A 56,090-nucleotide genomic window follows, 5' to 3' on the forward strand; every position below is an offset into this window, starting at 1 on the left:
GTGATCAACACCGCCAAGGTCGAGATCGGCTCGACGGCGATCGTCTTCGGTCTCGGCGGCATCGGTCTGAACGTTCTGCAGGGCCTGCGTTTGGCCGGCGCGGACATGATCATCGGCGTAGACATCAACCCGGACCGCAAGGCATGGGGCGAGAAGTTCGGCATGACGCATTTCGTCAATCCGAAGGAAGTCGGCGACGATATCGTGCCCTATCTGGTCAACATGACCAAGCGCAACGGCGACCTGATCGGCGGCGCGGACTACACCTTCGACTGCACCGGCAACACGAAGGTGATGCGTCAGGCGCTGGAAGCCTCGCATCGCGGCTGGGGCAAGTCTGTGATCATCGGGGTCGCGGGCGCGGGCCAGGAAATCTCGACGCGTCCGTTCCAGCTGGTCACCGGCCGCAACTGGATGGGCACGGCCTTCGGCGGCGCGCGCGGTCGCACCGACGTGCCGAAGATCGTCGACTGGTACATGGAAGGCAAGATCCAGATCGACCCGATGATCACCCACACCATGCCGCTCGAAGACATCAACCATGGCTTCGAACTCATGCACAAGGGTGAATCCATCCGCGGCGTCGTCGTCTATTGAGGTGCCTGATGGAACTCGTGTCGCAAAGCCAGAGTTTCGGAGGAACACAGTCGGTTTACCGACACAAGTCGGAAGTCTGCGCTGCGGAAATGACATTCGGCATCTACCTGCCGCCTGCGGCACGGGTTCGTCCGGTGCCGCTGCTCTGGTATCTCTCGGGGCTGACCTGCACCCATGAGAACGCCATGATCAAGGCGGGCCTGCAGAAGTATGCGGCGGAACACGATATTGCCGTTGTGTTCCCCGATACTTCGCCGCGCGGCGAAGGTGTGGCGGACGATCAGGCCTATGACCTGGGGCAGGGCGCTGGATTTTACGTGAATGCGACGCAGAAACCATGGTCGCGGCATTTCCGGATGTACGACTACGTCGTTTCCGAACTGCCGGCTCTGCTGCAGAAAGAGCTGCCGCTCAACGGTGTCCATGGCATCACCGGCCACTCGATGGGCGGCCATGGCGCGCTGACGATCGCGTTTCGCAACCCGGAGAAATTCCGGTCGCTTTCGGCCTTCGCGCCGATCGTCAATCCGACGCGCTCGGACTGGGGACGCAAGCAGTTTTCCGCCTATCTCGGCGACGACGAGGCGCATTGGACGAAGCACGACGCTTGCCTGTTGCTGGCCGATCTCGGCTGGAACGGGGATATCCTGATCGATCAGGGTTCGTCCGACCAGTTCCTCGAGCAGCTTCGACCCGAGGCAATGGCTCGGCTGATGGCGGAGAAGCGCCAGCCAGGCGTGTTGCGCATGCAGGCAGGATACGACCACAGCTACTATTTCGTGGCGAGTTTCGCCGAAGACCATGTGCGTTGGCACGCAGAGCGGCTGAAGGCCGCCTGAGGGAGAGGACAGGCATGATTTCACGACAGACTTTGATTTTTGCATTGATGGGAACGCTTGCAACGAGTCTTGCCGTACCGGTTTCCGCCATGGAAGGACTGACCGGCGACGTGGGCGCGGGAGAAAAGGTCTTCCGCAAGTGTCAGGCATGCCATGCGATTGGCCCCGGCGCCGTCAGCAAAACGGGACCGCTGCTGACCGGCGTCGTCGGGCGCCCGGCGGGCAGCATCGCCGAGTACTCCTATTCTTCTGTGATGACCAAGGCTGCGGGTGAAGGGCTGGTCTGGGCGCCTGAAAAGATTTCGGAATTTCTCACCAATCCGAAGGCGTTTCTGCCCGGAACCAAGATGGCCTTCGCGGGTATCCGCAAGGATCAGGAGCGGGCCGATCTGATCGCATATCTATCGACGTTCAACCAATAGAAAGGAGCCGGAGGAACAGTTTTGAGCATGGACCGGAGTGCCTGCGGAGGCGGGCGCGAGAGGTCATGAGGCACTTCGCAGGCCGATGCCGGGATTGAGGAGACCCGAGGGGTTTTCCCGGCGCGAAGAGGGTGGAGGAACCCTGATCGGTGATATCCAACGGGAGGATAGCATGAAGAGATTGCTCACAGTGCTCGCCGTGTTCGCGTTAGGCTGCTCGCAGGTCGCCTTCGCCAATTCGGATTTGCAGAAGAAGATAGACGACCCCAATCAGTGGGTCCTTCAGACGGGCGACTACGCCAACCAGCGTTATTCGAAGCTCGATCAGATCAACAAGGAAAACGTCGGAAAGATGCAGGTCTCCTGGACCTTCTCGACGGGCGTCCTGCGCGGCCATGAGGGCTCGCCGCTGGTCGTCGGCAACATGATGTATGTGCATGCACCGTTCCCCAACACGGTCTTTGCGCTCGACCTCGACAAGGAAGGGCAGATCGTCTGGAGATACGAGCCGAAGCAGGATCCGGACGTCATTCCGGTGATGTGCTGCGATACCGTCAACCGCGGCGTCGCCTATGCGGACGGCAAGATCTTCCTGCATCAGGCGGACACCACCGTTGTCGCGCTCGACGCGAAGACCGGCAAGGTGATCTGGAGCGTCAAGAACGGCGATCCGAAGAAGGGCGAGACCAATACCGCGACCGTGTTGCCGGTGAAGGACAAGGTCATCGTCGGCATTTCCGGTGGTGAGTTCGGTGTTCGCGGCTCCGTCACGGCCTATTCTATGGCCGATGGCAAGCTCTTGTGGCGCGGCTACTCAATGGGTCCCGACAGCGATACGCTGATCGACCCGGAGAAAACCACCCATCTCGGCAAGCCGGTCGGTAAGGACTCTGGCCTGACGACATGGGAAGGCGATCAGTGGAAGATCGGCGGCGGCACTACCTGGGGTTGGTATTCCTACGATCCAGAGGAAAACCTGATCTATTACGGCTCGGGCAACCCCTCGACCTGGAACCCCAGCCAGCGTCCGGGTGACAACCGCTGGTCGATGACCATCTTCGCCCGTGATGTCGATACCGGCATGACGAAATGGGTCTACCAGATGACGCCCCATGACGAATGGGACTATGATGGCGTCAACGAGATGATCCTGACCGAGCAAAAGTTCGACGGCAAGGACCGCAAGCTGCTCACCCATTTCGACCGTAACGGCTTCGGCTACACGCTGGACCGTCTCTCGGGCGAATTGCTGGTGGCCAAGAAATACGATCCCGCCGTCAACTGGGCGACCGAGGTCGTGATGGACCCGAAGTCCGAACAGTATGGTCGTCCGCAGGTCGTGGCTCAGTACTCGACCGAACAGAACGGCGAAGACACAAACTCGACCGGCATCTGCCCCGCCGCTCTCGGCACCAAGGACCAGCAGCCGGCAGCCTATTCGCCGAAAACCGAACTGTTCTACGTGCCGACCAACCATGTGTGCATGGACTATGAACCGTTCCGCGTCAGCTACACCGCCGGCCAGCCCTATGTAGGTGCGACGCTGTCGATGTATCCGGCTCCGGGCAGCCATGGCGGCATGGGCAACTTCATTGCCTGGGACAACAAGGAAGGCAAGATCAAGTGGTCTCTGCCCGAGAAGTTCTCGGTCTGGTCCGGCGCTCTCGCCACCGCAGGCAATGTCGTCTTCTACGGTACGCTGGAAGGCTATCTGAAGGCAGTCGACGCCGACACGGGCAAGGAACTCTATCGCTTCAAGACACCGTCCGGGGTCATCGGCAACGTCATGACTTATAGCCACGGTGGCAAGCAATATGTGGCCGTGCTTTCGGGCGTCGGCGGCTGGGCCGGTATCGGTCTCGCAGCCGGCCTGACAAACCCGAACGAAGGTCTCGGTGCGGTCGGTGGTTACGCGGCGCTCAGCGATTATACCGCGCTTGGCGGCACGCTTACCGTGTTCTCGCTGCCGAACTGACGGCGGCAATCGTCCAGGGAACTGGCGCGGGAGAAACCCCGCGCCAGTTTGCTCTCAAGGCTCACAAGGACACAAGATGAACAGTTTTGCTAAAGTCTTGCCGATCGCCTTCGCTGCATCGCTGCTTGCCGGATCCGTTCTGTCGCAGGATGCCGAAAAGAAGGTCGACAACATTACCGCCGTCACCAGCGAGGACGGCCGCTACTACACGGCAGACGGCGTGCCGACCTACAAGATTGCGCCCGACGGCACGATCGACTGGCTGACCTATTCCGGTTTCCGGCGCTACCATTCGGAATGCCATGTCTGTCACGGGCCGGAAGGCGAGGGCTCTTCCTACGCCCCGGCGCTGAAGAATTCCGCCGTCAACATGGACTATTACGCTTTTGTCGATGTGGTCACCAATGGCCGCAAGAAGGTGGATGCATCCCACAACTCGGTGATGCCGGCCTTCGGCGATAACGTCAACGTCATGTGTTATCTCGACGATATCTATGTCTACCTGAAGGCCCGAGGTACGGATGCGCTGCCGCGCGGCCGGCCGGGCAAGAGAGAGGACAAATCCGATGCGATCCGTCAAGCGGAAGCAGACTGCCTTGGCCACTAGGTTCTCGGCAGTACTGTTCGCCCTCGGGCTTGCAACGATAGGCCCGACGCCGGTCTTCGCCCAGACGTCCGATCTGGTGTCGAAGACGGCGTTTCGCGTCTGTGCCGATCCGGCAAATCTGCCCATGTCGGATCGCGCCGGGGGAGGCTTCGAAAACAAGATCGCCGAACTTTTTGCTACGGAATTGAAGATGCCGCTGGAATACACATGGTTCCCCATGGCGACCGGCTTCATCCGCAAGACGTTGCAGGCCAACAAATGCGATGTTGTCATCGGCTATGCCCAAGGCGATGAACTGGTGCTCAATACCAATCACTACTACACCTCCGGCTATGTGCTGATCGTGCCGGCGGAAAGCCCGCTTGCTTCGGTCTCGGTGATCGGCGACCCTGCTCTGAAGGACAAGCGGATAGGAGTCGTTGCGGGCAGTCCGCCGGCGACACAGATGACGCATTACGGCTTGATTGCAAAAGCCAAGGGTTACGACCTGATGGTCGACCGACGCTATGAAAATCCGGCCGGGGAAATGCTCTCCGATCTGAAGGCCGGAACGATCGACGCCGCCATCCTCTGGGGTCCCATCGGCGGTCCCATGGTCAAGCAGGGTTATCCGGATTTCAAGGTGATCCCGCTTCTCTCGGAGACTACGCCGCCGAAGCTCTTCTACCGCATCACCATGGGCGTGCGGCAGGGCGAGAAGGTCTGGGAGCGCAAGCTCAATTCGCTGATCCGTCGGAACCAGGACAAGATCAATGCCATTTTGACCGATGCCGGCGTGCCGCTCTTGAACGACATGGGCACGGGACCGCTGGAGGCGAAGAAATGACCGCAAGCATGGTTGTCCTGCCGCTCCTGTTCGCTGTCGGGCTTGCCGCTCCGGTGCTGGCCGACCAGTCTTCCGCGCCGAAGGCGGTCGTCGAGGAACCGCAGGACTACCGGCAGGACGAATACCGCGCGCCGGTACCGGCGACGCTCGCCGGCGCCACCGTTGTTTCGACGGGACAGGCGCACCGACTGTGGGAGAGCGGCGAAGCCGCGTTCATCGATGTCCTGCCCCGTCCGCCCAAGCCGAAGGATCTGCCGGAAGGCACGATCTGGAAGGAAAAGCCGCGGATCTCGGTCAAGGATGCGCTCTGGCTTCCGAACACCGGCTACGGCAAGCTTGCCGATGTGACGCTGGACTATTTCCGCAAGGGGCTTGAGAAGGCAACGGGTGGTGACAAAAATCATCCCCTGTTGTTCTTCTGCCTGCCGGATTGCTGGATGTCGTGGAACGCTGCCAGACGTGCGCTGGAACTCGGTTACGGCAAGGTCTACTGGTATCCTGAAGGCAGCGAGGGCTGGGCGGCTGCCGGTTATCCCACGGAGCAGTTGACGCCGGAGCCCGGCGGCTCTTGATCAGTTTTCTGCCCCTTTAGCGCTCTGTTGATGATCTGGGCCATCCGCGAGAAACTTGCCGAAGGCCCGCGGACCGTCGCCGGTAGCGATTTCTCCTGCCACCTCAAGCTTTTCAGTGTCGATCAGTGACACGGTGTTGGATGCCCAATTGGCAACGACGACGAACCTTCCGTCAGCCGTCGTGTCGATGCCCTCAGGATATTCTCCAACGGATATGACTGTGACGGGGGCATAGGTCGTTGCATCGAAGACGTTGACGCTATCGTCATACTGGTTGGTAACAAAGCCGTGCTTCCCGGCAAAGGCGACACCATAGGGCCGTTCCCGCGTTTTGACCTTGCCGAGAACCTTGCCGTCTTCCGGATCGACCACGGTTACCGTGTTGCTGCCGACATCGGCGGTAAAAAGCCTCCCATCCGGCGAGAATGTTATGCCAAAGGGGCGCTCACCGACCATGATGCGGCGATGAAGTTCGAGCGTATCCGCAGCGAAGATGGAGACCTGGTTGGCATCCCGGTCCGCCGTGGCCAGCCACTTTCCGTCCGGCGAAAGGGCAAGGCCAGCCGGTGCGCTTCCGGTCCTGAGCGTGGTCCTGAGTTCGAGGGTGTCCGAGGCGAGAACCCAAACGCGGGCATTATACCAGTCGGAGACGAAGACACGCTGGCGTCTGTCATCGACGGCTATTCCCATCGGGCCGCCCTCGAGATGGAGTTCGGCTTTCGGTGCCTGAGGCATCAGGCCGTAGCGGCGCACGGTCTTGCTCTCCGGGCTTACAGTAAAGACGGATTTCAGTCCCTGAGAGACGGCCACGCCGGCTGGCTGGCCGGGCACAGTGAGACGTTCGACCTCGATTCCACGGCTGAGATCGATGATGCTCAGATCGCTGGAGGATTGGTTCGTCACATAGGCATAATCGGCCTGAACCGGCTGCGGCGCCAGAAACGCCGCAGCCAGAACCAGTGTCAGCGCGAGGTTATTTGCCGAACTTCTTTTCCAGCGCATCGAGCCCTGCCTTGTAAACGGCGGTGACGGCAGCAATCGCTGCTGCGTCGTTGAGGTTCTCCGGCGGATCGTTGTTCGGATAGCCGCGGTAGAATGCGCCGCGCCATTCGATATGCGAGCCGCCGGTTGCGGTCGGCGTCACGGTGAGGTGGGAGGAGTAGTTGGTGACGGGAAGAACCGCGACATCCACCTCGTTGATCCGGTAGGAATAGGACATCTTGGCCGCATCGTATTTATAGAGCACTTCCGAGATGGTTGGGCCGCCTTCCTTTTCCAGCGTCAGAACGCGGGTGGCGTCGATCGCATTGCCGCCTTCGCCCTTGGTGGAGAAAATCGCGGGATGCCAGCTCATGTCCTGGAAATTGCCGATCACGGCCCATACAGCATCGGGCGTGGCGGCCACGTCGACCGCAAGGGTGAGTTTCTGACGGGTCGGTCCGTGCGCAAGGGCGATACCCGGAATGAGCAACAGAAACGTCAGTATCAGGTTACGGATATAGGTCATGCTTCCTCCTCAGGATTTAAAGAAATGGTTTTTCAGGATGTAGTCGAGCCCGCGCAGCCAGCTCACATCGGTGTTGGACCTGATGTCGACGGCGAGCGCCCGCAGCGCCTCGCCGGTTTTCACGTCCCGCAAAACGAGGTTCATGGAGAGGATCAGGTTGGAGACCTTCTGCACTTCTCCCACCAGAACGTAATCGGCGTCGAGGCGTTCGGCCATGCGCAGTTCGCAGCCATAGCAATCGGCGGGGTTGACGGTATTGGCAAGCTCTTCCGCAATCGGGCCGTTGTCGAGGACGATGAAACCCATTTTTGCAAATCGTTTTCGCGTCGTCTCCTCGAGAAGACGGGTGCGGGCGGTCTGGTCGGGGCGCTCGCCGTTATAAGCGCCTTCGGTGGACGTATCGATGAAGGTCATCCCGAGAAAGGCGATTTTCGCATTGGCTTTGAGCGGCTTGTCCAGGTTCGACAGGGCAAGCGCGGGCATCAGGATCAGGATGAGCGATAACAGGATGCGCAGCATGCGGATGAGCGTAGCATAGCGAAATTGCGACACCACGATCCATAAGTATCGGTTTCGCTACACAACCCTGACTGTTATCCTCACCTTCAGGACAGTCAGGAAGATTGGGAGGTCATTCCGACAATGTCTAAGCCGCAGCTTACGCTTGCCACCCTTTGTTTTGCGCTTTTTTCAGCACCTACTTCGTGGGCGCTGGAGGTGAAGGTTGCCTTGCTTCGCGTCGATAAGCCCATGCCGCCGCCGATTTCGCGGCTCGATGTGCCGCCTGCGGATCTGGGGCTTGCCGGCGCCAACCTCGGCAACGAGGACAATCGCACCACCGGCGCCTTCACCGGCACGGATTACAAGTTGACCACGAAGACGGTTGCGCCGGCGGATGCCCTTGCTGCACTGAATGCTCTCAAGGCCGAAGGTATCGGCCTCATTGCGGTGATTTCCGATGGCGAGATGCTGAAGCAGCTCGCGGATCACGCCGGCCCCGACACATTGATCCTGAATGCCGGAGCGCGCGACGATGCGCTGCGCGATGCCGAGTGCAGGGCGAATGTCCTGCATGTCTCGCCCAGCCGTTCGATGCTGACCGACAGCGTCGTGCAGTTCCTGATGTGGAAGAAATGGGCGCGGATTCTGCTGATCTACGGCTCTCATCCCGAGGACAAGCTGCTTGCCGACAGCTATCGAAAGTCGGCAGCGAAGTTCGGCGCAAAGATCGTCGAGGAGCGCGAGTTCGTCGATACCGGCGGTGCGCGGCGAACCGATACCGGCCATGTGCAGGTCCAGCGACAGATCCCGGTCTTTACCCAGGATGCCAAGGAACACGACGTCACCGTCGCCGCCGACGAGACGGACGTTTTCGCGGCCTATCTGCCCTATCATTCCTGGGATCCGAGGCCTGTTGCCGGCTCGGCCGGGCTGATGCCGCTTTCCTGGCATCCGGCACACGAGTCATGGGGTGCTACCCAATTCCAGCGCCGTTTCGAAAAGCTCGCCGGCCGCAGCATGCGTGAGGAGGACTATCAGGCCTGGCTTGCCATGCGGGTTGTCGGGGAAGCAGTCACGCGCTCCGGCAAGGCGGATGCGAAGTCGATCCGCGATTATGCGCTTTCGAAGGATTTCGATCTTGCCGCCTTCAAGGGGCAAAAACTGACATTCCGCACATGGAACGGCCAGATGCGCCAGCCGATCCTGCTTGGCGACGGGCGCATCACCGTCTCCGTCTCGCCGCAGGACGGTTACCTGCACCAATTCTCCCCGCTCGATACGCTGGGGATCGACGCGCCCGAAACCGCCTGCCACGCTTTTGGAGGATAAACATGCTGAAACCCGCCTTCGTGATCCTGCCCCTTGTGCTCATGATGAGCGGGCCGGCGCTCGCCAACAAGGTGTTCGTCACCAATGAGCGTGGCAACAGCGTCACGGTGCTCGACAGCACGACCTGGGAAAAGATCGCCGAGTTTCCGGCGGGAAATCGCCCGCGTGGCATCACCATCAGCCCCGATGGCAAGGAACTCTATGTCTGCGCGTCGGATGACGATACCGTCAGGGTGTTCGATCCGGAGACCTACAAGGAATTGCATACGCTGCCGTCCGGACCCGATCCGGAGCTCTTCGCGCTGCATCCGTCCGGCAATCCGCTCTATATCGCCAACGAGGACGACAATCTGGTGACCGTGGTGGACACCAAGACGCATCAGGTGCTCGCCGAAATCCCTGTGGGTGTCGAGCCGGAAGGGGTGGCTATCAGCCCCGATGCGAAGACGCTGATCAACACGTCCGAAACCACCAACATGGCGCATTTCATCGACACCTCGACCTACGAGATCGTGCACAACGTGCTGGTCGATCAGCGGCCGCGCTACGCTGAATTCACCGCCGACGGAAAGAAGCTCTATGTCAGCGCCGAGATCGGCGGCACCGTTGCCGTCATTAATCTCGGTGGCGAGGGTGAGCCGAAGGTCGACAAGAAGATCACCTTCGAGGTTGCGGGCGTCCTGCATGAATGGCTGCAGCCCGTCGGCATCAAGGCGACCCGCAACGGCTCGCGCGTGTTCGTGGCGCTCGGTCCGGCGAACCGGGTTGCGGTTGTCGATGCGTCGACGGATGAAGTGCTCGATTATCTGCTGGTAGGGCAGCGGGTCTGGCAGATGGCCTTCACCCCCAAGGAGGATTTTCTCGTCGTCACCAACGGCAATTCCAACGACGTCAGCATCATCGACGTGAAGGCGGAGAAGGTCATTCGTTCGGTGCCGGTCGGCGAACAGCCATGGGGCGTGGTGGTGGCGCCGGACTGATTTTTGGCAGGCAATTTCATTGGGAGGATTTTGAATATGCATAAGGCACTAATCGCGGCACTCGCCGCATTACTGACAGTCCCGGCGACGGGAATGTTGATGAGTTCGACGGCCTTTGCCGCACCGCTTTGTGATAAGCTCGGCTTTGCCGGGCTGCTCGCCAAATGCAATCGCGGAGAGCCGATCGAGCTGACGCTCGCATCGGGCAAGCCGCTCGGCGCGGGCGAGGTGAAACTGCAATCGGGCGCCTATTACGAGCTGAAGATCACGGCGGACGGTTCGGCCGAACTGGCGATCTCGGGGCCGGAATTCTTTCGGGCGATCTGGATGAACGAGATCGTCATCAACGGCATCGAGGTGCGGCCGATGGCGATCGACAGCCTCGAATTCGACAAGGCCGGTCTCGCGACCCTTTCGTTCATCGCCATCAAGCCCGGCAGCTACGAGGTTCGGATCCCGAATACCGCGAGCGACAGCCAGAAGATCAAGATTGCCATTCAATAATTCTGTTCAGGAGGACCAGGGACATGACAAAACATTTGATGACGATCGCCTTTCTCTCCGCCGTTTTCGCCATGCCGCTCAGCGCCGTTGCCGAGGAAGTGCCGGCCGACAAGCAGACGGCAATCCTCGACATGTTGAAGACGATGCAATGCGAGGTCGATCCGGCCAATATCGAGGCGGATGACGGCGGGTTCGAACTGGATGACGTGTTCTGCGCCGATGGCCAGTACGACATGAAGCTGAACGCAGATCTGGTGGTTACCGACAAGCGCAAGGAATAGCGTTTGCGTGCGTTTCCTGCCGGGCCGGAGAATCGTGTAAGAACGCGACGGTGACCGGGTCGGCGGGAGACGGCGGTTCCGGGGAGGTCGGGAATGATGAAAATAACTACGGGAATTCTGTCGGGAGTTCTGGCTGGCTGTCTGCTGGCGGTCGGTTTCACGCAGGCGATTGCCGAGGAGCTGCCGAAGCTGCGCGCCGCCATGCTGGCGTCCGGCACGGTCAACTGGGAAATCACCACGATCAAGGCCAATGGCTTCGACCGGAAGAACGGTTTCGAGATGGCCGTGCAGGATTATGCCGATAACGGCGCGACCCGCGTCGCCTTCGAAGGCGGCGAGGCCGATACTATGGTGGCCGACTGGATCTGGGTCGCCTATCAGCGGGCGGCGGGCAAGGATTATGTGTTCATTCCCTGTTCGCGCGCGGTCGGCGGGCTGGTCGTCAAGGACGACAGCCCGGTCAAGGCCCTGCCGGATCTTGCGGGACTGAAGATCGGTATTGCCGGCGGGCCGCTTGACAAGAGCTGGCTGATCCTTCGTGCCTACGCGAAAAAGAAATACGACATGGATCTGGCGGGAGGCACGGAACAGGTGTTCGCGGCGCCGCCGCTGATCTTCAAGTCCGCGCTTTCTGGTGAAACCGCTGCTGCCGTCAACTTCTGGCATTTCCTCGCCAAGATGAAGGCGAAGGGCATGCATGATCTGGTAACCGTTGCCGACGCCGCAACAGAACTCGGGCTCGATCCCGATACACCGCTTCTCGGCTATGTGTTGAAGGGCGACTATGTCGCCTCTCATCCCGAGATCGCGCAGGGGCTCTACAAGGCTTCGCTTGCCGCCAAGGAGCTGCTGCGCACGGACGATGCCGCCTGGGAGGCGTTGCGTGGCCAGATGAATGCCGCCGATGACAAGGAATTCTCGGCGCTTCGTGATGGCTATCGCGCCGGCATTCCAAGCGGCAAGCCCATCGATGAGGCGGCGGCCGACAGGTTCCTGAAGATCATGGCCGAACTCGGCGGCGAGGAACTTGTCGGCAAGGCCACCTCCTTGCCGGAAGGAGTATTCCTCCGCCTTGAATGATGCCCTTCGAAATCCGGTGTTGGTCCGTTCCGTTTCGCTCGGCCTGATCCTGCTCGTCTGGATCGTTGCCGCAGGGCTGACCGCCGACGCGACCGTGCTGCCGCAGCCGTGGATACTGCTCGGACCGTTCGTTCGTGCCGTCGGCTCGGGAGCGCTGCCCTATCACCTCGGGATGACGCTGTTTCGGGTCGTCTGCGCCTTCGTTCCGGCCATGCTGATCGGGGCGGCCATCGGCTTCCTGATGGGGCGCTTTCCGGCCATCGACCGCTGGCTCGATCCCTGGCTGGTGGTGTTTCTCAACCTGCCGGCGCTGGTGCTGATCGTGCTTTGCTATCTGTGGATCGGCCTTAACGAAACGGCGGCGATCCTGGCGGTGGTGCTCAACAAGATCCCGAACGTCGCTACGTTGGTGCGCGAGGGCGCGCGGGCGCTCGATCCCGATCTCGACGCCATGGCGAAGGTCTACCGCATGAAGGGTCTGGCCAGGTTGCGCCATGTCGTGCTGCCGCAGCTTGCGCCTTTTCTCGCAGGCGCTGCGCGTTCCGGCATCGCGGTGATCTGGAAGATCGTGCTGGTCGTCGAGTTCCTGGGCCGTTCCAGCGGCATCGGTTTCCAGATCCATTTCTATTTCCAGCTTTTCGACGTCACCATGGTGCTGGTCTATGCGTTGACGTTCATTGCCGTGATGCTCGTGGTCGAAGCCCTGCTGTTGCAGCCGGTGGAACGTCGGGCGCGGCGCTGGAGGACGGCATGATCACGGTCGATATCCGCCGCAAGGCCTTCGGAGACAATGTCATCCTGAAGGATATCCGCTTCGAAATGGCAACCGGGGAAACCGTCGCCATTCTGGGATCGTCGGGTATCGGCAAGTCGACGCTTCTCCGTCTGATCGCCGGCATCGATCCGGTCTTCGAAGGGGCGGTGGAGCGCCCGGCCAACATCGCCATGGTGTTTCAGGAGCCGGTGCTTCTGCCGTGGCGAAGCGTCCTGCAGAACCTGACGATCGTGCATCCGGGGCTTGGCGATGAAGCAGCGCTTTCGGCGCTTCATCGCATCGGTATTGCCGACAAGGCGGGGCTGTTTCCCGGGCAGCTGTCGCTTGGCCAGCAGCGGCGGCTCGCTCTGGCGCGGGCCTTTGCCGGAAGGCCGGAACTGCTGGTGATGGACGAACCCTATGTCTCGCTCGATCGCGAGACCGCGGAAGAGATGCTGGAACTCACCGAAGCGCTGGTTGCCGAGACGCGACCGGCCGTCATTCTGGTGACCCATTCGGAACAGGAGGCTGACCGCCTCGCCGGTCGCCGGCTGCGGCTGGCCGGTCACCCGACGACGATCACGGATCGCGGCGGTGATGCGGTTTCCAAGCGAGGGACGGTGCGATGAAGGGGCTGGATATCCGCCATGTCAGCTATCGCTACGGCGAACGCAGGGCGCTGGATGATGTCAGCTTCGCCGTGACGCCCGGGCGCTTCTGCGCCTTGCTCGGCCCGAACGGCGCCGGCAAGTCCACGTTGTTTGCGCTGCTGACGCGGCTGATCGTGGCGGACGAGGGGACGATCGGTGTCGCCGGGTTCGACATCGCCCGCTCGCCGCGATCCGCGCTCGCTCGAATCGGCGTCGTTTTCCAGCAGCCGACGCTCGACCTCGACATGACGGTCCGGCGGAACATGCGCTATTTCGCCGGCCTGCATGGTCTCTCGGGGCGGGAGGCTGCGGATGCCATCGAGCGTTCCCTGGCACAGCTCGGCATGGCCGAGCGCGCTGACGAGCAGGTGAGGGCGCTCAATGGTGGCCATCGCCGGCGCATGGAGATCGCCCGCGCGCTGGTGCATCGTCCGGACATTCTCCTGCTCGATGAGCCGACGGTCGGCCTCGATGCCGCGTCACGGCAGGCGATCACGGATCATGTGCATCGGTTGGCGGAAGGCGGCCTTGCCGTGCTCTGGGCGACGCATCTGGTGGACGAGATCGACCTGTCGGATCAGGTCGTGGTGCTGCATCGGGGAAAGGTGCTGAGCGACGGTTCAGCCTCCGATCTTGCGGGCGGGCAGGGGCTGGCGAAGGCTTTCCTTGCCATGACCGCCGAGGGCAGCGAGGCAACCGCATGAAACCCTGGCTGACCGCGCTTCTTGCCATCGTCACCCGCGAAAACCTGCGTTTCATCCGCCAGCGCGGGCGGTTTCTTGCGGCGCTGGTGCGGCCTCTCGTCTGGCTGCTGGTCTTTGCTGCCGGTTTTCGCGCCGCTCTCGGCGTTTCAATCATCCCGCCATACCAGACCTATATCACCTACGAGGTTTATATCGTGCCGGGGCTTTGCGGCATGATCCAGCTTTTCAATGGCATGCAGTCGTCACTGTCTCTGGTCTACGATCAGGAAATGGGGTCGATGCGGCTTCTCCTGACATCGCCGCTGCCGCGCTGGTGGCTGCTGTTTTCCAAGCTGCTCGCGGGCGTTATCGTCTCCATCCTGCAGGTCATGGTTTTTCTGGGTATCGCTGCGTTGACCGGCATCGAGCTGCCGCCCCTCGGTTATATCGCGGTGCTGCCGGCCCTGCTTCTGAGCGGCCTGATGCTCGGGGCTTTCGGCCTGCTGATCTCGTCGACCATCCGGCAGCTCGAGAATTTCGCCGGCGTCATGAACTTCGTGATCTTTCCGATGTTCTTCCTATCCTCGGCGCTCTATCCGCTCTGGAAAATGGCGGAAAGCTCTCCATTGCTGCGTGATATCTGCGCCTACAATCCCTTCACCCATGCCGTCGAGCTCATCCGCTTCGCCCTTTACGGCGAACTCAATCTGGAAGCTCTCGCCTGGGTCGTCGGCTGTTTTGTAGTGTTCATGCTGGCGGCGCTCTGGGGCTACGATCCCGCCCGCGCCATGCTGCGTTCCCGCGGGCGCTGAGACCCCGTCGGCCCGCCTTGCGAGACCCTCGCGCGCGAAAAACCGACACTTTCCGCTATATTGTCGCGAGACCTTTTTGCCCCGATCCTGTCCTTGAAATGGTGACGCTGGAGGCGTCAAAACCCGAGGAGGAGGACCCCATGATCAAGCTGCATCCGTCCATCGACAATGGCTGGCCGCCAGCAAAGGCCGGCTTTTCCGGCGGCACCTTGAAGTGCAAGTGTGCAAGCAATCCCGTGACCGTATCGATCGGCTCACAGACGGCGCACAACCACGCCTGCGGTTGCACCAAATGCTGGAAGCCGAAGGGTGCCATCTTTGCCCAGATCGCCGTCGTGTCGCGCGACAAGGTCAAGGTAACCTCGGGTGAGGAAAAGCTCTACGTCGTCGATTCCGGTGCCACGATTCAGCGCCACGCCTGCAAGGATTGCGGCACCCACATGTATGGCCGCATCGAAAACACCAAGCATCCCTTCTACGGGCTCGACTTCGTCCATACGGAACTCAGCGACGAGACCGGCTGGTCGCCGCCGGAATTCGCGGCTTTTGTTTCTTCGGTCATCGAAAGCGGGGTCAGCCCGGACCTGATGCCCGAGATCCGGGCGCGTCTGAACGAACTGGGCCTACCGCCCTATGATGCGCTTTCACCGGCGCTGATGGATGCCATCGCCACACATATTGCCAAGCAGTCGGGTGCACTGGCCGCATAAACCGGGATAGCGCAAGGCCGCCTGGCCTCGATCCCGATATGGTCATGTCCAGGGAAGATGGGGGAACGTTTCGGCGAGAGCCGCCCGCATCTTCCAGCATCCCGTGCCAGCGAGGCCAAGCCAGCCTCCTCCCGCAACCGCCCGCACCTTTGCATATTTTGCAGAGGACGGGCGGGGCTTGGGAGGCTTTGTCGTGAAATGTCGGTGGCGGCCCGTATCGGCTTTCATGCCGCAAATTACGTTCCCAGGTCGATATCCGGATACAATGAGTCAAAACGCCGTGCGTCCGGAAGGAAGCAGGGCGTTCTGGATTTCGGTATCCTGTTGTATGTCGATCTCAGGAATGAACCGTCACCGAAGACCAGTCGTCTGCCGGGCTGCCGGCTTTCCACTTGATCGAGCAGCCAATGGAGGGCTGCTGCACGGCGGGTCCCTGTCCGGTCCGGGCAATCTGGATCATGGCTGCGAGGAGGTCGCGGCGCAGGTCGCCGGCCTCCTTTTCCTTGCGTGACGCATCGAGACGGCCGCGATATTGCAGTTCCAGTCCGCTGTTGAAGCCGAAGAAATCGGGTGTGCAGACGGCGCCGTAAGTGCGGGCCACCGCCTGATCCTCGTCATGCAGATAGGGGAAGGGAATCAGGTGCTCGTCGGCGAAACGCTTCATGTTTTCGAAGGAGTCGTCGGGATAGGCGCTGGCATCGTTGGAGTTGATCACCACGAAGCCGATACCGTGTTTTTCGAGTTCGAGCGCATCCTCGACGATCCTGTCGATCACGGCCTTCACATAGGGGCAGTGATTGCAGATGAAGGCGACCACGAGCCCGCTCGGGCCGGCGAGATCATGGATCGAAAAGGCCCGTCCCTCGGTTCCGATGAGGCGGGCATCCGCGGCTTTCCAGCCGAAATCGCAAATCGGTGCTTTCGCTGCCATTGTCTTCCCCCTTTTGCTGGTTTCAGGCGGCTTCGCGAACCCTTTCCGATGCCTTGCGCAATGCGGAAATGTTGTCCGCGTAGGCCTGTTCGCCGCCCTTGAAGATCGCCGAACCTGCAACGAGTATATCGGCTCCTGCGGACACGACCAGCGGTGCCGTCTGTGGCGTAACGCCGCCGTCGATTTCGATCATGATCGGCCTCTTGCCGATCATCGACTTCACCCGCCGGACCTTTTCCACCACCGAAGGAATGAAGGCCTGGCCGCCCAAGCCGGGGTTCACGGTCATCATCAGCACGAGGTCGACGCGATCAAGTGAATATTCGATGACGCTTTCCGGCGTCGAGGGATTGAGCGAAACGCCGGCCTTGCAGCCGAGATCGCGGATGGCCTGAAGCGAACGGTCGAGATGGGTGCAGGCCTCGGCATGGACGGTGATGTAATCACAGCCGGCTTCCGCGAAGGCCGCGAGATAAGGATCGGCCGGCTCGATCATCAGGTGACAGTCGAAAACCTTGTCGGTGCGGTTCCTGATCGCCTTGATGACCGGAGGACCGAAGGTGATGTTCGGCACGAAATGACCGTCCATCACGTCGAGATGGATCCAGTCGGCCCCGGCGCGGCAGACGGCCTCGACCTCTTCCCCCAAGCGGGAGAAATCGGCCGACAGCACCGACGGCGCAATGATGATGTCGGATGTCGTCTTGGGTGTCATCTCGGTTATCATGGCGATACCTCCCGGGGATGGCTTTGCATGGTGAAGACACGGCTGGCGGCGATGTCGCGGTCGATGATGGTGGAGAGCTGCTCGGCATTAACAGGGCCTTTCGTCTCCTCGAACAGCCGGTTGGCCTGTCGCAGCCGCGCCCGGTCGAGCGCGTTGCGGATGGAACGAGCATTGGCGAAATGCGGCTGGCCGCGGCGGCGGGCGATGTAATCGGCCATCACCGTCACCGCCCCCCGGTCGAGATGATAGCCCTGCCGGTCCAGCATGCTTTCGGCGATGGAGAGCAGTTCGCCATCGTCATAATCCGGGAAGTCGATGTGGTGGGCGATGCGGGAGCGGAAACCGGGATTGCTCTCGAAGAAGCGGTCCATCCGGTCGGAATAGCCGGCAAGGATCACCACGAGGTCGTCGCGGTTGTTTTCCATGACCTGCAGCAGGATCTCGATTGCCTCCTGGCCGTAGTCGCGCTCGTTGTCGGGGCGGTAGAGATAGTAGGCCTCGTCGATGAAGAGCACGCCGCCCATGGCCTTCTTCAGGATCTCCTTGGTCTTGGGCGCGGTGTGGCCAATATACTGGCCCACCAGATCGTCGCGGGTCACCGAGACCAGATGACCCTTGCGGATATAGCCCAGCCGGTGAAGCAGGTCGGCCATGCGCAACGCCACCGTGGTCTTGCCGGTGCCGGGATTGCCGGTGAAGCTCATGTGCAGGGAGGGAGGCTCGTGGGAAAGCCCCATGGCGCGGCGTGCCCGCTCCACCAGCAGCAGCGCCGCGGTTTCGCGGATGCGCTGCTTCACCGGTTTCAGGCCGACGAGCTGTCGGTCCAGCTCGTCGAGAATGTCGCTCACCCCGGAGGTGCGGTATTCCTCCATGAGGTCGACGGTTTCAGGAGGACTTTCTTCCTCCGGGATCTTCTCTGGCATGCCCATTGTCCTTCCTCCCTCTCATGCTTTCGGTTCGATCAGCGCGCTGTCGCCCACGAGTAGTTCTGCGACCGGCTGCGCACATCGGTCCGCGTCATCGACAGTTCCGGCTCGTTCTCTGGACGGTTGACAATGAAGGACATGGTCACCGTTTCCAGGCCGCGGGAGGAATCGAAGGCGTTGAGCCGGATGTAGTGCTGCGGATAGGCCTTGCGGCAATCGTCGAGTTCCATCGTCACGCCCTTGGCATCCTTCAGGTCGAACATCGGGTTGCCCCACATTTCCCAATAGGTGTTCCGGGGATGGGGGTCGTCGGTATATTCGATGCCGATGGCCCAGCCCCTGCGCAGGCAGTATTCCACCTGCGCGGTGATCTGTTCGTCCGTGAGGTCGGGCAGGAACGAGAAGCAGCCCTGGGTGATACGCATTTCCGTTCTCCTTGTTCTCTTGCTGGTTCAGGCCACGCTTACGCTCGGAACGAAGTCCGAGGTGTCGGTGGGGGTGTAGTTGAAGCTGATGTTGCCCCAGGTATCGAGCGCGGCCTCGAGCGGCTTGCACCATTTGGCGGCGGCACGCAGGATTTCCGGCCCTTCATTGGCGATGTCGCGCCCCTCGTTGCGGGCGAGAACCATGGCTTCAAGCGCAACACGGTTTGCGGTGGCGCCCGCCTGAATGCCCATCGGATGGCCGATGGTGCCGCCGCCGAACTGCAACACCACATCGTCGCCGAAGAGGTCGAGCAACTGGTGCATCTGGCCGGCATGGATGCCGCCCGAGGCGACCGGCATGACCTTCTTGAGGTCCGCCCAGTCCTGCTCGAAGAAGAGACCGCGCGGCAGGTCCACCTCGTTCTTCATCTCGCGGCAGACGTTGTAGTAGCCCTGCACGGTCAGAGGATCGCCTTCCAGCTTGCCGACGGCGGTGCCGGCATGGAGATGGTCGACGCCCGCAAGGCGCAGCCACTTGGCGATGACGCGGAAGGAGATGCCGTGGTTCTTCTGGCGGGTATAGGTGCCGTGTCCGGCCCGGTGCATATGCAGGATCATATCGTTCTGGCGGCACCATTCGGACATGGACTGAATCGCTGTCCAGCCGATGATGAGGTCGACCATGACGATGACGGAGCCGAGTTCCTTGGCGAATTCGGCGCGGCGGTACATTTCCTCCATCGTGCCGGCGGTGACGTTGAGGTAATGGCCCTTGACCTCGCCGGTGACGGCGGAAGCGTGGTTCACGGCCTCCATGCAGTAGAGGAAGCGGTCGCGCCAGTGCATGAACGGCTGCGAGTTGATGTTCTCGTCGTCCTTCATGAAGTCGAGGCCGCCCTTCAGGCCTTCATAGACGACGCGGCCGTAGTTCTTGCCGGAAAGGCCGAGTTTCGGCTTGGTCGTCGCGCCGAGAAGCGGCTTGCCGAACTTGTCCAGCCGTTCGCGTTCCACGACTATGCCGGTCGGCGGGCCCTTGTAGGTCTTGATGTAGGCGACGGGCAGGCGCATGTCTTCGAGACGCGCGGCCTTCAGCGGCTTGAACGAGAAGACGTTGCCGATGATAGAGGCCGTCAGGTTGGCGATCGAGCCTTCCTCGAAAAGGATCAGATCATAGGCGACGTAGCAGAAGTATTGTCCCGGCGTGCCGGGCACGGGATCGACCCTGTAGGCTTTGGCGCGGTACTGGTCGCAGGCGGTGAGCCTGTCGGTCCACACCACGGTCCAGGTGGCGGTCGAGCTTTCGCCGGCCACCGCTGCCGCCGCCTCGATCGGGTCGACGCCATCCTGCGGCGTGATGCGGAAAAGCGCGATCAGATCGGTGTCCTTCGGGACGTAGTCGCCGTTCCAGTAGCCCATCTGCGCGTATTTCAGCACGCCCGCCCGGTAGCGTTCCTTGCCCTTGATTTCGGTCTTTGCATCGGCGTTCATGGCTCTGTCCTTTCCTGTTTTCGGTGGGGGATCAGGCGGCTTGCGACCGCGCCGTCTGAGGTTTCAGGCTTCCGCTGGCATAGCGTTTCGCCATGTCGCTCATCGGGATGACCTTGATGCGGGAGGCATTGCCCGCCGTGCCGAAGGCATCGAAGCGCGCCTTGCAGACGGCGGCCATGGCATCCATCGCGGGTTTGAGGAATTTGCGCGGGTCGAATTCGTCCCGGCGCGTGTCGGCGACGCGGCGAAATTCCGCGGTCGCCGCAAGGCGGAGGTCGGTGTCGATATTGACCTTGCGGACGCCGAAGCGGATGCCGCGGACGATTTCTTCCACCGGTACGCCATAGGTCTCGCGCATTGCGCCGCCATGGGCGTTGAAAACCTCCTGCCATTCCTCGGGCACGGAGGAAGATCCGTGCATGACGATGTGGGTATCGGGCAGGCGGCGATGGATCTTCTCGATGACATCCATGGCGAGAACCTCGCCTGTTGGCTTGCGGGTAAACTTGTAGGCGCCGTGCGAGGTGCCGATGGCGACTGCCAGCGCATCGACGCCCGTCTCGGCGACGAAGCGGGCGGCCTCGTCCGGATCGGTCAGCAATTGCGAACGGTCGAGTGCACCTTCGAACCCGTGGCCGTCTTCGGCTTCGCCATGACCGGTTTCCAGCGAGCCGAGGCAGCCGAGTTCGCCCTCGACCGAGACACCGACCATGTGGGCGAGGCGGGCGACCTCTGCTGTGATCCCGGCATTATAGGCGTAGTCCGCCGGTGTCTTGGCATCCTCCTTCAGCGAGCCGTCCATCATCACCGAGGTAAAACCGTGCTGGATCGCCGAAAGGCAGGTGGAAACGGTGTTGCCGTGATCCTGATGAATGCAGATCGGGATGTCGGGATACATCAGTTCCAGCGCCTCCATCATCTTGGCGAGCATGATGTCGTTGGCGTAGGACCGGGCGCCGCGGGAGGCCTGCAGGATGACAGGCGCATCGCAGGCCTTGGCCGCCTCCAGAATGGCGAGCCCCTGTTCCATGTTGTTGATGTTGAAGGCGGGCACGCCGTAACCGCGCTCTGCGGCATGGTCCAGCAATTGACGAAGCGTGATGCGGGCCATGTCAGGCCTCCTTTCGGGGTTGATGGTTGAATGGGGTGCTGCTGCGGGTCATTGCCGGCGTTCCTTCCGGCCGCGGCCGATGAGACGCAGCGCTTCCGCCGCGATATGCTTCGGGGTGATGCCGAAATGTCGGTAGAGTTCTCCGGCGGGGGCGGAGGCTCCGAAGCCCTGCATGCCGATGAAGGTGCCGTGCGGGCCGATCCAGCGGTCCCAGCCGAGCCGCCCGGCGGCCTCGATGGCGATGCGCGGTGCGCCACCCAGTATCCTTCTCTGATAGGCGTCGGTCTGGGTCTCGAACTTTTCCCATGAGGGCATGGAAACGACTGCGGTCTCGACACCGTTTTCGGCGCGCAGCTTCTCGGCGGCCTGAACGGCGATTTCGACTTCGGAACCGGTGGCGAGCAGCGTGATGTCGCGCGGTCCCTTCGCTTCGCGCAGGATATAGGCTCCCCGTGCCGAGAGGTTTTCCTGGGTGTCCGTTTCCCGCAGCATCGGCAGGGCCTGTCGCGACAGCGCGAGCGCGCTCGGAGTCGATTTTTCGGCGAGCGCCAGTTCCCAGCATTCGGCCGTCTCGATGATATCGGCAGGCCGGAAGACGTTGATGTTGGGTGTCGCCCTCAGCATGGCGAGATGTTCGATCGGCTGATGCGTCGGGCCGTCCTCGCCAAGGCCGATGGAATCATGGGTCAGCACATAGATGACCGGCAGACCCATGAGCGCGGAGAGGCGGATTGCCCCGCGGGCATAATCGGCAAATACAAGGAAGGTGCCGCCATAGGGGACGAAGCCGCCATGCAAAGCGATGCCGTTCATTGCTGCCGCCATGGCATGTTCGCGGATACCGTAATGCAGGTAACGACCACGGAAGCTGCCCGCAGTGATCGCCGGGGTCTGGGAAGTCATGGTGAGGTTGGAGCCGGTCAGGTCCGCCGAGCCGCCGATGGTCAGGTCGGTTGCGCCGTTGATGACTTCCAGCGCCATCTGGGAAGCCTGCCGGGTCGCGACCTTGGTGACCTTTTCCCGGTGTTCGTTGCGGAATCTGGCAAGCCGGCGTGCAATTTCAGGACCGATATCTCTGTTGATGGTACGTTCATAGCGCGCCTTCGAGCGGGTGGCATCCTTGCGGATTTCCCAGGTTTCGCGCGCCGCGCGTCCACGGACCGCCACGCCTTCCCATGCGGATTTGATCTGCGGCGGCACGAAGAAGGGCGGGTGGGGCCAGTCGAGCTTTTCGCGGGTGGCGGTGATCTCCTTGTCGCCGAGGGCGGCTCCATGGGTCTTGTGAGAACCTTCCATGCTGGCCGCGCCCTTGCCGATCAGCGTGCGGCAGGCGATCAGCGAGGGCTTGCGGCTCTTGCGGGCGCGCTCGATGGCCTTGGCCACGGCTTCGGGATCGTGGCCATCGACGGCCTGAGCGTTCCAGCCGGCAGCGCGAAAGCGCGCCAGCTGGTCCATCGACGTGGACAGGGAGGTCGCCCCGTCGATGGAAATCTGGTTGTCGTCCCAGAGCACGATCAGCTTGCGCAGCTTCAGGTGGCCGGCAAGATCGATCGCCTCGTGGCTGATGCCTTCCTGAAGGCAGCCGTCCCCGGCAACGACATAGGTGAAATGATTGCAGAGCGACGAGCCGAAGCGGGCCGCCATCATCTGTTCGGCGATTGCCATGCCGACCGCAGTCGAAATGCCCTGTCCGAGCGGTCCCGTGGTCGTTTCGATGCCCAGCGCATGGCCGTATTCCGGGTGTCCCGCAGTCTTCGCGCCGAACTGGCGGAAGGAGGAGAGTTCGGACATCGGCATGTCGGCAAAGCCGATCAGGTGATGGATCGCATAGAGCAGCATCGAGCCATGCCCCGCCGACAGCACGAAGCGGTCGCGGTCGGGCCAGTCCGGCAAGGACGGATCGATCCGGATGAAGCGGTTGAACAGCACCGTCACCGCGTCCGCCATGCCCATCGGCATGCCGGGGTGGCCGGAATTGGCTTTCTGCACGGCATCCATCGCCAGGAAACGGATGGCGTTTGCCATATCCTTCTCGGCAATGGTGGCGGAGTGGGGTGCTTTCTGCGAGATGTTCATGGGCGTCCTCCTCAAGACATGCGATGCTTGCGTTCGAGCAGTTTGTGGATGAGCGGCGTGAAAATGAGCTGCATGGCCAGATCGAGCTTGTCGCCGGGCACGACGATCGAATTGGCGCGTGACATGAAGCTGTTCTGCAGCATCGACAGCAGGTAGGGAAAATCGATCCCGCGCGGATTGGCGAAGCGGATCACCAGCATGGATTCGGCCGGTGTCGGGATCCATCGCGCGATGAACGGGTTGGACGTATCGACGATCGGCACCCGCTGGAAGTTGATGTCCGTTAGCGAGAATTGCGGGCAGATGTAGTGCACATAATCGGGCATGCGCCGGAGGATGGTGTCGGTCACGGCCTCGGTGGAATAGCCGCGGGTCGCCTTGTCGCGATGGATCTTCTGGATCCATTCGAGGTTGATGACCGGAACGACGCCGATCTTCAGGTCGCAATGCTGGGCGAGATTGGCATTCTCGGTAACGGCGCAGCCATGCAGCCCTTCGTAGAACAGAAGGTCACTGTCGCGGAATTCCTCCCATTCGGTGAAGGTTCCGGGCGCGGTGCCGTATTTCGCGGCCTCACCATCGTCGTGGATATAGTGACGAGTGCGGCCAACGCCGCGGCGGCCATATTCCGAAAACACGCTTTCGAGGATTTCGAGTTCGTTGGCCTCGGCCGCGAAATGGGTGAAGTCGACGCCCTTGGCCTTTTCCTCGGCGATCTTTGCCTTCATCGCCTCGCGGTCATAGCGATGGAAGGCATCGCCCTCGATGAAGGAGGCGGAGATGTTTTCGCGCTTGAAGATCTTTTCGAACGTGTCTTTGACGGTGGTGGTGCCGGCGCCGGACGAGCCCGTAATGGAAATGATCGGGTACTTTGCGGACATTCTTTTCTCCTCAGGCCCGGAACAGACCGCGCTTGCCGAACAGCGGCGCGCGTTCACCGATCATCGCGGGGTCGACATGGTAACGGGCGACGCGGGTCACCTCGCGGCGGGAACCGAAGACCAGCGGCACGCGCTGGTGCAGGCTCTCCGGTTCGAGATCGAGAATGCGGGTGACGCTGTCTGTCGCAGCGCCTGACGCGTTCTCGATGAGGAAGGCGATGGGGTTGGCTTCGTAGACGAGCCGCAGGCGGCCCTGGGAATAGCCTCTCCGGCTGTCCGAGGGATAAAGGAAGATGCCGCCACGCACGAGGATGCGGTAGGCTTCCGTCACCAGCGAGGCGTTCCAGCGCATGTTGAAATCCCGCTCGCGCGGGCCTTCCGCACCGGCGAGGCAATCATCGACATAAAGTCTGATCGCTTCATCCCAATGGCGGTAGTTCGAGGTGTTGATGGCGAATTCGTGCGCGCGGTCGGGGATCGCGACGGACGTGTAGGCCTGCACGAAGCAGCCGAGCCGGCTTGAGAAAATGAAGATCTCGGTGCCTTTGCCGAGCGACAGAACCAGCGCGGTCTGCGGCCCGTAGATGAAAAAACCGGCGGCAAGCTGCCGGTGCCCCGGCTGCAGGAAGGTCGCGGTTGCATCCGCCTCGGCATTCTTCAGGGCCGGCAGGATCGAAAAGATGGTGCCGATCGAGACGTTGGTGTCGATGTTCGACGAACCGTCGAGCGGATCGATGGCGACGGCCAGGCGGGCGGCGGGATCGAGCAGGATCGGGTTTTCCAGTTCCTCCGAGGCATAATAGGCGACCGGGGCTCCCTGCAGGCAGGACAGGAACAGGTCGTCGCAGATGACGTCCAGTTCCCTCTGGATATCACCGTCCGTGTTGGAGCTTTCACGCAGCCCGTGAAAGGTGTCGTTCAGGGCGCCTTGCCCCACCAGCTTGCGGATTTCCAGTGCGGCCATGGCCAGCCGCTGGATGATTACGGCTATGTCGCGGCCTGTTTCGCCGCGCTCTGCCATGCATGAAACGAGGTAGGCCTCCAGTGTTGCGCCCGACATGATGTCTCCTCCCATCAACGGTCGAGGGCAAGGATGAAGCAATCGGAAAGTTTGTAAAATTTATTATGTTGACTATCGCAGTTAAAAATATTTACTTTCTAATATGCGCAACGTCACCATCCGCCAACTCCGCACGATCGAAGCCGTCTGCCGGCTGGGCAAGATCAATCTTGCCGCGGCCGAACTGGGGCTGACCGGTCCTGCGCTGACGCTGCAAATCCAGCAGCTCGAGCGGGACGCGGGTGTGGCGCTCTTCGATCGGGGGCGGGAGGGCATGGTGCCGACCGGGTTCGGCCTTGCGTTTCTGGAGGCAGCGCGTTCGGTGGAGGACAGTCTTTCGACGCTCGACGAATCCATCAGCGCAATGAAGGGCTTACGCACGGGCCGGCTGCGGCTGGGCGTGGTGTCGACGGGCAAGTATTTCGCTCCGCAGCTGATTGCCGCCTTTCGCAAGCATGCGCCGTCGATCGAGATCAACCTCTTCATCGGCAACCGCGCTGAAATCATCCAGAAGCTTCGCGATCATGAGTTCGACATCGCCCTGATGGGGCGTCCCCCGCGGGATTTCGAGGTTCGCTCGCAGGTCTTCGGCGATCATCCGCTGGTCTTCATCGCACCTGCCGATCATCCGTTGGCGAATGTTCTCGACATTTCCCGGGAGCGGATCGCGGAAGAGCAGTTCCTCGTGCGTGAGAGAGGATCGGGCACGCGGATATCGCTCGAAATCTTTCTGAGCGCCGTTCCCCGTCGCCTTGAGGAACTCGGAACGGAAATGGGATCGAACGAGACGATCAAGCAGGCTGTCATCGCAGGGCTCGGGATCGCCTTCATCTCGGCGCATACCATCGAGCAGGAGGTCAAGCTCGGTCGTCTCGTCATTCTCGACGTGGTGGATACGCCGATCCGCCGGCAATGGTTCAGCGTTTCGCGCCGCGATCGGTCCTTCAATCCCGCCATGCAGGCATTCGAGCGCTTTCTGCTGACGGAAGGAGCACGCCATCTGCCGGTGGTGGCAAAGCCCTATCCGGCAAACGCCTTCGGCTGAGCGACGAGCGTCGGAAGAAGGACGGCGCGCCCCTCCGCAGTTCAGTAACCGGCTTCGAGAATGTCTTCGCTATACTGTGGAGGGTTTACGGAAGAACTTGCGACTGCTTCCAGAAGGCAATCCATGATTGCCTGGCGAAGAGCGTAAGTGTTCACCATTGTTTGCCTGCGATCCAGCCGCTGGGCGGCAACGACAAGATTGACGCCCTGCTGCAACACGATCTGTTGTGCCCGATTTAACGCCCAGGCCTCAAGATTTGACTGCTGATTCATTTCAGCTCCTGCGGCTAAGTCATTCACCCGTCAAAGACCGGTTCGAATCGATCTCTTAATCAATAATATTATTAATTTCCCATTTTCGTAGGTTTGCTGAAGCTTGCGCGAAGCTTTTGCCTGCTTGGCCCAAATTTAGTCAGCTGTATTGGACGTGAAAACGTATCCGGGTGGAGGTCGCCGCCTATTTGCGGGCTGCGTCGCCGGAACCCCGACCGAGCGCCGTTGCTATCAAAATGGCGATGTCGCCGGTAAATGAGCGCCGTTCCATGTATTGCCTATCCGCTGCCGCCAGTCTTGCCGGTTCCGACATGTCGATACCCGCAAGCTGGGCGCTGCCGGTAATGCCGGGGCGGATGGAAAACACGCCTTGCTTGCGCCTTTCGCTGATCATTTCCGCCTGACTCGGCAGACAGGGGCGGGGCCCGACGAGGCTCATTTCGCCCTTGATGACGTTGATGAGCTGCGGCAGTTCGTCCAGCTTGTAGGCGCGCAGCCAGCGCCCGACCGGGGTGATCCAGGCGGTGGACGCATGATGGGAGGCCACGTCTGGGGTGCCGGCGGCCATGGTGCGGAACTTGTAGCATTGAAAGGGCACTTCATTGCGCCCCACCCGCGTCTGTATGAAAAGCGCCGGTCCCGGGGAGGTGCGGCGAATGATAATGGCGACGATTGCCATGACCGGGCTGGTCAGGATCAGGCCGACCAGCGCGGCGGAGAGGTCGAACAGGCGTTTCATGTTCTGTTACCGGAGGCCTCGGCGCTTGTCTTGCTCAGGAAGGATATGGCGAACACGGCTGCGGCCATGACCATGAAAAAGGATTCGCCGAGCGCCAGCCGATTATTGGAGTTGCTGAAAAGTGTAACCATGAAAAATACGGTCAGGACATAGGCGCACATCAGGGTGCTGTGGCTGATGACCCGTCGCCGGTACGCTTCTCGCAACCGCCTCCAGGAGATCACGATGCTGATACCCAGTAGCGTCAGGCCGAAGAAGCCGTGGCGAACCAGGATTTCAAGGTAACCGTTGTGCAGCAGAACGTAACGGGTGCCGCCATAGGTCGTCTGGCGCCAGAGTCGCAGCCAATCGTTGCCGTGTCCGAAAAGTGGCGCCGTGGTGATCAACTCAAGCGCATTCGACCACAATTCAAGGCGCTCGCGCATGGAATCCGGTGTTTCTGGCGCATCGATTGCTGAGCGCATTGCGCCCTCGATGCTCGGTGCCTGCAGTGCATTTTCAGACAAGTTCACTGCGGCATCGTAGGTCGGTCCGGCGAATTCCTCGATGTTATCCTGCACGGTGTACAGTCCGATCGCTAGGAGCGTGAGGGCACCAATGAGAAGGGGTATGAGATACCGCCTGTGTTGGTGCAGGAAGGAGGTTGCGGCCATCACAACGACGGTGAAAATCAGTGCCAGCCACACGCCTTTGGATTTTGCGCCATAAATGTTGAAGAGCCCGAGTGCGATCGTCAGTAAGCCGGTGGCGAGGATCACATGTTTTTTCCAGCCGGCAAGTCTTCCGGTTTCGCCTGCCTCGAGCATCCAGTAAAAGGCGCCGATGATGATCAGTCCACAGCCAATAGCGCTGTGAATCGGATTGTTATGGAAGAGCGGGAAGGTCCGCTCTCCCGCCAATATGCCCGAGTAGTCGGTTGACAGCAGCAGCGCTGTCAGGGCTATCGCCATGAACAGGCTGATGGCCGGGAACACGTATCGGCGGCTGGAATAGAGTGCAATCCCGAGGCCGGGAAAGAAGATCGGAAAGACATAAAGCCATTCCGATGTGCCTTTCTCATCCAGAACGAAAACGCCATAGGCAAAACGCAGGAAGGCGTACACGCCCCAGGCGATACAGAGATAGGCGAAATAATCGCCCTTCAGCAGGCGGTAGTTTTCGCGGAAAAAGAAATAACCCAGGCCAACCAGTGTCAGTGCGGTATAGCGATACGTGTCGCTTTCGATAATCGGAGCGGAAATCATTCCCACCCAGAGGATCATCAGCAGATAGGGCAGCCAGGTCTTGTCGCGAACTTCCGGGGCGGGTGTCGTGCTGGTCATAGGGCGTATCTGATCCGGCGTATATATTCGATGGCGCGCATGAGATGCGTGATGGTTCTGCGCGGTCCCCTGAATTTATGCTTCCTGTAGTCTGCACGGGTGCCGATTTCCGTCATCTTGCTGGTGGTGGGGCTGAGATGGGCAATATTGTCCTTCACCGTGAAGACATTCACGCCATTTTGCCAGCCGCGCTCCAGCGCGATATCCAGGGGGTAGTTCATGACCCTGATACTGCTCAGCAGTTTTTCAGCGCCCTTGCGAGTAACAAGATAGCAGGCGGCGGAACCTTGTGGCCCATGCAGGCAGCGACCTACCTGATCTCCCAGTTGTGAGATTTTTCGCAGGCGGAACCACCGCGAGCGATGATTGAGCAGCTTGACCAGTTCCGCATCCGGAACAGCGTCGAGGATGGCTTCCGCACGCTCAATCAGCTTCGGCGGAATCTCCACGTCGTCTTCGATAATGATCGCTGCGTCGTTGTCGCTCTCAAGAAAGGTTGACAGAGCCTTGAGGTGGCTGCGGTAGCAGCCATACTCTCCGTCCAGCATCAGCCTCCCGTTCTGACGCAAAAAGGCAGGCTCGTCGATCTCGATCCTTTTTTCGGCAGGTATAGCGGCCCCATTAACGCCCGAGACACGCAAAAATTGCATATCAAACTGGGCTGCCTGGGCGGTCAGACATCGCCATCGTTCGATGGATCGGTCGAGATTTATGACGTAGGCGCCAATTTTCATTTATCTGCCAGTTCTTTAGTGCGAGCGCCAGCCTGTCCCCGAGCGAGATCTTCTATATGAGCGGTTGGGTTCAGGCAACGAAAATGGAGGCGAAATGTCCAGTCCCACTTTCGGGTGACTTGAGCGAACCCTGTGCTATTTCAACCTTTGCTATTGCCGAGGCGCATGCGGAGCATGTTAATAACTTGCAATGGATTGACTGCGGTGTCAGGGATGGAAACGTGGTTATCCTCTTCTTTTTACAGAGTCTGGTTGGAAATTCCTGATGGTTTGGGAGCGTTACATACCGGCAGTTCTCGCCTTTCCCCGCTGGGTAAAGCGATTGCTGGCCCTGACTGTCGATGCGGCTCTTTGCGTTCTTACTCTTTGGTTCGCCTTCTGCCTTCGGCTCGATTACTGGGGGCCGCTGGCTGGAATACAGCTTGTCACGATCCCGGTTTGTCTCGTCGTCGCCCTGCCGATTTTCATTCGTTTCGGCTTGTACCGCGCGATTTTCCGCTTCATCGGCTGGGATGCCTACCTGGCGATCATCAAGGCCATATCTCTATATGGCCTGATATTCATGACGATCTTCACCGTCATCAGCATTCCCGGCATTCCCCGGACGGTCGGTATCCTGCAACCGTTGTTGCTCCTGATCGCGATCGGCATGTCACGTCTTGTCACCCGCTATCTGCTGGGTGGCACTTACCGGAATATTTTGCGGGAAAGGAGTCAGTCGAACGTGCTGATCTATGGCGCCGGATCGATGGGCAGGCAGCTCGGCACCGCTCTCGGAAACGGCACCGAGCTGAATGTCGTCGGTTATCTGGATGACGACCAGACGCTTTATGGGTCCTATATCGGCGGCATCAGGGTCTACGACCCCCGCGACCTCAAGAAGCTTGTCGTTAAGCTGAACGTGAGGACCGTCCTGCTTGCAATGCCGGGCATCGATTCCAGGCGGCGTAACGAGGTCATCGAGAGCCTGCGCGGTGCGCGTGTTGCCGTCCGTCTGCTGCCCAATGTCAGTGAGCTGGCGCAGGGGCTCGTCCGCCTCTCGGATTTCCAGGAGCTGGCCATCGAGGATTTGCTCGGACGTCAGTCGGTTGCGCCGGACAAGACGCTTCTTGCCCGCAATATCCTTGGCAAGGTCGTCATGGTCACCGGTGCCGGCGGTTCCATCGGTAGCGAACTCTGTCGCCAGATTATGAAGATCGGGCCGGAATGCCTGCTTCTGGTCGACCAGAACGAATACGGGCTCTATTCCATTCACGCCGAACTGACGCGGGACGGTCGAGAGGACGAGCTGTCGGTTATCCCGCTTCTGGGTTCGGTGCGTGATGAGCGTCGCATGCGGGAGATCATGGAGACTTTCCGGCCGCATGCCATTTATCACGCGGCAGCCTACAAGCATGTGCCGCTGGTGGAGCACAATCCGATCGAAGGGATCGGCAACAATATCTTCGGAACGCTGGTGGTGGCCAAGGCCGCAATCGAGATGGAGGTGCCGTCCTTCGTCCTGATCTCAACTGATAAGGCGGTGCGACCGACCAATATCATGGGCGCCAGCAAGCGCGTCGCAGAACTGGTTCTCCAGGCGCTTGCCGAGCGGGGCGGTTCCACCGTGTTTTCAATGGTACGCTTCGGCAATGTTCTGGGTTCGTCGGGCTCCGTGGTGCCGCTCTTCCGTCAGCAGATCGCGCAGGGCGGTCCGATCACGCTGACCCATCCGGAAATGACGCGCTTCTTCATGACCATTCCGGAGGCATCGCAATTGGTTATTCAGGCCGGCGCCATGGCGGAAGGCGGCGACGTCTTCTTGCTCGACATGGGAGAGCCGGTCAAGATCATCGATCTGGCACGGCGAATGGTGGAGCTTTCCGGCCTCACGGTTCGGGATGACGACAATCCGGATGGTGACATTGCCTTCGAGATGACCGGGTTGCGCCCGGCGGAAAAGCTCTATGAGGAATTGCTGATCAGTGACAATCCGGAGCAGACGGCGCACCCGCTGATCATGAAGGCCCACGAAGATTTCCTGCCTTGGTCGGCGCTGGAGAAGGCGCTTTATAGCCTTCAGCAGGCGATGAACAGTGGCGATCTGGTGGCGGCGCGCGAACTCATGGGTAAGCTTGTTTCCGGCTATCGTCCAAGTGCGGATATCGTCGACTTCGTTGCTTTGCGGCAGATGGAGCGCACGGACCGTTTCGGCCCGCTGCCTGAGGATGAAAGTTCCGACTTCGGTGGAATGATCCGATGATTCTCGTTACCGGTGGAAGCGGTTTCGTCGGCAAGGCGTTGACCGGTGAGCTTGCCCGTCGCGGTCTCCCTTACCGGAGCGCGGGACGACGAACTGGTGTGTGCGATGTCGCGGTCGGCGAGATCGACGGCTCCACTGACTGGTCGCAGGCGCTTGCCGGTGTCGATCTTGTCGTTCATCTCGCGGCACGCGTGCATGTGATGAATGATACGGCGGTCGATCCTCTCGCGGCTTTCCGTGCGAGCAACACGGATGGCACGCTCAATCTGGCGCGTCAGGCTGCGGCTTGCGGCGTCAAGCGCTTCGTCTTCATCAGCACGCTGAAAGTCAACGGCGAGGAAACTCTTCCGGGGCATCCGTTTCGTGCCGGCGACGCGCCACAGCCGCTCGATCCCTATGGCGTTTCCAAGCGGGAAGCCGAAGATGGCCTGTCCAGGATTGCGGCCGAGACGGGCATGGAGGTGGTGTGCATCCGGCCGCCGCTCGTCTATGGCCCCGGTGTGAAAGCCAATTTCGCGGCCCTTCATAAACTGGCATCGGGTAGTTTGCCGCTGCCCTTCCTGTCTATCCGCAACAGGCGGTCGATGGTCTATGTCGGCAATCTCGTGGATTTCATCCTGCGCTGCGCCGAGCATCCGGCCGCCGCGAACCGTACCTTTCTCGTCAGCGATGGCGATGATGTTTCCCTGCCGGTGCTGATTTCTCGGATCAGGGTCTCGCTCGGAAAGCCTGCGCGGCTTTTCCCGGTGCCGCCCTTCGTGTTCACGCTTGCCGCAAGATTGCTTGGGAAGCAGGAATTCGCCCAGCGTCTTCTGGGCTCGCTGGAGGCTGATATAGCGGAGAGCCGGGCAGTGCTCGGCTGGACGCCTCCCTTCACGATGGCAGACGGATTGAAGGCGATGGCCTTTGAGCCCGGTCTGTCTTCCAGGCAAAAATAAAGCCGGACAGCCATTTCTGGCTCCCCGGCTCAGCGGATATGTTGGAAGCGTTGGCTTCCCTTGAAGTCCAAGCCTTAGCCGAGACGAACCTTGCTGAAATCCTCGGGCTTGATGCCGAGCGCACGCAGGTCGTGGCGGTTGGGGGTACGGTGAGCTTCGACAGCGGCGGCTGCTGCATTTGCTGCGCTGAATACTGCGATGGCGCGTCCAAGGAAACCCATGCGAATTGCGCCAGTAAGGACAGACATCTTCTTTGCCTTCATCTTCGTTTGTTTGCATCCGGAAGATGGTCTTTGTTAGCGCATTCTACAATGGCGTTTCAAACAGTGCTGCCATGCAATAAAGAAGGGCCGGCCCCTTTGGGGAACCGGCCCTTCATGACTACCGTCAAATCCGACGGCTTTAGAGAGTTTCCGCTTTTCTTCGAATCGCTGAAACTCTCTATCTCTTTGTTCTTACGCATTTCCGGACGGAAAACCGGGTCCCACTTTTCCTGGAAATGCTTTAGTCTTCGCTGGCAGCCAGATGCGAGAGCACCTCGCCCTTGCCCCGAGCCCGCATGATGAGCGGCAGGATCAGCGCGACGGCGGCGATCGCAAGCAGCACGGCCGCGATCGGTGACGTCACGAGGACCGTCACGTCGCCCTGGCTGATCGCCAGGGCGCGGCGAAGCTGCTGCTCGGCCAGCGGTCCGAGGATCAGGCCGACGACCACGGGGGCGATCGGATAACCGAAGACGCGCATTGCGTAACCCATCAGGCCGAAGGCCAGCAGCATGCCCAGTTCGAACACGGAAGGGTTGGCGCCAATGGTGCCGAGAGTCGCGAACAACAGGATGCCCGCATAGAGCCAGGGCTTGGGGATCGTCAGCAGACGGACCCAGAGACCGATCAGCGGCAGATTGAGCACCAGCAGCATGAAATTGGCGATCAACAGGCTGGCGATCAGACCCCAGACGAGCTGCGGATTGGTCGCAAACAACAGCGGTCCCGGCTGCAGGCCGTATTGCTGGAAGCCGGCGAGCATGATGGCGGCGGTTGCCGTCGTCGGCAGGCCAAGGGTCAGCAGCGGCACCAGCGTACCGGCAGCCGAAGCATTGTTGGCGGCCTCGGGACCGGCGACGCCTTCGATTGCGCCGTTGCCGAATTCTTCCGGATGCTTGGTCAGGCGCTTTTCGGCGGCATAGGAAAGGAATGTGCCGATTTCGGCGCCGCCCGCCGGCATTGCGCCGATCGGGAAGCCGATCAAAGTGCCGCGCAGCCAGGGTTTCCATGAGCGGGCCCAGTCGGTTGCGGTCATCCAGATCGAACCCTTGACGGCTTCGACCTTGTCGGGACCACGGTCGCCCTGTGCCGCGAGGAACAGGCTTTCGCCGATTGCGAACATCGCAACGGCAAGCGTCGTTACCTCGATACCATCGAGCAGGTCCGGCACGCCGAAGCTCATGCGGGTCTGGCCGGTCAGCTGGTCGATGCCGACGGTTGCGAGCGCCAGGCCGATGAAAAGCGAGGTGAGGCCGCGCAGGGTGGAATCGCCGAATGCCGAGGACACCGTGACGAAGGCCACGACCATCAGGGCGAAGTATTCCCTCGGTCCGAAGACCAGGGCGAGCTTGACGATGTATGGCGCGATCAGCGCGAGGGCAAGGGTTGCGATCAGGCCGGCGACGAAGGAGCCGATGGCGGCCGTGGCAAGGGCCGGGCCGCCGCGCCCGGCGCGCGCCATCTTGTTGCCTTCCAGCGCGGTGACGATCGAGGCGCTTTCACCCGGCGTATTGAGCAGGATCGAGGTGGTCGATCCGCCATACATGCCGCCGTAATAGATGCCGGCAAACATGATCAGCGATCCGGCGGGATCGAGCTTGAAGGTGACGGGCAGAAGCAGGGCGACGGTCAGCGCCGGCCCGATGCCCGGAAGCACGCCGACGGCGGTGCCGAGCGTGACGCCGATCAGTGCATAGAGAAGGTTCGCCGGCTGTGCGGCGATTGCGAGGCCCTGCAGGAGAAAATCGAAGGTGTTCATGCGAGGCTACTCCTCAGAGGAAAAGGTGCTCGAGCGGCCCTGCCGGCAGCGAAAGCTGCAGCAGACCGGCGAAGACCAGCCAGATCGCAAGACAGATGGCGATGCCGACCGGAAGCGAGATCCAGAGTTTCCTTTTGCCGAAGGCGAACGCCGTAGCGGCGAAGAGGACGCCGGTTGCAATCGAGAACCCGGCTGTCTTCAGGAGCAGCATCTGTCCTGCCAGTCCGCCGACGATCCAGAGAACGGGAGAGACTTCCTGATGCTCGCGCTCGGGAAAATCGCGGCGAAAGGCGGCGACTGCAGTCCATACGGCCAGGCCGGCCAGGCAGACGGCAATCCATTTCGGCACGGTTGCGGGGCCGACGGGAGAATATCCGGTAACCTCGCCAAGGCGTGCGACGTCCCAGAAGATCAGGCCGGCGAGAGCGGCGAGGAAGATGGCGATGAAAAGCGCCGCCCCATCGGGGCGGCGTGTCTCATGCTTCGGGTTCGATCCGGTGCTCATTTCACCAGTCCGATGTCCTTGAGGACGCCTTCGGTGGCGGCAACGTCCTTGTCGAGCTGTGCCTTGAAGGCGTCGCCGGAGAGGTAGGAGTCCTGCCAGCCCTTGGTCTTCAGGATTTCCTGCCAGCTTGCGGACTTGGCCAGCTTTTCGACATCTGCGGAGACGGCGGCTTCCTGCTCGGGGGTAAGGCCGGGAGCAGCTGCGACCATGCGCCAGTTTTCAACCACGACGTCGATGCCGCTTTCCTTCAGCGTTGGTGCTTCCACGCCGGCAAGGCGATCGGCGCTGGTGACGGCGAGCAGGCGCAGCGTGCCGGACTTGACCTGCGATTCGAATTCGCCATAGCCGGAAATGCCGGCCGTGACCTGGCTGCCGAGGATGGCGGCCAGCGCTTCACCACCGCCGGAGAAGGCGATGTAGTTGATCTTGGTCGGGTCGACGCCGGCTGCCTTTGCGATCAGGCCGACAGCGATGTGGTCGGTGCCGCCGGCCGAGCCGCCGCCCCAGGATACCGAGCCCGGATCCTTCTTCAGGGCGTCGACGAGGTCGCCGATGGTCTGAAGAGGCGAGGATGCCGGAACGACGATTGCTTCATATTCGCCGGTGAGGCGGGCGATCGGGGTGACATCCTTGAGGGTTACGGGAGCCTTGTTGGTCAGGATCGCGCCGACCATGACGTAGCCGCCGACGATCAGCGAATTCGCATTGCCCTTGTTCTGGTTGGCGAACTGGGCAAGGCCGATGGTGCCGCCGGCGCCGGGAACGTTCTGGACCTGCACGTTGGAGGAAATGCCCTCCTGCTGCATGGCGGTCTGCATCGAACGGGCTGTCTGGTCCCAGCCGCCGCCCGGATTGGCGGGCGCGATGATGGTGTAGTCGGCTGCATATGCCGGAAGCGCCATGGCGCCGGCGAGAATGGATGCGAGGAAGAAGTGTTTCACGATGTGTCCTCCGTCAGGCGCTGCTCTTGCAGCCCGTTTGTTTTGCTTGTGCCGGGGGAGAACGGTCGCCACCGCTGGTGCCGTGGCCTGAAAATGCAAATTGTGCCGAAGCTCCTCCCGAGCCTTGGTTTCCGCCTCCACGGATTCCAATGACGTCAACGCACCACAGAAAGCTGTCATCTAGCTGACACCGGTCAAAAATCGTGTGGGCTGACGATCCTGGCAGCCTAACTCATTTACTGGAGGCGCAAAACCTCGTTCCACCGGTCGATCAGTCGGGCGCGTTTTACCTGATCGAGGTAGACCATCAGGCCGGGGCTGACGGGAACCGGGCGAAGCTGTGCGCCGAGAAGTTCCCGCATGGTGTTGGCGGTGTTCTCGCCGTTCACCTCGGGGCTGACCGCGGCGATCTGGAGTTTCCGTGCCATGAGGGTCTGGCCCTCCTTCGACATGAAGAATTCGAGATAGGCGCGGCCGAGATCGGGTGAGGCTGCGGCCTGTGGCACCAGCCCGATGCGCGACATGACGACGGTATAGTCCTTGGGCAGGACGATGCCGACGTCGGGATGGCGCGAGGCCCAGTCGGCCGCATAGGAACCGATGATGTTGTAACCGAGGACGAAGCGGCCGTCGGCTATGCGCTCGAGGATGGCGGAACTGGTCGAGTAAAGCTTGACGCCGGCAGCGCCCATGGTGCGGATGACCGACCAGATGTCGTCGAACTGTTCCTGGTCGCGGGCCATGAACAGAAAGCCGACGCTGGAACGTTCGATGTCGTAGGTGCCGATGCGCCCGTAGACCTCGTTGCCCTTGCGTTTCAGATAATCCACGAATTCTGCGCGGGTCGCCGGAGGCTTCTCGTTGATGAAGCTAGGCTTGTGATAGACGAAGACGGCTGGCTCGAAGGTAAGCGCATAGGCGGTATTGCGCCAGTTGGCCCAGCTCGGCCAGCGGTCGCTCATCGGCAGGTCGCTGCGCTGGGCGTAACCGTCATTGCTGAGCTTCACCTGCAGGTCCATGGCGGAGGAGAAGGCGAAGTCGGCGGTCTTTCCGCCTGAATCGGTCTCCTTGACGATCCGGTCGTAGATTTCGCCCGTGAGCATGTCCTCGTAGCGCACGGCGATATCCGGATGCGCTTTCTGGAAAGCGACAATCATGTGTGCGGCTATGGGTTCGTCGAGCGAAGAATAGACGACGAGTTCCCGCGCGGCAGCATTGCCCGATGGTGCGGGAAAGACCACAGGCTCCGCCCGCGCGAGCGTGGCCAGCGTCAAGGTCAGCAGCAGGGCAATGAAACTCCTCATGAATTCATATTGCAGAAGCGGAGGGGCGTTCACAAGTGCCGCCCGGCTCTGTAGTTTGAGTGTTCAACGCGCATGGAGGAGGTCCGTATTGCGCATTCTGCTGGTGGAAGACAACACGGCGCTCGCCGACGGCCTGTCCGCGCTCCTGCGCGGCAGCGGCTATGCTGTCGATGTCGTGTGCGACGGGGTCTCCGCCGAGGCGGTGACCGCCACGGAAAACTTCGATCTCGTCATCCTCGATCTCAACCTTCCCGACATGGGCGGGCTCGATGTGCTGAAGGGCATGCGTGCCCGCCAGAGCAAGGCGGCAGTGCTGATCCTGACCGCACGCGGGGCGACGGAAGATCGCGTGCGCGGCCTCGATCTCGGTGCCGACGACTACATGAGCAAGCCGTTCGACGTCAGCGAACTGGAAGCGCGTGTCCGGGTTCTTCTGAGGCGGCAGGCAGGCTTGCGTTCTTCGGCCGTTCACTACGGCAAGGTTTCACTTGATTTGAATTCCCGAAGCTTTTCGGCGGATGGCACGCCGATAGACCTGCCGGCTCGAGAGCTTGGCCTGCTGGAGCTGCTTTTCCTTCGCGCCGGCAAGGTGGTCTCCAAGGAGGCGATCATGCAGTCGCTCGCCGCTTTCGACGATGACCTGAGCGCCAATGCCATCGAGCAATATGTCAGCCGATTGCGCCGAAGGCTGGCCCCTTACGGTCTGACCGTCAAGACCGCGCGCGGCATCGGCTATTACCTCGACAGGCCGACGGAACCGGCATGACGGTGTCGGTCTATTCGCTTCGGCGTCAATTGCTCGGATGGCTGCTTCTCGCGACGCTCGTCATGGGTATTCTCGCACTGATCGATACCTATCGGGATGCCGTGCGTACTGCGGATGCGGTGTCCGACCGGGTACTCGCAGGGTCCGCCATGGCGATTGCCGAGCGGGTGATCGTATCCGAGGATGGCGAGTTGCAGGTCGACATTCCCTATGTCGCTCTGGAAATGCTGACGTCCGCCGCGCAGGACCGGGTATTCTACCGCGTCGACGGACCTCCGGGCGAGTTCATCACCGGCTACCAGAATCTGCCGACCTTCGCCGATCTTAGGGGGCAACCGGCCTTCTACACGGATGCGATCTTCCGCGGCGAACAGATCCGCATCGCCGTGCTGCAACGCTCCGCCTCGACCGGCATCAACTCGGTTCCGTTTTCCGTAACCGTTGCCGAAACTACCATTGCCCGCCGTCAGCTTGCCCGTTCGATCCTGATCAACTCGGCGGCGCGTCTGGGTCTGATGATCGCCGTTGCCGCAGCGATCGTGTGGATTGCCGTTACCTTCTCGCTGAGGCCGCTCTATCGGCTCAGCGATGCGATCTCGGAGAGAAGCCCGGATGACCTGCATCCGATCGAGCAGTCTGTACCGAGCGAGGTGCAAGGGCTGGTCGATACCGTCAATTCCTTCATGACGCGGCTCGCCTCGGCGCTGGCGGCAATGCGTAACTTCACCGGCAATGCCAGCCACCAGCTTCGAACGCCGCTTGCCATCGTGCGCACCCAGCTTGAACTTGCCCAGAGAGCGACGACTCTCGAAGAGGCTCGCGCGGCGGCAAAAGAGGGCGACAAGGCGGTGGTGCATGCCGAGCGCGTTCTGGCGCAATTGCTGCTGATGGCCAAGATCGATTCCGTGGAGCCGGAAGCGCGGCAGATGCCGGAGCCTATCGACCTCGTGGCGCTCGTCCGCCAGATCACCGCCGACAAGGTGCCTTCCGCGGCGAAAGCTTCCGTCGATCTCGGTTTCGAGGGGGAGGGAAGTGCATGGGTGGCGGCCGAGCCTCTTCTGGTCGGAGAGCTTCTCGGCAACCTGATCGGAAACGCCATCGCCTATGCCGGCTTCAATGCGGAGGTCACGGTACGCGTGAGCCAGCGCGACGATTGCGTTCGGCTGGAGGTCGAGGACGATGGGCCGGGTATACCGGCCTCGCGCATGGAAAGCCTGAAACAGCGTTTCGTTCGCGGGGAACGCGGCGAGGGGCTTGGCCTCGGCCTTGCAATCGTCGAGGAAATCGCCCGGCTTTTCGGCGGCACATTCCAGCTTGCGCGGGGTCGAAACAACCGGGGATTGCTCGTGGTCGTGACTTTTCCGAGAGCGGTTTACCCGCAAGCCTGATGAGGGAATGCGGGCCGATGTCTAGAGCGGTTTCCGGCGCACACGGGATCGCCAAAAATGCTCTATCTTTTTGTTTCCACCGCATTGTCCGACGCCGAAGCGATCACGCTTTGGCTGGAAACGCTCTAGCGCAGGAATGCCCGGAAGCGGCCGAGCGCAAAGGAGAAGAGCACGGTTCCGATTGCCGCAAGCCACAGGAACTGCGACCAGACAACGTCCATTCCAGCCCCCCGGAACAGAATCGACTGCGCCATCGAGATGAAATGGGTGTTCGGAGCGAAGGACATGATGACCTGAATGATCTCCGGCATGCTTTCGCGCGGGGTCATGCCGCCGGAAAGCACCTGCAGCGGCAAGAGGATCAACATCAGTAGCAATCCGAACTGAGGCATGGAGCCGGCGACGGTTGCGAGGAAGATGCCGAGGGAGGTTGCCGCGAAGAGCTGGAGCGCCGTGGCGGCCACGAACAGCGGGACGGAGCCCTGGAGTGGCACACCCAGTAGATAATGGGCCACGACGATCAGCGAGAATGTCGACGCGATTAATACAACAAGGCTCATGGCAAGCACCTTGCTCACCATAATTTCCAATGCCGTGACCGGCATGACCAGCAGGTGCTCGATCGTTCCGTGTTCGCGCTCGCGGATGAGGGCGGCGCCGGTCAGGATGATCGACAGCATCGTGATGTTCATGATGATGTTGTTGATCGCGCCGAACCAGGTGTTGTCCAGCTGGGGGTTGAATCGCGCCCGAAGCGCCAGATCAACCGGCACAGCGGGTGTGCTGCGATAACGGTTGACGAACTCGCTGATCTCGCTGTCGACGATGTTCTGAATGTAGCCCGCGCCGGTAAAGGCCTGGGTCATGCGGGTTGCATCGATGTTGAGCTGCAGGGCTGGAGTTCGTCCCGCGAGGACCTCCTGCTGGAAGTTGACCGGAATATTGAGGGCGAAGGTTGCCTGTCCGGAGTCCATCCGCTTGTCCATTTCCGCAGCGGTGATGAGTTCGGGCTTGGTGAAATACGGCGGGTAAAATGCGTCCACAAGGCGTGTCGAAAGCTGCGAGCGATCCTCGTCGACGATGGCGATCGCCGCCATGTTGAGGACCTGTGGCAGGGCGCGCGCCTCGGTATAGATCGACAGTGTGAACGAATAGAGGATGAAGGCGAAGAGCATGCGGTCCTGCATCAGACCGCGCAGTTCCTTCAGAACCAGATTGCCGACATGGCGGATGCGCATGGGCTACTTCTCCTGCTTCTTGAGGAAAATCGTCGTGAGCCCGATAAGCACCGGAATGGAGACGAGGAGATAGAGGACTTCCTTCTGCACGTCGGCAAGGCCGAGCGCCTTGGAGAAGGCGCCGCGCGCGACCGTGACGAAATGGGTAGTCGGATAGTAGGTGCCGATGATCTGCCCGGCACCCTTCAGCGAGGAAACGGGATCGATGATGCCGCCATACTGTACCGCCGGGATCAGCGTCAGCAACGCGGTGCCCAACAGAGCGGCGATCTGGCTCGACACGAAGGTCGAAATCAGTATGCCCAGTGCCGTGGTGCAGGTCACATAGAGCAGGGCCGCGAGCGCGAAGGCTCCGAAACTGCCGGTGAAGGGAACTCGGAATACCACGATCGCGAAGGCGGTCAGCAGCAGGAAGTTCATCATCGCCAGCGCAATGTAGGGCAATTGCTTGCCGAGCAGGAATTCAAGCCGGGTCGTCGGCGTGACGTAGAAGTTGATGATCGAGCCGAGTTCCTTTTCACGCACCACGCTCAGCGCGGCGAGAATGGCCGGTATGATCAACAGCAGCAGCGGAATGACAGCGGGCGCCATGGCGACGAGGCTTTTGACGTCCGGATTGTAGCGGTAGCGCGTTTCCAGCGAATAGTTGCCGGTTGCGGCGGCATCGCCATAGGCTTCTCGAATTTTCTCGGTGAGCCAGTGGGCGTGTACCCCCTGAACGTAGCCACTGAGGGTCTCGGCCCGCGTTGGCATCGCGCCATCGATCCACGCCCCGATTTGCGGTGTGGCGCCTCGCAGGGCGTCTCGGCCGAAATTCGGCGGTATCTCGATCGCGAGGCTGATCTCGCCGCTGCGCATGCGCTGGTCGAGATCGGCATAGTCGGTGATCGGTGGCTTCTCGATGAAATAGCGAGAGCCGGAAAACTGCTGGATATAGTCGTCGCTGATCGTGGTGCGGTCATGGTCGAGAACCGCGAAGCTCAGATCGTCGACATCCAGATTGATGCCATAGCCGATGACGAACATCAGGATGACGCTGCCGAAGACGGCGAGGGTCCCGCGGATCGGATCGCGCTGCAGTTCCAGCATTTCGCGGCGCGAATAGCTGAGCATGCGCATGAAATCGAAGAAGCGGGAACTCTTGCGGACGGTAGCGGATGGCGCCGGGGCCTCGACAGTCGGCGGCGAGGTTTCCACTGCCGCAGGTGCCTCGGCGCTGCCGGCCTTTGCAATGGCATCCTCGAGATAGGCGATAAAAGCCTCCTCAAGCGTTGCCGCCCCCCGTTTGCCGACGATTTCCGATGGCTTGTCGCTGATCAGTACCGTGCCGGCATGCATCAGCGAGATGCGGTCGCAGCGTTCCGCCTCATTCATGAAATGGGTGGAGACGAAGATCGTCACCCCGTCCTTACGGGAGAGGTCGGCAAGAATCTGCCAGAAATTGTCACGCGCGATGGGGTCTACGCCCGAGGTGGGCTCGTCGAGGATCAGGATTTCCGGCGCATGCACCATGGCGACGGCAAGCGACAGGCGCTGGCGGATGCCGAGCGGCAGTGCCTCCGGCAGCGTGTCCATGATGTCGGTCAGGTCGAAGCGCTCGGCCATTTCGCGAATGCGGGGCTCGATCCTGTCCGATGGAAGCTCGAACAGCTTGGCATGCAGTTCGAGGTTCTGGCGCACTGTCAGCTCGGTATAGAGCGAGAAGGCCTGGCTCATGTAGCCGATGCGCTGGCGGGCCGCGAGGTCGGAGCTTTCAAGCTCTTTGCCGAAGAGTTTTGCCGTCCCTTCCGATGCCTGCAGAAGTCCGGTCAGCATCTTCATCGTGGTGGTCTTGCCGCAGCCGTTCGATCCGAGGAAGCCGAAGATTTCCCCGCGCTCGATCCGGAAGCTGACGTCGTTGACGGCGGTGAAATCGCCGAACCGCATCGAAAGATGCTCCGCCTCGATGGCAATTTCGCCATCCATGGTGGGGTCCCTGGGCGGGATGACCAGAGCGCCGTGACCGCTGCGCTTGTCTTCCGGCAGGAGCGCGATGAAGGCGTCGTCCACGTTCGACGTGCCGGTGCGCTCCAGAAGTTCATGCGGTGAGCCGGTTGCAAGCAGCCGGCCTTCGTCCATGGCGACGAGCCAGTCGAAGCGGGCGGCTTCCTCCATGTAGGCGGTGGCGACGATGACGCCCATGCCCGGCCGGCCAGCGCGGATGCGGTCGATCAGCTCCCAGAATTGCCGGCGCGACAGAGGGTCGACGCCGGTCGTCGGCTCGTCGAGGATCAGAAGATCCGGATCGTGGATCAGCGAGCAGCAAAGGCTGAGCTTCTGCTTCATGCCGCCCGAAAGCTTGCCGGCGGGGCGGTCTGCAAAGGGTGCAAGGCCCGTGCTTTCCAGCAGTTCGGCAATGCGGCGTTCACGTTCCTTGCGGCTATGCCCGAAGAGCTGGCCGAAGAAGTCTATGTTCTCGAAAACCGAGAGCGTCGGATAGAGGTTCTTGCCCAGCCCCTGCGGCATGTAGGCGATGCGCGGGCAGGTTCTCGCCCGGTGTCCTGCATCGGCCATGCTGCCGCCCAGCACCTCCACCTCACCGCCCTGAATGGCGCGAGCGCCGGCGATCAGCGCAAGCAGGCTGGACTTGCCGACACCGTCGGGACCGACGAGGCCCACCAGTCCGTCACCGGGAATGTCGAGTGTGATGGAATCGAGCGCCTTCGTCTTGCCGTAGCTCAAAGAAACATTGCGCAGGCTGGCGACGGGGGACGACGCACTCACCGATGGAAGATCGGAGCTCATTGGACGAGCTTGCCCTCCAGATCGGCCGGCCAGGGCGTATTGGCATCGACGCGGACATAGGCCACGCCGGGCACGCCGGTCTTTACGAGCTGGATGTATTTCTGCAGCAGCTCAGGCTTGATCTTGGCCTTGACCCTGAACATCAGCTTTTCGCGCTCGACTGCCGTTTCAACCGATTTCGGGGTGAATTGCGCGACGCTGGCGACATAGGAAACCGTGGCCGGGATCAGAGCGTCAGGCAAGGCGTCGAGCTTCAGGCGAACCTCTGAGCCGATGGCCAGCCGGCCGGCGGAATCCGTCGGCAGGAAGAAGCTCATGTAGACGTCGCCGAGATCGACGAGGTTGACCACGCGACCGCCGCCGGCAACGATTTCGCCAGGCTGAGCGACGCGGAACTGCACGCGACCGTCGCGGGGAGCCGTCAACAGGCTGTCCTCAATCTGCGTCTGGATGGTGTCGATGGCGGCTTTCGCGGCATCGGCTGCGGCCTTGGCGTCGACGACCTGCGCATTGGCCGAGCTGATGCCGGCATCGGCGGCGGCGGATTCCGCCTCGGCGGCGGCAACCGCGGCGCGGGCGCCTTCGACGGCAAAGCGTGCGTCTTCGAGCTGTTGGGTGGAAATGGTGCTCGACTTTGCCAGCTGTTCGGCGCGGGCCTGCTGGTTCATGGCGCTTTCTAGCTGAACCTTGCGCTGGGCGATCGCTGCTTCGGCGGCACGCTTTTCCGCATTGCGCTGGACGACCTGCGCATTGGCGGTTTCGATTCCAATGTCGGCGCGGCGTGACTGAGCCTCGGCCTGCTTGAGCTGGGTGTCAAGTTCCCGTGTGTCGATCTGGGCGATCTTGTCGCCGGCTTTGACGAAGTCGCCTTCGTCCACGAAGATCTCGCTGATACGGCCGGCAAACTTGGCAGCCACATCGACCTCAACGGCTTCGATGCGGCCGTTGCCGCTCGCGATGCCTGCCGGAAGTTCGGAAGAAGCAATCGACTGCCACACGTAATAGCCACCGCCTGCGGCAGCCGCCACCACGATTGCCAGAATGATGCCGTTCAGTTTGGGAAGTTTCACCGGTAGCCCCCGTGTCGAAATGCGTTTTCCTCTTTCGTAGAGAGGTACGCGCCACGTCTAATCATTTGATTAAAACAACATGGATTTCGCAGATGCAATAGCGTCCGGGTGACACTCTCCAGGAAACTGGAAACTTCGTCTAGATTGAATTCTGGTTCCTGGCGAGAAAGAGGGAAACGCCTGCTGCGGAGAGTGCCTCGGAAATATCGAGCGGCGGCGCTCTGTCCGTCGCGAGTTCGCCGATATCCGCAAAGTCGCAAACCTTGACCAGCCCCTGGCGGCCGAACTTGGTGTGATCCGTCACGACCAGCGTCCGTTTGCCGCGGGAAAGCACGGTTCGGGCAAATTCTGCCTCTTCGAGGTCGTAATCCATGATGCCGCTTGCCGCATCCACGGCCCCGGCGGAGATGATAGCGTGGGTGACATTGAAACGGCTGACGAATTCGATCGCGGAAACGCCGAACGCGGCGGCATTGTCGCTACGCAGTTCGCCGCCGGCCATGTAGACCTTGTTGTCGTTGACGGTGGCCAGCGTGCGGGCAATGTCCGAGGAGTTCGTCACCACGGTCAGGCGGCGATGGCCCAGCAACTCGCGGGCGAGAAAGCTCGTCGTCGTGCCGGTGTCGAGCATAATGGAATCGCCATCGCGGATCGTCGCCGCGATGGCTTGGGCGATCGCCTTTTTCGCGGATGCATTTTCCCGCATTCGCTTTTCAAAAGGCGCTTCCCCGACGGACGTCGGCAGCGCAATCGCCCCGTGCATACGCACGACTGCTCCGCTTTCGGCGAGCGGCTTTATGTCACGCCTTATGGTTTCGAGCGAAACGCGCAGTCTTCGGGCGAGGTCGGAAATCGAAAGCGTTCCATCCTGCTGCAGAAACCGCAGGATCTCCCTGTGGCGCTTCGGTTCGTTCATGGCACCATCCCATCGCCGTTCCTCATGATTAGCGATGCTTTGCCCACTTGAAAATGTAAAGACACAAAAGCGGGCATAAAAACACAAAAAGTCACATAACCCTCATTGACATGTTGCCGTGTGTTACGTGAGATTGCCGTTGATGCCTGTCGCGCCTCACGACAAAAACAACGCGGGAACGGCGTACAGGGATCGGCCTGATAGATTTCATGCGTTCGACCGGGAGGAAACTGCATGCTTGTCCCTCTGCCCGTACCACTGTCATCCCAAGTCCCCTGCCTGTTTTCGGGCAGGGCGTCGCGATGAGCGGGGCTGCGGCATCTGAATTCCTCATCCCGAAAGCAACGGAAGACCGCATCCGAGCCCTGTCATGCTGGAACGGCATCCTTGAGATTTCGCGGTTAAAGGGCGGTATCAGCAATGAGAGCTATGTGGTGCGGGACGCCCGTGGCCCGCACGTCGTGCGGTTCGGTAGCGACTACCCGTTTCATCACGTATACAGGGATCGTGAACTGATGACTGCGCAAGCCGCGCAGGCCGCTGGCTTCGGTCCCGATATCCATTATGCCGAGCCGGGCGTGATGGTGACCGGGCTCATCCACGGCAAGACGTTTAACGCCGAAGACGTGATTGCCGAGCGGGAGCGCGTTGCCCGGATGCTCAGGTCCTTTCATGAGACCATGCCACGCTTCGTGCGAGGGGCGGCCTTCCTGTTTTGGCCGTTCCACGTCATTCGCGATTACGCCTACACGCTGGAAAAGGGCAAGAGCCGCATGACGGCTGAACTGCCAGGCTATCTGGCGATCGCCGACGAACTCGAAAAAGCGCAATCGCCGCTGCCGATCGTCTTTGGCCACAACGATCTTCTGCCGGCCAACATCATGGATGACGGCGAGCGCCTGTGGCTGATCGATTACGAATATGCCGGCTTCTCGACGGCGATGTTCGATCTGGCCGGCGCAACCTCCAATGCCGGGCTTTCTGCCGATCAGTCGGAGGAATTTCTCGCCGCCTATCTCAGGACAACGCCCGATCCCGAGATCCGCCGTTCGTTCGCCGCCATGCAATGTGCGTCGCTGCTGCGCGAGGCGATGTGGAGCATGGTGTCGGAGCTTCATCTGTCAGCGCCGGGCGCGGATTATGTCGCCTACACAGAAGAGAATCTTGAGCGGCTTGCCGCTTCCCTCGACCATTATCGTAGCCTTTACGGAAAGACCTTTTCATGACCAATCTTCCTTCCCATGCGCAGATCGTCGTCATCGGCGGCGGCATCATCGGCTGCTCCACTGCCTATCACTTGGCTCGCGACCACAAGGCGGATGTGGTGCTGCTGGAGCAGGGCACTCTGACCTCCGGCTCCACCTGGCACGCGGCGGGTCTCGTCGGGCAATTGCGGTCGTCGGCCTCGATTACCCGCGTGCTGAAATATTCGGTCGAGCTCTACAAGGGTCTGGAGGCCGAGACCGGGCTTGCGACCGGCTGGAAGATGACCGGCTGCCTGCGGCTTGCGACCAATCAGGACCGCTGGACGGAATTCCGCCGGCTCGCAACGACCGCCGGCAGTTTCGGCATGGAGATGCATCTCGTCTCGCCCGAAGAGGTCAAGCGGATGTGGCCGCTGATGAATATCGACGATCTCGTCGGCGCAAGCTGGCTGCCGACGGACGGGCAGGCCAGCCCCTCCGACATCACCCAGTCGCTGGCGAAGGGTGCGCGCATGCATGGCGCGAAGATCGTCGAGAACGTCCGGGTAACGGGCTTCGACATGAAGGACGGCCGCATCGTCGCGGTGAAGACCACGCTTGGCGATATCGCCTGCGAAAAGGTGGTGAACTGTGCGGGACAGTGGGCAAGGCAGGTCGGCGCCATGGCGGGCATCAACGTGCCGCTGCAGCCGGTCAAGCACCAGTATATCATCACCGAGAAGATCGACGGGCTTGCCACCGATGCGCCGACGATCCGCGATCCGGATCGGCGCACCTATTTCAAGGAGGAGGTCGGCGGACTGGTCATGGGCGGCTACGAGCCCAATCCTCAACCCTGGACGACCGGCGACGTGCCGGATGAGTGGGCCTTCCGTCTATTCGACGACGATTTCGATCATTTCGAGCAGCACATGGTACAGGCCATCGAGCGCATTCCGGCGCTGGAAAAGGCCGGCGTCAAGCAGATGATCAACGGTCCCGAGAGCTTCACCCCGGACGGCAACTTCATTCTCGGCATCGCGCCGGAATGCAGCAACATGTTCGTCGGCGCGGGCTTCAATGCCTTCGGTATCGCTTCCGGCGGCGGCGCGGGCTGGGTGCTGGCGCAGTGGGTGGTGGACGGCGAAGCGCCGCTCGATCTCTGGGTGGTCGATATCCGCCGGTTCTCCGGCATGCATCGTGATCGCCAATGGGTGCTCGACCGCACGCTGGAGGCCTATGGCAAGCATTACACCGTCGCCTTCCCGCATGAGGAATATGAAAGCGGCCGGCCGAGGCTCACCTCGCCGCTTTATGAACGACTGAAGGCCCATGGGGCGGTGTTCGGATCGAAGCTGGGCTGGGAGCGGCCGAACTGGTTTGCGCCTGCGGGTACCGAGGGCCGTGACGTCTATTCGATGGGCCGGCAGAACTGGTTCGATGCGGTCGGCGCCGAGCATGCCCATGTGCGCGAGGCTGTCGGCATCTTCGACCAGTCCTCCTTCGCCAAATACGAGGTGACCGGCCCCGATGCCTTGAAAGTCCTGGACCACATCTGCGCTAACGACGTCACAAAACCGGTCGGTCGCCTGACTTATACTCAGCTTCTCAATACACGCGGCGGCATCGAGGCGGACCTGACGGTCGCACGCCTGGGCGAGGACAGGTTCTACATCGTCACGGGCACCGGCTTCAGAACCCACGACTTCGCCTGGCTTGCCGACCATGTTCCGGCCGGTGCGAAGGTAGAAATGGCCGATGTCACCGAGGATTGGGGCACGCTGTCGCTGATGGGGCCGAAGGCGCGGGACGTGCTGGCCGCCGTGACGGACGCGGATGTCTCCAACGCCGCATTCCCCTTCGGCCATGCGCGGGAAATCACCATTGCCGGGAGTACCGTGCGGGCCCTGCGCATCACCTATGTCGGCGAACTTGGCTGGGAACTGCATGTGCCTATCGGAGCAATCGGCGAGGTCTTCGATGCCCTGATGACGGCGGGCAAGTCGTTCGGCGTCAAGCCGGTCGGCTATCGGGCGCTGGAATCGCTCAGGCTGGAAAAGGGCTATCGCGCCTGGGGCTCGGATATCACGCCGAACGATACGCCGTTGGAAGCGGGGCTCGGCTTTGCCGTCAAGCTCAAGCGTAGCGCCGATTTCCTCGGCCGTTCCGCGCTTCAGGCCGTTGCCGGCCAACCGCTGAAGAAGCGGCTGATGGGGTTCACCGCCGGGCCGAATGTCGTTTTGCTCGGTCGCGAGACGATCCTGCGCAACGGCGAACCGGTCGGCTATCTCACCAGCGGCGGCTATGGCTACACCCTCGGCAAGGCGATCGGCTACGGCTATGTCCGCAATGCCGGGGGTGTCAGCGACGATTACCTGACGAGCGGTTCCTACGAACTCGTCGTCGCGATGGAAAAGGTCCCCGCCGAAATCCATCTCGGGCCGATGTTCGATCCTGGCATGGAGCGGATCAAGGCCTGAGCCGGTTCAGGCCAACGGCGGCTTCGGCCAGTTGGTCACGCCGCCGGTCCAGGTTTCGAACAGCTTCGACAGTTTCAACACGCGCATGTCGTCGAAGCGTGGGCCGACGATCTGCAGGCCAATGGGCATGCCGTTCCGGGAGAAGCCGCAGTTGATCGAGGCTGCCGGCTGTTCCGACATGTTCCATGGAACGGTGAAGGCGATATGCTCGAAGGGCTTTTCCGGATCGTTGGTGGGAGAGGCCCAGTCCGCCGGATAGGAGACGATCGGATTGGTCGGCGATAACACCGCATCGACGGTGGTGAAGAGCCTGCCGCAGGTCTTGCGCATCTCGATGGTCTGGCCGAAGCCCTGCACCGCCTCGACGCCGGAGACATCCGCCCCCTTTTCGGCCCACTGGTAGATATAGGGCAGGATCTTGGCTCGACGTTCGGCGCTGAGGTTGCGGATATCGCCCCAGAACTTGGCCCGCCAGAAATTGTCGAGACCGTCGAGCATCTGGCGCGTCAGGACCGGTTCGACCTCGAAGACGGTCGCGCCTGCGTCCTCGAAGCGCTTCGCCGCGGCGAGCACCGCGTCGCGAATTTCGGTCTCGGCCGCAAGGCCGCAGCCGGCATCCAGCATCACGCCGATCTTCATGCCGCGCACGTCGATATCGTGGTCCATCCAGTCGAAATCATTGGGCGGCAGGCTGGTGCCGTCGCGCCAGTCGGGGCGCGAAAGCGTTGCCATCGAAAAGGCCGCATCGTCGACGCATCGCGTCATCGGGCCAGCGCAACGGCCGACATAATAGGGATCGACCGGAATGCGCCCGTGGCTGGGCTTGAAGCCGAAGAGGCCGGTCCAGCCGGCGGGCAGCCGCACCGATCCGCCGATATCCGTGCCGATATGCAAGGGGCCGTAACCCGCCGCACCGGCCGCAGCCGCGCCCGCGCTCGATCCGCCGGGGTTCTGCGTCAGGTCCCAGGGGTTGCGCGAGAGCGGATGAAAGCTAGACAGGCCGGAGGAGAGCATGCCGTAGTCGGGGCAGGTGGTCTTGGCGAAGATCACCGCGCCGTCTTCCTTCATGCGCGCGGCAATCGGGGCGTCTTCCTCGGCGGGGAGGAGCTCGACAGCGGCGGTGCCGAGTGGAACCGGCTGTCCCTTGGTGGCGATCAGCTCCTTCAGCGAGACGGGGATGCCGTCGAGGGGGCCGAGCGGTTCATCCCGCAGCCAGCGTTCGGTGGAGGCTCTCGCCTGTTCGCGCGCGCCTTGCGGATCGTAGGCGTAAAGCGCTGCCACATGCGGTTCGAAGGCCTCGATGCGAGCTTCGACCGCCAGCCAGTATTCGTGCGGGGAGAGGGTTTTCGCGCGGTAACCGGCGATAAGGTCCCTGATAGTGAAATCGAGCAAATCAGTCATTTTGGGTAATGCCTTCTGCCTTCAAAAATCGTCTGGTGGTTCAGTTTCCGTTTCCGGCAATATCTTCCGCGCCCATGTCTTCCGCACGATGGCAGGCGGCTTGCCGTCCCGGCGCGATCGTACGCAGTTCCGGCCGCTCGGCGGCGCAGCGGGGCATGGCCAGCGGACAGCGGTTGCGAAAGGTGCAGCCGCCAGCCTCGGCGGAGCCAAGCGGCGGGGGCGAGCGTTCGGATGCTGTCGGACGGCCGAAACGCTCGATGCTCGGTTCGGCCTCGGCCAGCACTCTCGTATAAGGATGAAACGGCCGTTCGAAGACATTGTGCGCCGGCCCTGTCTCCACCAGCCTGCCGCGATACATGACACCGACCCGGTCGGCGATGCAGTCGACGACGGCGAGGTTGTGGGTGATGAACAGAAAGCTCACGCCGCGCTTCTCGCGCAGGTCCATCAGCAGGTTGAGCACCTGCGCCTGTACCGAAAGGTCGAGTGCCGAGACCGCCTCGTCGGCGATCACCAGCTTCGGCTCGGTGATAAGGGCACGGGCAATCGCGATGCGCTGGCGCTGGCCACCTGAGAATTCATGCGGATAACGCCCGGCATGGGCCGCCTGCAGTCCGACGCTTTCCAGCATCTCGGCCACCTTCTCGCGGATTTCCGCGCGGCTTGGCCGTCTTGCCAGAACATGCAGCGGTTCGGCGACGATGCGCTCGACCTTCTGGCGCGGATCGAGCGATCCGAACGGGTCCTGAAACACCATCTGGAAATTCTCGCGCTTGCGCGTGAGATCCTTCGGGCGAAGCGAGAACAGGTCGTCGCCATCGAACAGCACATGGCCCGATGTCGGCCTGTCGAGCGCCGCCACCAGCCGGGCAAGCGTCGATTTCCCGCAACCGCTCTCGCCGACAATGCCGACGATCTCGCCGCCATCGACCGCAAGCGACACCTCGTCGAGCGCCCTCGTGCTGTGCGACGCGCCGACCAGCGAATGGCTGACATAGTCGCGGGAGAGTGCGCGGATATCGAGGAGGGGAGACTTGCTCATCGGTTTCCTTCCTCCATCGCCCGGATGCAGCGGACGCCGCGGTTGTTATCGAAGTAGGTCCAGCCCGGTTCGGCACTATGACAGGCGTCGATGCGCTCGGGACAGCGGTCGGAGAAGACGCAACCGGCGGGCAGCCTGTTGAAGCCGGGCACTGTGCCGCGAATGGTCTCAAGGCGACCGCTATCCGTCACTCGTCTTGGAATGGCCCGGATCAGCCCGCGGGTATAGGGATTGCGCGGCTCGGTCAGCACTTCGCGGGTGCCGCCTTCCTCCATCCGGCGGCCGGCATACATGACGATGGTGCGCCGGCACATGCGGGCGATGACGCCGAGGTCGTGGCTGACGAGGATCAGCGCCATGCCATGCTCGCGGGCGAGATCGTCGAGAATGTCGAGCACTTCCGCCTGCACGGTAACATCGAGCGCCGTGGTCGGTTCGTCGGCGATCATCAGCGCGGGTTTCAAGGCAAGCGCGATGGCGATGCCGACCCTCTGGCGTTGCCCGCCGGACATTTCGTGCGGATAGGTCTTTGCGCGCCGCGCCGCATCGGGAATGCGCACCTGATCGAGCAGGTCGACGGCTTGGCCGCGGGCATCGCGCCATGACATGCCCCGGTGCCAGACGAGCCCCTCTGCGATCTGGTCGCCAATGGTCATGGCCGGATTGAGCGCTGTCATCGGCTCCTGGAATATCATGCCGATCCGGTTGCCCCTGATATGGCAGAGGCGGTCTTCCGATGCCGTCAGCAGGTTTTCGCCTTCAAACGCGATGGTGCCCGTCGCTTCCGCCACACCCGGCAGAAGGCCCATGATGGCGAGCGACAGGAGCGATTTGCCCGAGCCGCTTTCGCCAACCACGCCAAGGCTTTCACCGGCCTCGAGATCGAAGGCGACATCCGTCACGATGGGGGTCAGGCTGCCATCGGCCATGCGGATGGAAATGGCGAGATCGCGGACGGAGAGAAGCGGAGCCCCGGTCATGCGCGCCCCTTTTCGCGAGGGTCGAGAAAATCCCGCAATCCGTCGCCCAGCATATTGAAGCCGAAGACGGAAAGCGCAATCGCCAGACCCGGCATGATGGCAAGCCAGGGAGCGGTGGCCAGATAAGTCTGGGCATCCGCCAGCATGCGGCCCCAAGTCGGGGCTGGCGGCGGCATGCCGAGGCCGAGGAAGCTCAGTCCCGCTTCGGTCAGGATCGCAAGGCCGAGCTGGATCGTCACCTGCACGATGATCTGGTTGGCGATATTCGGCAGCACATGTTCGACGGTGATGAGAACGCCGCCCTTGCCGGCCCCGCGTGCGGCGAGCACGTAGTCGCGCGACCAGATCTGCAGGGCGGCACCCGCAGTCACGCGGGCGAAGACCGGAACCATGAAGACGGCAATCGCGGTGATCGCGGTAAAGCGCCCGGTGCCGATCAGCGCGCCAAGCATCATGGCGGATAGGATCGGCGGCACGGCGAAGATCACGTCGCTCACGCGCATCACGAAAGCTTCCGTCAGGCCGCGTCGGGCGGCGGCGATGACGCCGAGGAGCGTGCCGAGCGAAGCGCCGATGGCGACGGCCGCGGCCGAGGTGGACAGAGAGTTCCACGCGCCGACCATCAGCATGGAGGCGATGTCGCGGCCGAACTGGTCGGTGCCGGCGAGGCCATGGACGAGCGGCGCCTTCAGCTTGTGGATGATCTGCATCTTCGCTGGCGGCAGGGGCGTCCAGACCAGCGAGACGAGGGCGATGGCCACGAGAGACACGATGATCGTCGCGCCGATCGCAAGGTTCGGACGGCGAAAGGCGAGCCAGGGGCGAGGACGAACGGATACAGGCGTTGAGGCGGTCATCGGCTGCGCCCCCGCAAGCGAGGGTCGAGCAGCAGGTAGGATAGATCGACCAGGAAATTCATTGTGATGACGAGGGCGGCGAAGAACAGGACCACATCCTGCAGCACGATGATATCCCGCTGGGAGAGTGCCTGAAGCGCCAGCCGTCCGAGCCCCGGCAGGTTGAAGACGTTCTCGATCAGCACGGCACCGGCGATCAGGAAGGTGAATTGCAGCCCGAGAATGGTCGCGACCGGCACCAGCGCGTTGCGCACCGCGTGACGCCAGAGCGCGGCGCGGCGGGAGAGGCCCTTGGCGCGCGCCGTGCGGACGAAATCCTCGTTCAGGACTTCCAGCACCGAGGAGCGGGTGACGCGTGTGAGAACACCCGCCTGTTGCAGCGCCAGCGCCACGGCGGGCAGAAGAAGGGCTTCCAGACCGGCAATGAGCCCCGCCTGCCAGCCGGGAAAGCCGCCGGCCGGCAGCCAGCCGAGGCTCATCGAGAAGGCGAGGATCAGCAGCAGCGCCACCCAGAAACCTGGAACGGCAATGAAAAGCTGGGAAACGAAGCCGCCGGCGTAATCGACCGCGGAATTGCGCCGGCTGGCGGAAACCACGCCGAGCGGAATGGCGATGGCAACGGAGATCAGGATCGCCATCAACGCCAGCGGTAGTGTCACGACAAGCCGTTCGGCAATCAGGCCGGCAACCGGAACGCCATAGGTATAGGATTTCCCGAGATCGCCCGTCGCCACGCCGGCCAGCCATTGCAGATAGCGGATGACGAGCGGCTGGTCGAGACCGAGTTCATGGCGTAGCGCCGCCAGCGTGTCGGGGCTCGCGGACATGCCGAGCATGATCGAGGCGGGGTCCCCGGGCAGGATATCCATGACGAGGAAGATCAGGGCCGAAACAGCAAAAAGTGTCATGACGAGGCCGGCGATGCGGCGGGCGAGAAGTGTCAGCATAGGGGAGCGCTCCCATCATGCTGTCGTTCACTTCCGGTCTCCTGCCTGCCTGGCCAACGGTATGGTGACGCCGTCCGATCAGCCGCTGATCGATGTGCCCGACGATCAACACGCGCGATCTCCCCCCTTGAGGGGGAGATGCCCGGCAGGGCAGAGGGGGGTAGCATGCTCATGGCCTGTCTCGTAAGAAGCCCGAGGATTGGAGAGCGGTGAGCTTCGGTGCTCACTCTTCCCAATAGACCTCGGTCAGCACGTTGGACGGGATCGGTTCGTTTTCCCACAAACCCTTCAGCTTCTTGTCCCATATGCCGAGCTTCGGCATGACGAAGAGGAAGAGCGCCGGAACGTCCTCGGCGAGGATCTTCTGGGCTTCTCCGTAGAGCTTGTCCTGTTCGACGGTGTCGGAGGTCGCCTCGACCTTCTTCAGGATGTCGTTGAATTCAGGGTTCTTGTAGTTGAAGTAGTAGGGATCGCGGGCATAGATATCGATGTCCATCGGCTCGGCATGGGCAACGATGGTCATTTCGTAGTCGCGGCCCTTCAGCACGTCCTGCACCCATTTGGCCGGGAATTCGGTCGGTTCGATGTTCATCGTCACGCCGATCTCTGCGAACATCGCCTGCATCACCTGGGCGCTGCGCGGGGCGTAAGCCATCTGCGGCGTCTTGATGGTGAAGCTGAAGCCGTTCGGATAGCCCGCCTCGGCCAGCAGCGCCTTGGCCTTTTCCGGATCGTAAGGGTAGGTGCCGGTGAGATCCACGTAGCCGCGGTCGTTCGGCGTGTAGTGGCTGCCGATCGGCGTGCCGTAACCCGACCAGGCGCCCTCGACGATGACGGAGCGGTCGAGCGCCATCATCAGCGCCTGACGCACGCGCTTGTCGTCGAACGGCTTGCGGGCGTTGTTCATGCCGGCCACGACCTTGAGCTCGGTGTTGCCGATCACGGTCGCAAGCTTTGCGTCGTCCTTGAAGGTTTCCACCAGTTCGGGTGCGCCGAATTCCGGGAAGGCATCGACATCGCCGGATTTCAGCGCGGCGGCCTGCGCCTGCGGGTCGGAAATGAAGCGGAAGGTGACCTTTTCCAGCTTCACCGCGACGTCCTTGTTCCAGTAGTCCGGATTGGCCGCGAGTTCGACCTTGTCGCCCTTGGCCCAGTTGACGAACTTGAAGGGGCCGGTGCCGATCGGCGTGGTCTTGTCGTCGGCGGCGCTCTTGGTGCCGACGATGGAGGACGATGGCCAGCCGAGCCAGTAGAGCAGGCTTCCGGCCGGTTCCTTCAGCTTCAGGACAAGCGTTGCTGCATCGGGCGTCTCGATGGTGTCGATGGCCGCGAAGAAGCGTTTCTGCGGATTGACGCTGTCGGCGCCACGGGCGCGTTCCAGCGAAGCTTTGGCGACGGAGGAATCGAAAGCTTCGCCATCGTGGAATTTCACACCTTCGGCCAAGTGAAAGCTGTAGGTCAGCCCGTCTGCGGAAATGTCCCAGCTGGTGGCGAGCTGCGGCTGCACCTTGCCGTCACGGTCGATGGTGACGAGACCCTCGAAAATGTTCTGCCATGTCACCTGGCCGATGGCGACGGGGGCCGCGACCGTCGGGTCGAGGCCGGTCGGCTCGATGGTCATGCCGAGCGTCAGGTCTTTCTGTGTCGCAAAGGCGGAGCCGGAAAATACGATGGCCGCGGTCGCGGCAAGGCCAAGGGCGAAGTGTCGGAAGGTTTTTC

55 protein-coding genes (1 of these 55 running past the window's edge) are annotated in these 56,090 nt (G+C 61.6%); 24 read left to right on the plus strand and 31 right to left on the minus strand.

The annotated features are described in order from the left end of the window. The 7 genes from H4I99_RS06915 to H4I99_RS06945 form a co-directional block, all read left to right on the plus strand. The coding region (locus H4I99_RS06915; RefSeq protein ID WP_186663221.1) for a zinc-binding dehydrogenase at positions 1–597 on the plus strand (597 nt) is incomplete at its 5' end. A gap of 8 nt (positions 598–605) precedes the next feature. Next, positions 606–1,436 carry an S-formylglutathione hydrolase gene (gene fghA / locus H4I99_RS06920; RefSeq protein WP_163901366.1) on the plus strand — a complete coding sequence of 277 codons (831 nt, stop codon included), beginning with the start codon at positions 606–608 and terminating at the stop codon, positions 1,434–1,436. Next, entirely contained in the window at positions 1,433–1,858 is a 426-nt protein-coding gene (locus H4I99_RS06925) for a c-type cytochrome (protein ID WP_425314372.1), read from the plus strand. Before fghA ends, H4I99_RS06925 begins: the two co-directional genes overlap by 4 nt. A 172-nt stretch (positions 1,859–2,030) precedes the next feature. Further along, complete coding sequence (gene xoxF5 / locus H4I99_RS06930; RefSeq protein WP_163901364.1) at positions 2,031–3,833, plus strand: lanthanide-dependent methanol dehydrogenase XoxF5; 1,803 nt, start codon at positions 2,031–2,033, stop codon at positions 3,831–3,833. Positions 3,834–3,909: 76 nt separating this feature from the next. Beyond that, entirely contained in the window at positions 3,910–4,440 is a 531-nt protein-coding gene (locus tag H4I99_RS06935; protein WP_163901362.1) for a c-type cytochrome, methanol metabolism-related, read from the plus strand. Then, a complete protein-coding gene (locus H4I99_RS06940; RefSeq protein ID WP_163901360.1) occupies positions 4,400–5,266 on the plus strand; it encodes a substrate-binding domain-containing protein in 867 nt (288 codons plus the stop codon). Before H4I99_RS06935 ends, H4I99_RS06940 begins: the two co-directional genes overlap by 41 nt. After that, the gene (locus tag H4I99_RS06945) at positions 5,263–5,838 is read left to right on the plus strand and encodes a PQQ-dependent catabolism-associated CXXCW motif protein (protein WP_163901358.1); all 576 of its coding nucleotides are present in this window, start codon (positions 5,263–5,265) and stop codon (positions 5,836–5,838) included. The genes H4I99_RS06940 and H4I99_RS06945 overlap by 4 nt, the downstream gene beginning before the upstream one ends. On the opposite strand, the gene H4I99_RS06950 is transcribed toward H4I99_RS06945, so the two are convergent. The 3 genes from H4I99_RS06950 to H4I99_RS06960 are packed head-to-tail and all read right to left on the minus strand — an operon-like array spanning position 5,839 to position 7,864. Next, positions 5,839–6,840 carry a YncE family protein gene (locus tag H4I99_RS06950; protein ID WP_163901356.1) on the minus strand — a complete coding sequence of 334 codons (1,002 nt, stop codon included), beginning with the start codon at positions 6,838–6,840 and terminating at the stop codon, positions 5,839–5,841. It abuts the gene before it with no gap. After that, on the minus strand, positions 6,812–7,345 hold the full coding sequence (locus H4I99_RS06955) for an SRPBCC family protein (protein ID WP_163901354.1): 534 nt from the start codon (positions 7,343–7,345) through the stop codon (positions 6,812–6,814). Before H4I99_RS06955 ends, H4I99_RS06950 begins: the two co-directional genes overlap by 29 nt. Positions 7,346–7,354: 9 nt before the next feature. Next, a complete protein-coding gene (locus H4I99_RS06960; protein ID WP_163905867.1) occupies positions 7,355–7,864 on the minus strand; it encodes a DUF3280 domain-containing protein in 510 nt (169 codons plus the stop codon). A gap of 123 nt (positions 7,865–7,987) precedes the next feature. On the opposite strand from H4I99_RS06960, the gene pedA1 reads away from it, so the two are divergent. The 10 genes from pedA1 (at position 7,988) to gfa (ending at position 15,629) form a co-directional block, all read left to right on the plus strand. Beyond that, complete coding sequence (gene pedA1, locus H4I99_RS06965) at positions 7,988–9,175, plus strand: lanthanide ABC transporter ABC transporter substrate-binding protein PedA1 (RefSeq protein ID WP_163901352.1); 1,188 nt, start codon at positions 7,988–7,990, stop codon at positions 9,173–9,175. 2 nt (positions 9,176–9,177) lie between these two features. Then, complete coding sequence (locus H4I99_RS06970) at positions 9,178–10,155, plus strand: YVTN family beta-propeller repeat protein (protein WP_163901350.1); 978 nt, start codon at positions 9,178–9,180, stop codon at positions 10,153–10,155. A 36-nt stretch (positions 10,156–10,191) separates the two neighbouring features. Continuing rightward, positions 10,192–10,659: a cupredoxin domain-containing protein gene (locus tag H4I99_RS06975; RefSeq protein ID WP_163901348.1), complete on the plus strand. Its 468-nt coding sequence runs from the start codon at positions 10,192–10,194 to the stop codon at positions 10,657–10,659. Between the two features lie 23 nt (positions 10,660–10,682). Then, positions 10,683–10,940 carry a hypothetical protein gene (locus tag H4I99_RS06980; RefSeq protein WP_244624966.1) on the plus strand — a complete coding sequence of 86 codons (258 nt, stop codon included), beginning with the start codon at positions 10,683–10,685 and terminating at the stop codon, positions 10,938–10,940. 96 nt (positions 10,941–11,036) lie between these two features. After that, positions 11,037–12,020, plus strand: coding sequence for an ABC transporter substrate-binding protein (locus H4I99_RS06985; protein ID WP_163905863.1), 984 nt, complete (start codon positions 11,037–11,039; stop codon positions 12,018–12,020). Next, on the plus strand, positions 12,013–12,774 hold the full coding sequence (locus H4I99_RS06990; RefSeq protein WP_163901346.1) for an ABC transporter permease: 762 nt from the start codon (positions 12,013–12,015) through the stop codon (positions 12,772–12,774). The genes H4I99_RS06985 and H4I99_RS06990 overlap by 8 nt, the downstream gene beginning before the upstream one ends. Next, positions 12,771–13,403 carry an ABC transporter ATP-binding protein gene (locus tag H4I99_RS06995; protein ID WP_163901344.1) on the plus strand — a complete coding sequence of 211 codons (633 nt, stop codon included), beginning with the start codon at positions 12,771–12,773 and terminating at the stop codon, positions 13,401–13,403. Before H4I99_RS06990 ends, H4I99_RS06995 begins: the two co-directional genes overlap by 4 nt. Beyond that, complete coding sequence (gene pedB, locus H4I99_RS07000) at positions 13,400–14,128, plus strand: lanthanide ABC transporter ATP-binding protein PedB/LutE (RefSeq protein WP_163901342.1); 729 nt, start codon at positions 13,400–13,402, stop codon at positions 14,126–14,128. The genes H4I99_RS06995 and pedB overlap by 4 nt, the downstream gene beginning before the upstream one ends. Then, positions 14,125–14,919, plus strand: a complete 795-nt coding sequence (pedC, locus tag H4I99_RS07005) for a lanthanide ABC transporter permease protein PedC (protein WP_163901340.1) — start codon at positions 14,125–14,127, stop codon at positions 14,917–14,919. The genes pedB and pedC overlap by 4 nt, the downstream gene beginning before the upstream one ends. 140 nt (positions 14,920–15,059) lie before the next feature. Beyond that, complete coding sequence (gfa, locus tag H4I99_RS07010) at positions 15,060–15,629, plus strand: S-(hydroxymethyl)glutathione synthase (protein ID WP_163901337.1); 570 nt, start codon at positions 15,060–15,062, stop codon at positions 15,627–15,629. 337 nt (positions 15,630–15,966) lie between these two features. Here gfa and H4I99_RS07015 read toward each other — a convergent pair whose 3' ends face one another. The 9 genes from H4I99_RS07015 to H4I99_RS07055 are packed head-to-tail and all read right to left on the minus strand — an operon-like array spanning position 15,967 to position 25,254. Next, positions 15,967–16,560 carry a thioredoxin family protein gene (locus H4I99_RS07015; protein WP_163901335.1) on the minus strand — a complete coding sequence of 198 codons (594 nt, stop codon included), beginning with the start codon at positions 16,558–16,560 and terminating at the stop codon, positions 15,967–15,969. 22 nt (positions 16,561–16,582) lie between these two features. Then, complete coding sequence (gene rpe / locus H4I99_RS07020; protein ID WP_425314366.1) at positions 16,583–17,287, minus strand: ribulose-phosphate 3-epimerase; 705 nt, start codon at positions 17,285–17,287, stop codon at positions 16,583–16,585. Then, positions 17,284–18,210, minus strand: coding sequence for a CbbX protein (gene cbbX, locus H4I99_RS07025; protein WP_244624968.1), 927 nt, complete (start codon positions 18,208–18,210; stop codon positions 17,284–17,286). The genes rpe and cbbX overlap by 4 nt, the downstream gene beginning before the upstream one ends. Positions 18,211–18,248: 38 nt before the next feature. After that, positions 18,249–18,638, minus strand: coding sequence for a ribulose bisphosphate carboxylase small subunit (locus H4I99_RS07030; RefSeq protein ID WP_163901331.1), 390 nt, complete (start codon positions 18,636–18,638; stop codon positions 18,249–18,251). A gap of 27 nt (positions 18,639–18,665) precedes the next feature. Next, positions 18,666–20,126: a form I ribulose bisphosphate carboxylase large subunit gene (locus tag H4I99_RS07035; RefSeq protein WP_163901328.1), complete on the minus strand. Its 1,461-nt coding sequence runs from the start codon at positions 20,124–20,126 to the stop codon at positions 18,666–18,668. 31 nt (positions 20,127–20,157) lie between these two features. Next, positions 20,158–21,237 carry a class II fructose-bisphosphate aldolase gene (fba, locus tag H4I99_RS07040; protein ID WP_163901326.1) on the minus strand — a complete coding sequence of 360 codons (1,080 nt, stop codon included), beginning with the start codon at positions 21,235–21,237 and terminating at the stop codon, positions 20,158–20,160. A gap of 48 nt (positions 21,238–21,285) precedes the next feature. Beyond that, positions 21,286–23,313, minus strand: coding sequence for a transketolase (gene tkt, locus H4I99_RS07045; protein WP_163901324.1), 2,028 nt, complete (start codon positions 23,311–23,313; stop codon positions 21,286–21,288). Positions 23,314–23,324: 11 nt separating this feature from the next. Then, a complete protein-coding gene (locus H4I99_RS07050) occupies positions 23,325–24,194 on the minus strand; it encodes a phosphoribulokinase (protein ID WP_163901322.1) in 870 nt (289 codons plus the stop codon). Between the two features lie 10 nt (positions 24,195–24,204). Beyond that, positions 24,205–25,254 carry a class 1 fructose-bisphosphatase gene (locus H4I99_RS07055; protein WP_163901320.1) on the minus strand — a complete coding sequence of 350 codons (1,050 nt, stop codon included), beginning with the start codon at positions 25,252–25,254 and terminating at the stop codon, positions 24,205–24,207. 103 nt (positions 25,255–25,357) lie between these two features. Between H4I99_RS07055 and H4I99_RS07060 the strand changes: the two genes are divergently transcribed. Further along, positions 25,358–26,299 (plus strand): LysR family transcriptional regulator, encoded by a 942-nt coding sequence (locus tag H4I99_RS07060; protein WP_163901318.1) that lies wholly within the window; start codon positions 25,358–25,360, stop codon positions 26,297–26,299. 41 nt (positions 26,300–26,340) lie between these two features. Here H4I99_RS07060 and H4I99_RS07065 read toward each other — a convergent pair whose 3' ends face one another. The 4 genes from H4I99_RS07065 to H4I99_RS07080 form a co-directional block, all read right to left on the minus strand. Beyond that, entirely contained in the window at positions 26,341–26,571 is a 231-nt protein-coding gene (locus tag H4I99_RS07065; RefSeq protein ID WP_163901316.1) for a hypothetical protein, read from the minus strand. Positions 26,572–26,755: 184 nt separating this feature from the next. Then, positions 26,756–27,310: a sugar transferase gene (locus tag H4I99_RS07070; RefSeq protein WP_163901314.1), complete on the minus strand. Its 555-nt coding sequence runs from the start codon at positions 27,308–27,310 to the stop codon at positions 26,756–26,758. Beyond that, positions 27,307–28,632, minus strand: a complete 1,326-nt coding sequence (locus tag H4I99_RS07075; RefSeq protein WP_186663251.1) for an O-antigen ligase family protein — start codon at positions 28,630–28,632, stop codon at positions 27,307–27,309. Before H4I99_RS07075 ends, H4I99_RS07070 begins: the two co-directional genes overlap by 4 nt. Further along, positions 28,629–29,366, minus strand: coding sequence for a glycosyltransferase family 25 protein (locus tag H4I99_RS07080; RefSeq protein ID WP_163901310.1), 738 nt, complete (start codon positions 29,364–29,366; stop codon positions 28,629–28,631). Before H4I99_RS07080 ends, H4I99_RS07075 begins: the two co-directional genes overlap by 4 nt. 265 nt (positions 29,367–29,631) lie before the next feature. On the opposite strand from H4I99_RS07080, the gene H4I99_RS07085 reads away from it, so the two are divergent. Continuing rightward, the gene (locus tag H4I99_RS07085) at positions 29,632–31,608 is read left to right on the plus strand and encodes a polysaccharide biosynthesis protein (protein WP_163901308.1); all 1,977 of its coding nucleotides are present in this window, start codon (positions 29,632–29,634) and stop codon (positions 31,606–31,608) included. After that, positions 31,605–32,546, plus strand: a complete 942-nt coding sequence (locus H4I99_RS07090) for a UDP-glucose 4-epimerase family protein (protein WP_163901306.1) — start codon at positions 31,605–31,607, stop codon at positions 32,544–32,546. The genes H4I99_RS07085 and H4I99_RS07090 overlap by 4 nt, the downstream gene beginning before the upstream one ends. A 74-nt stretch (positions 32,547–32,620) precedes the next feature. On the opposite strand, the gene H4I99_RS07095 is transcribed toward H4I99_RS07090, so the two are convergent. From H4I99_RS07095 to H4I99_RS07115, 5 genes are all read right to left on the minus strand, one after another. Continuing rightward, the gene (locus H4I99_RS07095) at positions 32,621–32,794 is read right to left on the minus strand and encodes a hypothetical protein (protein ID WP_099060160.1); all 174 of its coding nucleotides are present in this window, start codon (positions 32,792–32,794) and stop codon (positions 32,621–32,623) included. A 256-nt stretch (positions 32,795–33,050) separates the two neighbouring features. Next, the gene (locus H4I99_RS07100) at positions 33,051–34,568 is read right to left on the minus strand and encodes a tripartite tricarboxylate transporter permease (RefSeq protein WP_099059046.1); all 1,518 of its coding nucleotides are present in this window, start codon (positions 34,566–34,568) and stop codon (positions 33,051–33,053) included. 13 nt (positions 34,569–34,581) lie between these two features. Continuing rightward, entirely contained in the window at positions 34,582–35,073 is a 492-nt protein-coding gene (locus H4I99_RS07105) for a tripartite tricarboxylate transporter TctB family protein (protein WP_163901304.1), read from the minus strand. Beyond that, positions 35,070–36,014, minus strand: a complete 945-nt coding sequence (locus tag H4I99_RS07110; RefSeq protein ID WP_163901302.1) for a Bug family tripartite tricarboxylate transporter substrate binding protein — start codon at positions 36,012–36,014, stop codon at positions 35,070–35,072. Before H4I99_RS07110 ends, H4I99_RS07105 begins: the two co-directional genes overlap by 4 nt. Before the next feature lie 236 nt (positions 36,015–36,250). After that, a complete protein-coding gene (locus H4I99_RS07115) occupies positions 36,251–37,318 on the minus strand; it encodes an ABC transporter substrate-binding protein (protein WP_163901300.1) in 1,068 nt (355 codons plus the stop codon). Positions 37,319–37,406: 88 nt separating this feature from the next. Here H4I99_RS07115 and H4I99_RS07120 point away from each other — a divergent pair, with 88 nt between their 5' ends. Then, entirely contained in the window at positions 37,407–38,084 is a 678-nt protein-coding gene (locus H4I99_RS07120; protein ID WP_163901298.1) for a response regulator, read from the plus strand. After that, on the plus strand, positions 38,081–39,472 hold the full coding sequence (locus tag H4I99_RS07125; protein WP_163901296.1) for a sensor histidine kinase: 1,392 nt from the start codon (positions 38,081–38,083) through the stop codon (positions 39,470–39,472). The genes H4I99_RS07120 and H4I99_RS07125 overlap by 4 nt, the downstream gene beginning before the upstream one ends. A 125-nt stretch (positions 39,473–39,597) precedes the next feature. Here the strand turns inward: H4I99_RS07125 and H4I99_RS07130 are convergent, their stop codons facing one another. The 4 genes from H4I99_RS07130 to H4I99_RS07145 form a co-directional block, all read right to left on the minus strand. Beyond that, entirely contained in the window at positions 39,598–40,710 is a 1,113-nt protein-coding gene (locus tag H4I99_RS07130) for an ABC transporter permease (RefSeq protein ID WP_164490839.1), read from the minus strand. Between the two features lie 3 nt (positions 40,711–40,713). Further along, positions 40,714–43,494 (minus strand): ribosome-associated ATPase/putative transporter RbbA, encoded by a 2,781-nt coding sequence (gene rbbA / locus H4I99_RS07135; protein ID WP_163901294.1) that lies wholly within the window; start codon positions 43,492–43,494, stop codon positions 40,714–40,716. Then, positions 43,491–44,564, minus strand: a complete 1,074-nt coding sequence (locus H4I99_RS07140) for an HlyD family secretion protein (RefSeq protein ID WP_246225629.1) — start codon at positions 44,562–44,564, stop codon at positions 43,491–43,493. The genes rbbA and H4I99_RS07140 overlap by 4 nt, the downstream gene beginning before the upstream one ends. A 139-nt stretch (positions 44,565–44,703) precedes the next feature. Continuing rightward, positions 44,704–45,480 carry a DeoR/GlpR family DNA-binding transcription regulator gene (locus tag H4I99_RS07145; protein WP_163901292.1) on the minus strand — a complete coding sequence of 259 codons (777 nt, stop codon included), beginning with the start codon at positions 45,478–45,480 and terminating at the stop codon, positions 44,704–44,706. Positions 45,481–45,782: 302 nt separating this feature from the next. Between H4I99_RS07145 and H4I99_RS07150 the strand changes: the two genes are divergently transcribed. Continuing rightward, positions 45,783–46,706, plus strand: coding sequence for a phosphotransferase family protein (locus tag H4I99_RS07150; protein ID WP_163901290.1), 924 nt, complete (start codon positions 45,783–45,785; stop codon positions 46,704–46,706). Next, complete coding sequence (locus tag H4I99_RS07155) at positions 46,703–49,144, plus strand: GcvT family protein (RefSeq protein ID WP_163901288.1); 2,442 nt, start codon at positions 46,703–46,705, stop codon at positions 49,142–49,144. The genes H4I99_RS07150 and H4I99_RS07155 overlap by 4 nt, the downstream gene beginning before the upstream one ends. A 6-nt stretch (positions 49,145–49,150) precedes the next feature. Here the strand turns inward: H4I99_RS07155 and H4I99_RS07160 are convergent, their stop codons facing one another. From H4I99_RS07160 to H4I99_RS07185, 6 genes are all read right to left on the minus strand, one after another. Further along, a complete protein-coding gene (locus H4I99_RS07160; RefSeq protein ID WP_163901286.1) occupies positions 49,151–50,545 on the minus strand; it encodes an amidase in 1,395 nt (464 codons plus the stop codon). Positions 50,546–50,585: 40 nt separating this feature from the next. Further along, the gene (locus tag H4I99_RS07165) at positions 50,586–51,587 is read right to left on the minus strand and encodes an ABC transporter ATP-binding protein (RefSeq protein ID WP_163901285.1); all 1,002 of its coding nucleotides are present in this window, start codon (positions 51,585–51,587) and stop codon (positions 50,586–50,588) included. Continuing rightward, positions 51,584–52,567: an ABC transporter ATP-binding protein gene (locus H4I99_RS07170; RefSeq protein WP_163901283.1), complete on the minus strand. Its 984-nt coding sequence runs from the start codon at positions 52,565–52,567 to the stop codon at positions 51,584–51,586. The genes H4I99_RS07165 and H4I99_RS07170 overlap by 4 nt, the downstream gene beginning before the upstream one ends. Beyond that, the gene (locus H4I99_RS07175; RefSeq protein WP_163901281.1) at positions 52,564–53,424 is read right to left on the minus strand and encodes an ABC transporter permease; all 861 of its coding nucleotides are present in this window, start codon (positions 53,422–53,424) and stop codon (positions 52,564–52,566) included. Before H4I99_RS07175 ends, H4I99_RS07170 begins: the two co-directional genes overlap by 4 nt. Continuing rightward, complete coding sequence (locus tag H4I99_RS07180) at positions 53,421–54,371, minus strand: ABC transporter permease (protein ID WP_163901279.1); 951 nt, start codon at positions 54,369–54,371, stop codon at positions 53,421–53,423. The genes H4I99_RS07175 and H4I99_RS07180 overlap by 4 nt, the downstream gene beginning before the upstream one ends. A gap of 223 nt (positions 54,372–54,594) precedes the next feature. After that, positions 54,595–56,090, minus strand: partial view of an ABC transporter substrate-binding protein gene (locus tag H4I99_RS07185; protein WP_163901277.1) — the 3' portion only. The gene runs 40 nt beyond the window's last position; 1,496 of the gene's 1,536 nt are visible here — the last part of the coding sequence; the start codon falls outside the window, past its right edge — the gene reads right to left on this strand; its stop codon occupies positions 54,595–54,597.

The sequence above is a fragment of the Paenirhizobium daejeonense genome (assembly GCF_014280875.1).
In the GTDB taxonomy this organism is placed as follows: Bacteria; Pseudomonadota; Alphaproteobacteria; order Rhizobiales; family Rhizobiaceae; genus Allorhizobium; species Allorhizobium daejeonense.

Excerpts from the sequence above, each read along its gene's own strand:
- fghA (WP_163901366.1), top strand. The coding sequence starts at position 606 with ATGGAACTCGTGTCGCAAAGCCAGAGTTTCGGAGGAACACAGTCGGTT.
- xoxF5 (WP_163901364.1), top strand. The coding sequence starts at position 2,031 with ATGAAGAGATTGCTCACAGTGCTCGCCGTGTTCGCGTTAGGCTGCTCG.
- H4I99_RS06935 (WP_163901362.1), top strand. The coding sequence starts at position 3,910 with ATGAACAGTTTTGCTAAAGTCTTGCCGATCGCCTTCGCTGCATCGCTG.
- H4I99_RS06940 (WP_163901360.1), top strand. The coding sequence starts at position 4,400 with ATGCGATCCGTCAAGCGGAAGCAGACTGCCTTGGCCACTAGGTTCTCG.
- H4I99_RS06945 (WP_163901358.1), top strand. The coding sequence starts at position 5,263 with ATGACCGCAAGCATGGTTGTCCTGCCGCTCCTGTTCGCTGTCGGGCTT.
- H4I99_RS06950 (WP_163901356.1), bottom strand. The coding sequence starts at position 6,840 with ATGCGCTGGAAAAGAAGTTCGGCAAATAACCTCGCGCTGACACTGGTT.
- H4I99_RS06955 (WP_163901354.1), bottom strand. The coding sequence starts at position 7,345 with ATGACCTATATCCGTAACCTGATACTGACGTTTCTGTTGCTCATTCCG.
- H4I99_RS06960 (WP_163905867.1), bottom strand. The coding sequence starts at position 7,864 with ATGCTGCGCATCCTGTTATCGCTCATCCTGATCCTGATGCCCGCGCTT.
- pedA1 (WP_163901352.1), top strand. The coding sequence starts at position 7,988 with ATGTCTAAGCCGCAGCTTACGCTTGCCACCCTTTGTTTTGCGCTTTTT.
- H4I99_RS06970 (WP_163901350.1), top strand. The coding sequence starts at position 9,178 with ATGCTGAAACCCGCCTTCGTGATCCTGCCCCTTGTGCTCATGATGAGC.
- H4I99_RS06975 (WP_163901348.1), top strand. The coding sequence starts at position 10,192 with ATGCATAAGGCACTAATCGCGGCACTCGCCGCATTACTGACAGTCCCG.
- H4I99_RS06980 (WP_244624966.1), top strand. The coding sequence starts at position 10,683 with ATGACAAAACATTTGATGACGATCGCCTTTCTCTCCGCCGTTTTCGCC.
- H4I99_RS06985 (WP_163905863.1), top strand. The coding sequence starts at position 11,037 with ATGAAAATAACTACGGGAATTCTGTCGGGAGTTCTGGCTGGCTGTCTG.
- H4I99_RS06995 (WP_163901344.1), top strand. The coding sequence starts at position 12,771 with ATGATCACGGTCGATATCCGCCGCAAGGCCTTCGGAGACAATGTCATC.
- pedB (WP_163901342.1), top strand. The coding sequence starts at position 13,400 with ATGAAGGGGCTGGATATCCGCCATGTCAGCTATCGCTACGGCGAACGC.
- pedC (WP_163901340.1), top strand. The coding sequence starts at position 14,125 with ATGAAACCCTGGCTGACCGCGCTTCTTGCCATCGTCACCCGCGAAAAC.
- gfa (WP_163901337.1), top strand. The coding sequence starts at position 15,060 with ATGATCAAGCTGCATCCGTCCATCGACAATGGCTGGCCGCCAGCAAAG.
- H4I99_RS07015 (WP_163901335.1), bottom strand. The coding sequence starts at position 16,560 with ATGGCAGCGAAAGCACCGATTTGCGATTTCGGCTGGAAAGCCGCGGAT.
- rpe (WP_425314366.1), bottom strand. The coding sequence starts at position 17,287 with ATGATAACCGAGATGACACCCAAGACGACATCCGACATCATCATTGCG.
- cbbX (WP_244624968.1), bottom strand. The coding sequence starts at position 18,210 with ATGCCAGAGAAGATCCCGGAGGAAGAAAGTCCTCCTGAAACCGTCGAC.
- H4I99_RS07030 (WP_163901331.1), bottom strand. The coding sequence starts at position 18,638 with ATGCGTATCACCCAGGGCTGCTTCTCGTTCCTGCCCGACCTCACGGAC.
- H4I99_RS07035 (WP_163901328.1), bottom strand. The coding sequence starts at position 20,126 with ATGAACGCCGATGCAAAGACCGAAATCAAGGGCAAGGAACGCTACCGG.
- fba (WP_163901326.1), bottom strand. The coding sequence starts at position 21,237 with ATGGCCCGCATCACGCTTCGTCAATTGCTGGACCATGCCGCAGAGCGC.
- tkt (WP_163901324.1), bottom strand. The coding sequence starts at position 23,313 with ATGAACATCTCGCAGAAAGCACCCCACTCCGCCACCATTGCCGAGAAG.
- H4I99_RS07050 (WP_163901322.1), bottom strand. The coding sequence starts at position 24,194 with ATGTCCGCAAAGTACCCGATCATTTCCATTACGGGCTCGTCCGGCGCC.
- H4I99_RS07055 (WP_163901320.1), bottom strand. The coding sequence starts at position 25,254 with ATGTCGGGCGCAACACTGGAGGCCTACCTCGTTTCATGCATGGCAGAG.
- H4I99_RS07060 (WP_163901318.1), top strand. The coding sequence starts at position 25,358 with ATGCGCAACGTCACCATCCGCCAACTCCGCACGATCGAAGCCGTCTGC.
- H4I99_RS07065 (WP_163901316.1), bottom strand. The coding sequence starts at position 26,571 with ATGAATCAGCAGTCAAATCTTGAGGCCTGGGCGTTAAATCGGGCACAA.
- H4I99_RS07070 (WP_163901314.1), bottom strand. The coding sequence starts at position 27,310 with ATGAAACGCCTGTTCGACCTCTCCGCCGCGCTGGTCGGCCTGATCCTG.
- H4I99_RS07075 (WP_186663251.1), bottom strand. The coding sequence starts at position 28,632 with ATGACCAGCACGACACCCGCCCCGGAAGTTCGCGACAAGACCTGGCTG.
- H4I99_RS07080 (WP_163901310.1), bottom strand. The coding sequence starts at position 29,366 with ATGAAAATTGGCGCCTACGTCATAAATCTCGACCGATCCATCGAACGA.
- H4I99_RS07085 (WP_163901308.1), top strand. The coding sequence starts at position 29,632 with ATGGTTTGGGAGCGTTACATACCGGCAGTTCTCGCCTTTCCCCGCTGG.
- H4I99_RS07090 (WP_163901306.1), top strand. The coding sequence starts at position 31,605 with ATGATTCTCGTTACCGGTGGAAGCGGTTTCGTCGGCAAGGCGTTGACC.
- H4I99_RS07095 (WP_099060160.1), bottom strand. The coding sequence starts at position 32,794 with ATGTCTGTCCTTACTGGCGCAATTCGCATGGGTTTCCTTGGACGCGCC.
- H4I99_RS07100 (WP_099059046.1), bottom strand. The coding sequence starts at position 34,568 with ATGAACACCTTCGATTTTCTCCTGCAGGGCCTCGCAATCGCCGCACAG.
- H4I99_RS07105 (WP_163901304.1), bottom strand. The coding sequence starts at position 35,073 with ATGAGCACCGGATCGAACCCGAAGCATGAGACACGCCGCCCCGATGGG.
- H4I99_RS07115 (WP_163901300.1), bottom strand. The coding sequence starts at position 37,318 with ATGAGGAGTTTCATTGCCCTGCTGCTGACCTTGACGCTGGCCACGCTC.
- H4I99_RS07125 (WP_163901296.1), top strand. The coding sequence starts at position 38,081 with ATGACGGTGTCGGTCTATTCGCTTCGGCGTCAATTGCTCGGATGGCTG.
- H4I99_RS07130 (WP_164490839.1), bottom strand. The coding sequence starts at position 40,710 with ATGCGCATCCGCCATGTCGGCAATCTGGTTCTGAAGGAACTGCGCGGT.
- rbbA (WP_163901294.1), bottom strand. The coding sequence starts at position 43,494 with ATGAGCTCCGATCTTCCATCGGTGAGTGCGTCGTCCCCCGTCGCCAGC.
- H4I99_RS07145 (WP_163901292.1), bottom strand. The coding sequence starts at position 45,480 with ATGAACGAACCGAAGCGCCACAGGGAGATCCTGCGGTTTCTGCAGCAG.
- H4I99_RS07150 (WP_163901290.1), top strand. The coding sequence starts at position 45,783 with ATGAGCGGGGCTGCGGCATCTGAATTCCTCATCCCGAAAGCAACGGAA.
- H4I99_RS07155 (WP_163901288.1), top strand. The coding sequence starts at position 46,703 with ATGACCAATCTTCCTTCCCATGCGCAGATCGTCGTCATCGGCGGCGGC.
- H4I99_RS07160 (WP_163901286.1), bottom strand. The coding sequence starts at position 50,545 with ATGACTGATTTGCTCGATTTCACTATCAGGGACCTTATCGCCGGTTAC.
- H4I99_RS07165 (WP_163901285.1), bottom strand. The coding sequence starts at position 51,587 with ATGAGCAAGTCTCCCCTCCTCGATATCCGCGCACTCTCCCGCGACTAT.
- H4I99_RS07170 (WP_163901283.1), bottom strand. The coding sequence starts at position 52,567 with ATGACCGGGGCTCCGCTTCTCTCCGTCCGCGATCTCGCCATTTCCATC.
- H4I99_RS07175 (WP_163901281.1), bottom strand. The coding sequence starts at position 53,424 with ATGACCGCCTCAACGCCTGTATCCGTTCGTCCTCGCCCCTGGCTCGCC.
- H4I99_RS07180 (WP_163901279.1), bottom strand. The coding sequence starts at position 54,371 with ATGCTGACACTTCTCGCCCGCCGCATCGCCGGCCTCGTCATGACACTT.